50 protein-coding genes and 3 pseudogenes (1 of these 53 cut by a window edge) are annotated in these 57,093 nt (G+C 56.0%); 17 read left to right on the top strand and 36 right to left on the bottom strand.

All coding sequences use genetic code 11. The features are described from left to right. Positions 1–90 precede the first annotated feature (90 nt). The 4 genes from JQF37_RS07620 to JQF37_RS07605 form a co-directional block, all read right to left on the bottom strand. Positions 91–645, bottom strand: a complete 555-nt coding sequence (locus JQF37_RS07620) for a tetratricopeptide repeat protein (protein ID WP_103403450.1) — start codon at positions 643–645, stop codon at positions 91–93. Positions 646–870: 225 nt separating this feature from the next. Next, entirely contained in the window at positions 871–2,154 is a 1,284-nt protein-coding gene (hemL, locus tag JQF37_RS07615) for a glutamate-1-semialdehyde 2,1-aminomutase (RefSeq protein WP_130204659.1), read from the bottom strand. A gap of 15 nt (positions 2,155–2,169) precedes the next feature. After that, positions 2,170–2,793, bottom strand: coding sequence for a thiamine phosphate synthase (gene thiE, locus JQF37_RS07610; RefSeq protein WP_130204661.1), 624 nt, complete (start codon positions 2,791–2,793; stop codon positions 2,170–2,172). Between the two features lie 18 nt (positions 2,794–2,811). Next, positions 2,812–3,609 (bottom strand): hydroxymethylpyrimidine/phosphomethylpyrimidine kinase, encoded by a 798-nt coding sequence (locus JQF37_RS07605; RefSeq protein ID WP_034148145.1) that lies wholly within the window; start codon positions 3,607–3,609, stop codon positions 2,812–2,814. 405 nt (positions 3,610–4,014) lie between these two features. Here JQF37_RS07605 and JQF37_RS07600 point away from each other — a divergent pair, with 405 nt between their 5' ends. The 4 genes from JQF37_RS07600 (at position 4,015) to JQF37_RS07585 (ending at position 10,542) form a co-directional block, all read left to right on the top strand. Then, on the top strand, positions 4,015–6,375 hold the full coding sequence (locus tag JQF37_RS07600) for a hybrid sensor histidine kinase/response regulator (protein WP_130204663.1): 2,361 nt from the start codon (positions 4,015–4,017) through the stop codon (positions 6,373–6,375). Between the two features lie 98 nt (positions 6,376–6,473). After that, positions 6,474–8,123 (top strand): acyl-CoA dehydrogenase family protein, encoded by a 1,650-nt coding sequence (locus JQF37_RS07595; RefSeq protein WP_130204665.1) that lies wholly within the window; start codon positions 6,474–6,476, stop codon positions 8,121–8,123. Between the two features lie 176 nt (positions 8,124–8,299). Continuing rightward, positions 8,300–9,799, top strand: coding sequence for an AMP nucleosidase (amn, locus tag JQF37_RS07590; protein ID WP_189340267.1), 1,500 nt, complete (start codon positions 8,300–8,302; stop codon positions 9,797–9,799). 107 nt (positions 9,800–9,906) lie between these two features. After that, positions 9,907–10,542 (top strand): pseudouridine synthase, encoded by a 636-nt coding sequence (locus tag JQF37_RS07585; RefSeq protein ID WP_130204669.1) that lies wholly within the window; start codon positions 9,907–9,909, stop codon positions 10,540–10,542. Here the strand turns inward: JQF37_RS07585 and JQF37_RS07580 are convergent. After that, positions 10,537–10,746 (bottom strand): DUF2788 domain-containing protein, encoded by a 210-nt coding sequence (locus JQF37_RS07580; RefSeq protein WP_007937369.1) that lies wholly within the window; start codon positions 10,744–10,746, stop codon positions 10,537–10,539. The two genes, JQF37_RS07585 and JQF37_RS07580, sit on opposite strands and share 6 nt — an antisense overlap. A 199-nt stretch (positions 10,747–10,945) precedes the next feature. Next, complete coding sequence (locus JQF37_RS07575; RefSeq protein ID WP_007937367.1) at positions 10,946–11,425, bottom strand: Lrp/AsnC family transcriptional regulator; 480 nt, start codon at positions 11,423–11,425, stop codon at positions 10,946–10,948. 566 nt (positions 11,426–11,991) lie between these two features. On the opposite strand from JQF37_RS07575, the gene JQF37_RS07570 reads away from it, so the two are divergent. Further along, positions 11,992–13,023, top strand: a complete 1,032-nt coding sequence (locus JQF37_RS07570) for a DUF6515 family protein (RefSeq protein WP_130204671.1) — start codon at positions 11,992–11,994, stop codon at positions 13,021–13,023. Here JQF37_RS07570 and JQF37_RS07565 read toward each other — a convergent pair. Both JQF37_RS07565 and JQF37_RS07560 read right to left on the bottom strand, forming a co-directional pair. After that, entirely contained in the window at positions 13,017–13,913 is an 897-nt protein-coding gene (locus JQF37_RS07565; RefSeq protein WP_130204673.1) for a cation diffusion facilitator family transporter, read from the bottom strand. The genes JQF37_RS07570 and JQF37_RS07565 overlap by 7 nt on opposite strands. 29 nt (positions 13,914–13,942) lie before the next feature. Then, positions 13,943–14,362, bottom strand: coding sequence for a polyribonucleotide nucleotidyltransferase (locus JQF37_RS07560; protein WP_130204675.1), 420 nt, complete (start codon positions 14,360–14,362; stop codon positions 13,943–13,945). Positions 14,363–14,471: 109 nt separating this feature from the next. On the opposite strand from JQF37_RS07560, the pseudogene JQF37_RS07555 reads away from it, so the two are divergent. Next, a pseudogene (locus JQF37_RS07555) lies at positions 14,472–14,852 on the top strand (DEAD/DEAH box helicase); the annotation flags it as partial. 589 nt (positions 14,853–15,441) lie between these two features. Beyond that, on the top strand, positions 15,442–16,635 hold the full coding sequence (locus JQF37_RS07550; RefSeq protein WP_204149608.1) for a hypothetical protein: 1,194 nt from the start codon (positions 15,442–15,444) through the stop codon (positions 16,633–16,635). A gap of 143 nt (positions 16,636–16,778) precedes the next feature. Here JQF37_RS07550 and JQF37_RS07545 read toward each other — a convergent pair whose 3' ends face one another. The 4 genes from JQF37_RS07545 to JQF37_RS07530 all read right to left on the bottom strand — a co-directional run bounded on the left by JQF37_RS07545 (position 16,779) and on the right by JQF37_RS07530 (position 21,650). Continuing rightward, positions 16,779–17,048, bottom strand: a complete 270-nt coding sequence (locus tag JQF37_RS07545; RefSeq protein WP_204149613.1) for a hypothetical protein — start codon at positions 17,046–17,048, stop codon at positions 16,779–16,781. A gap of 62 nt (positions 17,049–17,110) precedes the next feature. Continuing rightward, positions 17,111–17,587 carry a hypothetical protein gene (locus JQF37_RS07540; protein WP_204149607.1) on the bottom strand — a complete coding sequence of 159 codons (477 nt, stop codon included), beginning with the start codon at positions 17,585–17,587 and terminating at the stop codon, positions 17,111–17,113. A gap of 419 nt (positions 17,588–18,006) precedes the next feature. Next, a complete protein-coding gene (locus JQF37_RS07535; protein WP_204149606.1) occupies positions 18,007–20,661 on the bottom strand; it encodes a TrlF family AAA-like ATPase in 2,655 nt (884 codons plus the stop codon). A gap of 527 nt (positions 20,662–21,188) precedes the next feature. Then, positions 21,189–21,650 (bottom strand): helix-turn-helix domain-containing protein, encoded by a 462-nt coding sequence (locus tag JQF37_RS07530; protein WP_204149605.1) that lies wholly within the window; start codon positions 21,648–21,650, stop codon positions 21,189–21,191. Positions 21,651–21,963: 313 nt separating this feature from the next. Here JQF37_RS07530 and JQF37_RS07525 point away from each other — a divergent pair, with 313 nt between their 5' ends. From JQF37_RS07525 to JQF37_RS07515, 3 genes are all read left to right on the top strand, one after another. Further along, the gene (locus tag JQF37_RS07525; protein WP_204149604.1) at positions 21,964–22,692 is read left to right on the top strand and encodes a metallophosphoesterase family protein; all 729 of its coding nucleotides are present in this window, start codon (positions 21,964–21,966) and stop codon (positions 22,690–22,692) included. A gap of 812 nt (positions 22,693–23,504) precedes the next feature. After that, complete coding sequence (locus tag JQF37_RS07520; RefSeq protein WP_204149603.1) at positions 23,505–23,921, top strand: hypothetical protein; 417 nt, start codon at positions 23,505–23,507, stop codon at positions 23,919–23,921. Between the two features lie 182 nt (positions 23,922–24,103). Further along, entirely contained in the window at positions 24,104–25,426 is a 1,323-nt protein-coding gene (locus JQF37_RS07515; RefSeq protein WP_204149602.1) for a HipA domain-containing protein, read from the top strand. A 23-nt stretch (positions 25,427–25,449) separates the two neighbouring features. On the opposite strand, the gene JQF37_RS07510 is transcribed toward JQF37_RS07515, so the two are convergent. After that, on the bottom strand, positions 25,450–25,866 hold the full coding sequence (locus tag JQF37_RS07510; RefSeq protein ID WP_204149601.1) for a hypothetical protein: 417 nt from the start codon (positions 25,864–25,866) through the stop codon (positions 25,450–25,452). A 559-nt stretch (positions 25,867–26,425) separates the two neighbouring features. Between JQF37_RS07510 and JQF37_RS07505 the strand changes: the two genes are divergently transcribed. Continuing rightward, entirely contained in the window at positions 26,426–26,773 is a 348-nt protein-coding gene (locus JQF37_RS07505; protein WP_204149600.1) for a hypothetical protein, read from the top strand. Between the two features lie 42 nt (positions 26,774–26,815). Here the strand turns inward: JQF37_RS07505 and JQF37_RS07500 are convergent, their stop codons facing one another. The 13 genes from JQF37_RS07500 to JQF37_RS07440 form a co-directional block, all read right to left on the bottom strand. Next, positions 26,816–27,097, bottom strand: a complete 282-nt coding sequence (locus JQF37_RS07500; RefSeq protein WP_204149599.1) for a hypothetical protein — start codon at positions 27,095–27,097, stop codon at positions 26,816–26,818. Positions 27,098–27,346: 249 nt separating this feature from the next. Next, positions 27,347–27,832: a glycine zipper domain-containing protein gene (locus JQF37_RS07495; protein ID WP_047528741.1), complete on the bottom strand. Its 486-nt coding sequence runs from the start codon at positions 27,830–27,832 to the stop codon at positions 27,347–27,349. 564 nt (positions 27,833–28,396) lie between these two features. Beyond that, entirely contained in the window at positions 28,397–29,254 is an 858-nt protein-coding gene (locus JQF37_RS07490) for a transporter substrate-binding domain-containing protein (RefSeq protein ID WP_204149598.1), read from the bottom strand. Positions 29,255–29,280: 26 nt separating this feature from the next. Beyond that, a complete protein-coding gene (locus JQF37_RS07485; protein ID WP_204149597.1) occupies positions 29,281–29,955 on the bottom strand; it encodes a heavy metal response regulator transcription factor in 675 nt (224 codons plus the stop codon). A 150-nt stretch (positions 29,956–30,105) separates the two neighbouring features. After that, positions 30,106–31,044, bottom strand: coding sequence for a copper homeostasis membrane protein CopD (gene copD, locus JQF37_RS07480; RefSeq protein WP_204149596.1), 939 nt, complete (start codon positions 31,042–31,044; stop codon positions 30,106–30,108). A 3-nt stretch (positions 31,045–31,047) separates the two neighbouring features. Further along, a complete protein-coding gene (copC, locus tag JQF37_RS07475; RefSeq protein ID WP_047528746.1) occupies positions 31,048–31,434 on the bottom strand; it encodes a copper homeostasis periplasmic binding protein CopC in 387 nt (128 codons plus the stop codon). 77 nt (positions 31,435–31,511) lie between these two features. After that, positions 31,512–32,351, bottom strand: coding sequence for a copper resistance protein B (locus JQF37_RS07470; RefSeq protein WP_239142513.1), 840 nt, complete (start codon positions 32,349–32,351; stop codon positions 31,512–31,514). A 102-nt stretch (positions 32,352–32,453) separates the two neighbouring features. Next, positions 32,454–34,319 carry a copper resistance system multicopper oxidase gene (locus tag JQF37_RS07465; RefSeq protein WP_204149594.1) on the bottom strand — a complete coding sequence of 622 codons (1,866 nt, stop codon included), beginning with the start codon at positions 34,317–34,319 and terminating at the stop codon, positions 32,454–32,456. Positions 34,320–34,586: 267 nt separating this feature from the next. Beyond that, positions 34,587–34,859, bottom strand: a complete 273-nt coding sequence (locus tag JQF37_RS07460; RefSeq protein ID WP_204149593.1) for a heavy metal-associated domain-containing protein — start codon at positions 34,857–34,859, stop codon at positions 34,587–34,589. A gap of 114 nt (positions 34,860–34,973) precedes the next feature. Further along, positions 34,974–37,322, bottom strand: a complete 2,349-nt coding sequence (locus JQF37_RS07455; RefSeq protein WP_275424136.1) for a heavy metal translocating P-type ATPase — start codon at positions 37,320–37,322, stop codon at positions 34,974–34,976. Positions 37,323–37,325: 3 nt separating this feature from the next. After that, positions 37,326–37,577, bottom strand: a complete 252-nt coding sequence (locus tag JQF37_RS07450) for a DUF2933 domain-containing protein (RefSeq protein WP_204149592.1) — start codon at positions 37,575–37,577, stop codon at positions 37,326–37,328. Positions 37,578–37,696: 119 nt separating this feature from the next. Next, positions 37,697–38,140 (bottom strand): hypothetical protein, encoded by a 444-nt coding sequence (locus JQF37_RS07445; RefSeq protein WP_204149591.1) that lies wholly within the window; start codon positions 38,138–38,140, stop codon positions 37,697–37,699. A 101-nt stretch (positions 38,141–38,241) separates the two neighbouring features. After that, entirely contained in the window at positions 38,242–38,637 is a 396-nt protein-coding gene (locus JQF37_RS07440) for a hypothetical protein (protein WP_204149590.1), read from the bottom strand. Between the two features lie 376 nt (positions 38,638–39,013). Here JQF37_RS07440 and JQF37_RS07435 point away from each other — a divergent pair, with 376 nt between their 5' ends. Then, on the top strand, positions 39,014–39,553 hold the full coding sequence (locus JQF37_RS07435) for a hypothetical protein (RefSeq protein ID WP_204149589.1): 540 nt from the start codon (positions 39,014–39,016) through the stop codon (positions 39,551–39,553). Between the two features lie 259 nt (positions 39,554–39,812). Here JQF37_RS07435 and JQF37_RS07430 read toward each other — a convergent pair whose 3' ends face one another. The 3 genes and pseudogenes from JQF37_RS07430 to JQF37_RS07420 form a co-directional block, all read right to left on the bottom strand. Next, positions 39,813–40,130, bottom strand: a complete 318-nt coding sequence (locus JQF37_RS07430) for a hypothetical protein (protein ID WP_239142512.1) — start codon at positions 40,128–40,130, stop codon at positions 39,813–39,815. A 76-nt stretch (positions 40,131–40,206) separates the two neighbouring features. Continuing rightward, on the bottom strand, positions 40,207–40,803 hold the full coding sequence (locus JQF37_RS07425; protein WP_275424135.1) for an efflux RND transporter permease subunit: 597 nt from the start codon (positions 40,801–40,803) through the stop codon (positions 40,207–40,209). A gap of 21 nt (positions 40,804–40,824) precedes the next feature. Next, a pseudogene (locus JQF37_RS07420) lies at positions 40,825–41,028 on the bottom strand (metal/formaldehyde-sensitive transcriptional repressor); the annotation flags it as partial. Between the two features lie 285 nt (positions 41,029–41,313). Here JQF37_RS07420 and JQF37_RS07415 point away from each other — a divergent pair. Further along, the gene (locus JQF37_RS07415) at positions 41,314–41,487 is read left to right on the top strand and encodes an antitoxin Xre/MbcA/ParS toxin-binding domain-containing protein (RefSeq protein WP_204149611.1); all 174 of its coding nucleotides are present in this window, start codon (positions 41,314–41,316) and stop codon (positions 41,485–41,487) included. 112 nt (positions 41,488–41,599) lie between these two features. Here the strand turns inward: JQF37_RS07415 and JQF37_RS07410 are convergent, their stop codons facing one another. From JQF37_RS07410 to JQF37_RS07400, 3 genes are all read right to left on the bottom strand, one after another. Beyond that, the gene (locus tag JQF37_RS07410) at positions 41,600–41,764 is read right to left on the bottom strand and encodes a hypothetical protein (RefSeq protein WP_204149586.1); all 165 of its coding nucleotides are present in this window, start codon (positions 41,762–41,764) and stop codon (positions 41,600–41,602) included. A gap of 34 nt (positions 41,765–41,798) precedes the next feature. Next, a complete protein-coding gene (locus JQF37_RS07405) occupies positions 41,799–41,990 on the bottom strand; it encodes an MbcA/ParS/Xre antitoxin family protein (RefSeq protein WP_204149585.1) in 192 nt (63 codons plus the stop codon). 398 nt (positions 41,991–42,388) lie between these two features. Then, positions 42,389–43,324 (bottom strand): hypothetical protein, encoded by a 936-nt coding sequence (locus JQF37_RS07400; RefSeq protein WP_204149584.1) that lies wholly within the window; start codon positions 43,322–43,324, stop codon positions 42,389–42,391. A 329-nt stretch (positions 43,325–43,653) separates the two neighbouring features. Here JQF37_RS07400 and hrpB (JQF37_RS07395) point away from each other — a divergent pair, with 329 nt between their 5' ends. Beyond that, positions 43,654–46,176 carry an ATP-dependent helicase HrpB gene (gene hrpB / locus JQF37_RS07395; protein WP_204149583.1) on the top strand — a complete coding sequence of 841 codons (2,523 nt, stop codon included), beginning with the start codon at positions 43,654–43,656 and terminating at the stop codon, positions 46,174–46,176. A gap of 137 nt (positions 46,177–46,313) precedes the next feature. On the opposite strand, the gene JQF37_RS07390 is transcribed toward hrpB (JQF37_RS07395), so the two are convergent. The 4 genes from JQF37_RS07390 to JQF37_RS07375 are packed head-to-tail and all read right to left on the bottom strand — an operon-like array spanning position 46,314 to position 52,788. Next, positions 46,314–47,780, bottom strand: coding sequence for a site-specific integrase (locus JQF37_RS07390; protein WP_204149582.1), 1,467 nt, complete (start codon positions 47,778–47,780; stop codon positions 46,314–46,316). Then, the gene (locus JQF37_RS07385) at positions 47,764–48,390 is read right to left on the bottom strand and encodes a hypothetical protein (protein ID WP_204149581.1); all 627 of its coding nucleotides are present in this window, start codon (positions 48,388–48,390) and stop codon (positions 47,764–47,766) included. Before JQF37_RS07385 ends, JQF37_RS07390 begins: the two co-directional genes overlap by 17 nt. Next, positions 48,387–50,489: an integrase gene (locus tag JQF37_RS07380; RefSeq protein WP_204149580.1), complete on the bottom strand. Its 2,103-nt coding sequence runs from the start codon at positions 50,487–50,489 to the stop codon at positions 48,387–48,389. The genes JQF37_RS07385 and JQF37_RS07380 overlap by 4 nt, the downstream gene beginning before the upstream one ends. Beyond that, a complete protein-coding gene (locus tag JQF37_RS07375; RefSeq protein ID WP_204149579.1) occupies positions 50,473–52,788 on the bottom strand; it encodes a hypothetical protein in 2,316 nt (771 codons plus the stop codon). Before JQF37_RS07375 ends, JQF37_RS07380 begins: the two co-directional genes overlap by 17 nt. Before the next feature lie 77 nt (positions 52,789–52,865). On the opposite strand from JQF37_RS07375, the pseudogene hrpB (JQF37_RS07370) reads away from it, so the two are divergent. The 3 genes and pseudogenes from hrpB (JQF37_RS07370) to JQF37_RS07360 form a co-directional block, all read left to right on the top strand. Beyond that, positions 52,866–55,004: pseudogene (gene hrpB, locus JQF37_RS07370) on the top strand (ATP-dependent helicase HrpB); the annotation flags it as partial. A 58-nt stretch (positions 55,005–55,062) separates the two neighbouring features. Next, a complete protein-coding gene (locus JQF37_RS07365; protein ID WP_060764147.1) occupies positions 55,063–56,553 on the top strand; it encodes a site-specific integrase in 1,491 nt (496 codons plus the stop codon). Beyond that, positions 56,546–57,093: the start of a hypothetical protein gene (locus JQF37_RS07360; protein WP_076965236.1), read on the top strand. The gene runs 1,357 nt beyond the window's last position; 548 of the gene's 1,905 nt are visible here — the first part of the coding sequence; its start codon is at positions 56,546–56,548; the stop codon falls past the right edge of the window. Before JQF37_RS07365 ends, JQF37_RS07360 begins: the two co-directional genes overlap by 8 nt.

Raw genomic sequence — 57,093 nt, 5'->3', positions numbered from 1 at the left:
ATCGTCTGCGAACACATTATTTGTGAACGCCAGAAATCACTTGTGGGAGCGAGCTTGCTCGCGATGGGGCCAGAAAAATCGGTACAGAACTTAAGGCAACGGCGCGAACGGCGTACGCCCGTCGGCGCTCTGCAATTCCATCAAATACTTACGGAAAATTTGCCCCAGCACCTGAGTGGCGACTTCCAGTTCTTCGCGAGGCATCTTTTCGGTGACTTCGTCGGCGGTGTCCAGCGCATCTTCGTCGCCATTGACCGCAGCCATTTTCAGCAGGATATACGCCTGAACGTTATTGGCCGGCACGCCTTCGCCGTGGAAAAACATGGTGCCGAGTTTGAATTGCGCCTGGGCGTGGCCTTGCAGCGAGGCCTTTTCGAAATAGCTCAGGGCTTGATTGAGGTCGCGCGGGGCGTTTTTGCCTTCGTAGTAGAACTCACCCAACTCGTATTGCGCTTGGGCATCCCCTTCATCCGACGCTTTCTGGCAGGCGGCGAGTGCCTGTGCCAGGTCTTGCGGCTGGGTATTGAGGGTGCAGCGACCCATCGCTGGGATTAACAACGAGTTACCGCCTGCTTGTGCGAGCGCGAGCAGGGGCTGAAGGAGCAACAGGCAGCCCAGTGAAAGGGCGCGGCCGGTGCGGTTCATGGGAATCGACTTACCTCTGAAGGGCGCGCGGACCCATCGAGGGGATCCAATAAGCGCGCATTATGAAATAAGCAGGGCCAACCTTACAAAGTCTTTACTCGTTTTTCTGCTGCGCGGGAAATATATCGCCCACTTTGCTGGGGATTATTGGCAGATGAGTCGGAAAAAATGCGGGAATGCAGGTGAAAGCCGACGCTGGCGATGGCCAGCGTCGGCTCGATCACGTTACTTCAGTGCAGCGAACGCGCGCTCAGCGGCATCCAGGGTCAGTTTCAGCTCGGCTTCGCCGTGGGCGATCGAGGTGAAGCCGGCTTCGAACGCGCTTGGCGCCAGGTACACACCACCTTCGAGCATCAGGTGGAAGAAGCGACCGAACAGCGCCGCATCGCTGGCCATCACGTCATCGAAGGTCACGATGTCGTCGGCACCGCTGAAGTACAGGCCGAACATGCCACCGGCCTGAGTGGTCACGAACGGGATGCCTGCCGCATCGGCACGTTGTTGCAAGCCATCGAGCAGGCGCGTGGTGTAGTCGGTCAGTTCCGCGTGGAAACCCGGGCGGCTGATCAGGCGCAGGGTGGTCAGGCCGGCAGCCATCGCCAGCGGGTTACCCGACAAGGTACCGGCCTGGTAGACCGGGCCCAGCGGGGCGATGCGCGACATGATTTCACGCTTGCCACCGAAGCAGCCGACCGGCATGCCGCCGCCGATGATCTTGCCGAACGTGGTCAGGTCCGGCGTTACGCCGTAATGAGCCTGGGCGCCGCCCAGGGCGACACGGAAGCCGGTCATCACTTCGTCGAAAATCAGGACCACGCCGTGCTTGTCGCACAGGGTCCGCAGGCCTTCGAGGAAGCCCGGCGCCGGTGGTACGCAGTTCATGTTGCCGGCCACCGGTTCAACGATGATGCAGGCTACGTCCTGGCCGACTTCGGCGAGCATCGCTTCAACCGCGTCGATGTCGTTGAATGGCAGGGTCAGGGTGTGTTTGGCGAACGCCGCCGGCACGCCGGCCGAACTCGGTACGCCTTGGGTCAGGGCGCCGGAACCGGCCTTGACCAGCAGGCTGTCGGAGTGACCGTGGTAGCAGCCTTCAAATTTGATGATGCTGTCGCGACCGGTGAAGCCGCGGGCCAGACGAATGGCACTCATGGTCGCTTCGGTGCCGGAGCTGACCATGCGCACCATGTCCATCGACGGCACCAGCGAGCAGACCAGGTCGGCCATCTGGGTTTCCATCTCGGTCGGTGCGCCGTAGGACAGGCCGTGCTCCAGCTGTTTACGCACGGCGTCCAGCACGTCCGGGTGGCTGTGGCCGAGAATCATCGGGCCCCAGGAGCCGACGTAATCCACATAACGTTTGTTGTCTTCGTCGGTGACGTAGGCGCCTTCAGCGTGTTTGAAGAACAACGGCGTGCCGCCAACGCTTTTGAACGCGCGCACTGGCGAGTTCACGCCACCGGGAATGTGTTTCTGGGCATTGGCAAACAGGGTTTCGGAACGAGACATGTGCGGACTCTCAAATCAGATTTTTAGTAATTCATTGAATGCGCGGGCGCGGCGGGTCACTTCAGTCGTGCTCTCGGCGCCAAACAAACCATGCACCACGGCCAGCAGATCGACGCCATGGGCCACCAGCGGAGCGGCGTTGTCCAGGGTGATGCCGCCGATCGCACAGATCGGCAGGTGCAGTTGCTTGCGCGCCTGGTCCAGCAGATCGAGGCTGCAGGTCGGGGCTCCGGGCTTGGTGTTGGAATTGAAGAAGCGTCCGAACGCGACATAACTGGCGCCTTCCTTGACAGCTTGCTCGGCCAGTTCGAGCCGTGCATGGCAGGTCGAACCGATGATGGCTTTGGAGCCGAGCAGGGCGCGGGTCGGCGACAACGGGCCGTCGGTTTGGCCCAGGTGTACGCCTACGTTCAGGCGTGCGGCCAGTTCGGCGTCGTCATTGATGATCAACTGCGTCTTGTAGCGCTCGCACAAATTGCGCAGGGCTTGCGCCTCGCGCAGTCGACGGGCCTCATCGCTGCTCTTGTCGCGGTACTGCAACAGGGTGACGCCGCCTTCCAGCGCCGCCTCCACGTACGAGAGAAATTTACCGGCCAGCAATTGGCTGTCGGTAATGGCGTACAGGCCACGTAGTTTCATCGGACAGGCCTCATGGCGTTACGAACAGAAGTCCAGTGGCAGGCGGCGTGGCACGAATTGCCCTTTGCCCAGTTGCTCCGCGTCACGCAGGGTGCGCCACGTGTAGTTAAGTGCAGTCTGTACGGCGCTGGCGAGGTTTTCACCCTGGGCCAGACGGCCGGCGAGGGCGCTGGCCAGGGTGCAGCCGGAACCGTGATAACTGCCTGGCAGGCGCTGACAGGTAAAAGTGTCGCGATGGCCGTCGCGGCTGTAGAGGCGATTGTGGATTTCGGTTTCGTCGCCATGACCGCCGGTGATCAACAGGTGTTTGACGAACGGCAGGAGTTTTTCAGCGCACTCGTCCGCGGTGCCTTCGGGCAGTTCGGCGAGGATGCGGGCTTCGGGAAGGTTAGGGGTGGCGATGATCGAGAGCGGCAGCAGGCGTTCGCGCATGGCGTAGCCGACTTCGTCCTTGCCCAGGCGTCCGCCGCCGCCAGCGCGCAGCACCGGGTCGCAGACCACTGGCAGGTGCGGGTGCGCCGAGAGCAGTTCGACCACGGTGTCGACCATTTCCAGCGAACCGAGCATGCCCAGTTTGACGGCCGCGACCTCGGAATCGTTGAGCACGGCATTGGCCTGGGCCAACACCCACTCACGGTCGAGGACGCGGAAGTCAGTGACATTGACCGTATCTTGCACGGTCAGGGCAGTGACGGCCGGCGCCGCATGGCAACCCTGAGCGAGCAGGGCTTCGATATCTGCCTGCAAGCCGGCGCCACCACTTGGGTCGTGGCCGGAGAGACAGAGGACAACGGGGCGAGAGCTGTAGATATTCATGGTGCGCGAGCTTACCACCAAACAACTTTTTTCGGATGCAGCGACATGCTTGTGGCGAGGCAGCTTGCACCGGCTCGAGTGCGAAGCAGTCGTAAAGTCCAATGGCTCGGCGCAACTGACAAAACGTTGGGGCCGCTTCGCCGCCCGGCGGGAGCAAGTTCCCTCGCCACAGGTGTTCGCTCAGGTATTTTTACAACCTGATCAATTAAACAGCTCTAGCTCAATAATCTCCGCTGAAAAGCCCGTCCTAGAGCCTTTTCAGGAAAAATTTCAGTAGTGCTCAATGGCCATCAACGGCTATGCTAGAGTGGATCCAAATCAATAACAGGTAATGCCGGTTTTACGTCTGCTCAAAAGGAATGGGGGGCTTCCTGACAGAACCGGATAGGCCACGCTGGGGCACCAATGCGCTATTTGCTAATGTTGATGTTGTGTTTGCCCTTTTTGGCGAACGCCGTCGAATTCGATGAGTTCACTCAAAGCCTCCCCCTGGGCCGATCCCTGCAGGTGTTTGAAGACGCAAGTGGTCAGGCGAGCGTTGCGGACGTGCGCGCGCAAGCGGCGGCCGGCAACTTCAAATCCCATGACAAAGCCACCCTCAATGCCGGGTACTCGCGTTCGGTGTTCTGGCTGAAAATCGACTTGCAGTACCGCCCGACCAACCCTGCGGCGCAACGGACCTGGCTGCTGGAACTGGCCTACCCGCCCCTCGATCACCTTGATCTCTATCTGCCTGACGCAACCGGTAACTATCAAGTGGTCCGTCAGACGGGCGATGCCTTACCTTTTTCCAGCCGCGAGATCCGTCAGAACAACTACCTGTTCAGTCTGAATTTCACCCCCGGCCAGACCCAAACCCTGTACCTGCGCTTGCAAAGTGAAGGCTCGATCCAGGCGCCGGTGACATTGTGGTCAAGCACCGCCTACCTCGAAGAGCAGCCGGTCCGACTCTATGTGTTGGGCCTGATCTATGGCGTGTTGCTGGGGATGCTGGTCTACAACCTGTTCATCTACCTCAGCGTGCGCGACACCAGTTATCTCTATTACATCGTCTACATTGCCTCGTTCGGCCTGTATCAACTCTCTGTGAACGGCGCTGCCGTGCAGTATTTCTGGCCGGACAATCCCTGGTGGGCCAACGCCGCGACGCCATTTTTCATCGGTTGCGCCGGGCTGTTCGGCAGCCAGTTCGCTCGCAGCTTCTTGCAGACGGCCACCCACAGTCGCTGGCTCGATCGCCTGTTGCTGGCATTGGTGGCGTTCAGCGCGCTGGTGGTCGGGTTGTCCTTGATGACCAGTTACGCCCTGGCCCTGCGCCTGGCCACGGCGCTGGCGCTGACCTTTACCGTGGTGATCTTTTCTGCGGGGATTTTCGCCTGGCTGCGTGGCCTGCGAGTGGCGCGGTATTTCATCATTGCCTGGTCGGCTTTTTTGCTGGGCGGCATCATCAACACGCTGATGGTGCTGGGTTATCTGCCGAACGTGTTCCTGACCATGTATTCCAGCCAGATCGGTTCGGCCATCGAAGTGGCGCTGCTGTCCCTGGCCCTGGCCGACCGCATCAATGCGATGCGCGAACAGCAGGCGCAAACGCTGTTCGACGCCGGGCAAAAGCTTGAAGTGCTCAACCAGCAACTGGCCCACAGTAACAAGCTCAAGGACGAGTTCCTTGCCACCTTGACCCATGAACTGCGCACGCCCATGAACGGGGTGATCGGTTCGCTGGAGCTGATGCAGACCGTCGAGATGGATCCCGAGCTGGAGCAATACCAGCAAACAGCCGCAGGATCGGCGCGGGAGATGATGCGCATGGTCAACGGCATCCTGACCCTGACCGAGTTGCAGGCCGGCAAGCTCAAGGCTTACCCGACGACATTCAGTTTGCGCGGTGTGGTCGAGGCGTTGCGCGTGCAATTCGACGGCAATGCGTCGAGCAAATCGCTGGACTTCAAGGTCGACGTGGCGCCCGGCGTGCCGGACCGATTGCATGGCGATAGCACCAAGTTGGCGCAATGCCTGGAATGCCTGCTGGATAACGCGATCAAATTCACCAAGGTGGGAGGGCTGGCGTTGCGGGTGACGGGTAAAACCGTCGAGCCTGACCGATTCGCGCTGTCCTTCGCGGTGATCGATACCGGCATCGGCTTTACCGATCTGGGGGAGGCGACCCTGTATCAACGCTTCTTCCAGCTCGACGGCTCGATGACCCGTGAATACGGTGGCTTGGGCGTGGGTCTGGCCATCTGCCGGCAGTTGGTGGAATTGCTTGGCGGACGCCTGACCCATCGCTCCGAGCCTGGGCGTGGGAGTCGCTTCCAGCTCGATGTCGAGTTCGAAGTGCCAGCGTCGGAACGTTCGACGGTGCCCTCTATGGTCCGGGATTTCCCGCGCCTGCGCCTGCCGCAGGATTGCTCGGTGTTGCTGGCAGACGAAAACAGCATCAATCAGTTGGTGATGCGGGGCATGTTGCTCAAGCTCGGGTTCCGGGTCCGCACGGCTGACAGCGGCCAAACCGCACTCGAATTGTTGCAGTATGAAACCTTCGACGCCGTGCTGCTCGATGGTCAGTTGCCGGCCCTGGATGGTGTGTCGTTGTGCTGCCAGATTCGCGCCTTGCCGGGCTGCGCCGAGGTGCCGATATTCATCATCGCACTGGGCGTTGATCGGGAGCGCTGCCCGACCGGCGCGTTGATCGACTACCTGAACAAACCGGTGAAATTCGAAGATTTGCAGGCTGCGCTCTATCGACGGGTGCTTTGCGCGTAACAGGGCGAAAGCGCCGGCAGTTAGGCAGATATGACACTTTGATCAGCCCAAGGGCGGTGCTTAACTGAGGTCCCTTGGCTGACCAAAGGAGCCCCGTCATGAACCTGCATCAGTTTGCCGAAACCCACGAAGTCACCAACCAGCCACCATCCCTGGACGGCGCCAACCTGTATCGCATCGACTTGCCGTTGCAGGAGTGGTCGCGGCGCTTTGGGGCCGGTTGGGCCGAATCGCGGATCGATGCGTACGGTGCACTGGCGGGCGGGCCGCTGATGGAAGCGGGGTTCCTGGCCAATCAGAACAAACCGGTGTTCAACAGTCACGACCGCTTTGGCCATCGTATCGACCTGGTGGAATTTCACCCGGCCTACCATGAACTGATGCGCACGGCGATCGAGCACGGCCTGACTTCATTGCCCTGGGCACACCCGCAGGACGGTGCCCATGTTGCCCGCGCGTCCATGACCTATTTGCACAGCCAGGCCGAAGCCGGCAGTGGCTGCCCGCTGACCATGACCTTCGCCAGCGTGCCGGCACTGCGCCTGCAGCCGGATCTGGCCAGACAATGGCTGCCGAAAATTCTTGCCACCGAATACGACCCGCGCAACGTCGGCATGGCCCACAAGGCCGGGGTCACCATCGGCATGGCCATGACCGAGAAACAGGGCGGCACCGACGTTCGTGCCAACACCACCAAGGCTTATCCGGTCGGTGCCAGCGGTCCTGGCCAGGCTTACGAACTGGTGGGGCACAAGTGGTTCTGTTCGGCGCCGATGTGCGATGCCTTTCTGACGCTTGCGCAGACGGACAAGGGCTTGACCTGTTTCCTGCTGCCGCGCCATCGCCCGGATGACACGCGCAATCAGTTCTACATCCAGCGCCTGAAAAACAAACTCGGCAACTGCTCCAACGCCTCCAGCGAAGTGGAGTTTCGTGGTGCGCTGGCGTGGATGGTCGGCGAAGAGGGGCGCGGTGTTCCCACCATCATCGAGATGGTGGCCATGACCCGCTTCGATTGCATGGTCGGTTCCAGTTCGCTGATGCGCCAGGCCCTGACCCAGGCCAGCCATCACTGTGCGCATCGCTCGGTCGGCGGCAAATTGCTCAGCGAACAGCCATTGATGCAAAACGTGCTGGCGGACCTGGCACTGGAAAGCGAAGCGGCGCTGGCCTTGAGCTTGCGCATGGGCCGGGCGCTGGATCATCTGGAGAGTGAGCAGGAAGCGAAATTCGCCCGACTGGTGACGGCGGTGGGCAAGTACTGGATCTGCAAACGCGCGCCAGCCATGATCAACGAAGCTGCCGAGTGCATGGGGGGGGCCGGTTATGTCGAAGACAGCATCCTGCCGCGGCTGTACCGCGAGGCGCCGGTCAACTCGACCTGGGAAGGCTCCGGCAACGTGCAATGCCTCGATGTGCTGCGGGCGCTGTCCAAAGAGCCTGGCGTACTGGACGTATTGTTCAACGAGCTGGGCGACGGCCATGGCGACAAGCGTCTGGCTACACACATCAATCAGTTGCAGACAGCCTTCAAGGACACCCGTGACATTCAGTACCGTGCCCGGCAATTGACCGAAGACATTGCCCTGGGTTTGCAAGCCAAACTGCTGCTGGAGGCAGGCAATGCGGCGGTCAGCGATGCCTTCATCGCCAGTCGTCTCGGTTCCGCCGGACGTGTATATGGCGCGTTGCCACGGGGGCTGGATGTGGAAGCCATTGTCGCCCGGTCGACCCCGCAGGGCTTTTGATCACCATCAACCCACTGTGGGAGCGAGCCTGCTCGCGATAGCGAACTTCCATTCAACCAAAATGTTGGATGTGATGGCCTGATCGCGAGCAGGCCCGCTCCCACAAGGTTTTCGGTGTGTGCAATATTTTTTGTATCAGCATGCCACTGTTCCCGTGAAGCGACGATGCAGGCAAGATGAAGGCCTGCAAGTCAGAACACAGGATGCTGATCGTGACCGAAGCTTTTATTGTCGTTCAAACCGCCGAGCAAGCCGTTGACCGGCTTGCGCTCTTGCACAATCGTGCAACCACCGCACTGAGTCAGGCGCTCAAGCGCTACCTCAAGGATCGCGTCGAACCGGACGCCGAGCAGCGGGCGATGTTTCGTTATCCCGAGCTGCGTCTGACCTACCATTGCCAGGGCGAAGTTCCGCAGACCACGCGCGCCTACGCCAAGGTCCAGTTGCCAGGCACCTACAGCGTCACCGTCACCCACCCTTCAGCGTTCCGTAAGTACCTGCTGGAACAGCTCGTGCCCTTGATGCACGACTTCACCGTGACCGTAGAGGTCGGTGTCAGTCAGCAAAACATCCCGTATCCGTATGTCGTCGAACAGGGCGATGAGCTGGCCGGTTCTGGCGTCACCGCAGCCGTGCTGGCACGGGTGTTCCCGAGCACCGACCTGTCGGCGGCGACCGACGGCATTGCCGATGGCTTGTACGACTGGGAAAACACCGATCCGCTGCCACTGGCGCTGTTCGATGCCGCACGGGTGGATTTCTCCCTGCGCCGACTGGTGCATTACACCGGCAGCGACTGGCGTCATGTACAGCCGTGGATTCTGCTGACCAACTACCACCGTTACGTCGACCAGTTCATCGTCCATGGCCTTGAACAATTGCGCAAAGACCCGCGTTTCGTGCGCATGGTGCTGCCGGGCAACGTGATCATCGAAAAGAGCATGGACCACGGCGAAGCCTCGGCGATTGCGGCGGGCGTGGTCTGGCACCGCTACCAGATGCCGGCCTATCACCTGATCGCCAGTGACGGTCACGGGGTGACCCTGGTGAACATCGGCGTCGGTCCGTCCAATGCCAAGAACATCACCGATCACCTGGCGGTGCTGCGTCCGCACTGCTGGCTGATGATCGGCCACTGTGGCGGCTTGCGTCAGTCGCAGACCATTGGCGACTACGTGTTGGCGCACGCCTACATGCGCCGCGACGGGATTCTCGACCGGGTGGTGCCACCGAATATTCCGATCCCGGCCCTGGCCGAAGTGCAGATGGCCTTGCAGCAAGCGGCGGCCAACATCACCGGCGAGCAAGGCGACCAACTGAAGAAACGCCTGCGCACCGGCACCGTATTGACTTACGACGACCGTAACTGGGAGCTGCGCTGGGCCCAGGAGCGTCCGCTGATCAACCTGTCTCGCGCCGTCGCGGTGGACATGGAAAGCGGCACCATTGCCGCCCAGGGCTATCGCCTGCGTGTGCCTTACGGCACGTTGCTCTGCGTGTCGGACAAGCCGCTGCACAGTGAAATCAAACTGCCGGGCTCGGCCAACGCCTTCTACGAACGCGCGGTCAGCCAGCATTTGAAGATCGGCATCGAGGCGGTGGACTTGCTGCGCACCGAACTCAACTCGCTGCACTCGCGCAAACTGCGCAGCTTCGACGAACCGCCGTTCCGCTAACGGTTTGTCATGGTCATTTGGCGGTCAGGGCAAGGGCGCGGCAGTGGTAATAATTGATCGCGCGCCCTAGCATTAGCAGCCCTGACCGTTAGATGTTCTCTTTTGCCATGTCCCGTCCTCAACGTCCCGCTCCCCGCCGTCCTGGCGCGAAGCCATCCCCTTCGGCCCCGCGCCGTGTCGCCAAGGCGCCACCGGCCGAGCCCAAACTGATCCTGTTCAACAAACCGTTCGATGTGCTGACGCAATTCAGCGATGGCGAAGGTCGGGCGACGCTCAAGGACTTTATCGAGATTCCGGGAATTTACCCCGCCGGACGGCTGGACCGTGACAGCGAAGGCTTGCTGCTGCTGACCAACGACGGCCAGCTACAGGCGCGGATCGCCGACCCGAAACACAAACTGGCCAAGACCTATTGGGTGCAAGTGGAAGGTGAGCCGAGCGCCGAGCAGTTGCAGCGCTTGCGTGACGGTGTCGAGTTGAACGACGGCATGACCTTGCCCGCCGAGGCGCGGCAACTGGATGAACCCGAGTTGTGGCCGCGCAATCCGCCGGTGCGCTTTCGCAAGAGTGTGCCGACCCGTTGGCTGGAGCTGGTGATTCGCGAGGGGCGAAACCGTCAGGTGCGACGCATGACGGCGGCGGTCGGACTGCCGACGTTGCGCCTGGTGCGGGTCAGAATCGGCGACTGGACCCTCGAAGGGCTTGATCAGGGCCAGTGGAAGGAAGTGCCGGCGCGCTTATAAGGTGCCGGACTCGATCAGTCCGATCACCACGCTCTTGATGACGAACGCCGCCACGCCAAGGCCCAGCACGAAGAACAGAATGAACGAGCCGAAACGCCCGGCCTTGGACTTCTTCGCCAGATCCCAGACGATGAAACCCATGAAAATGATCAGGATGGAGACCAGGCCGGTCATCATCCACTCTTCGAAAACTGCAGGATCCATTGAACATCTCCAGCGCGGGCGAGGCTAAAAGGGCGCGGGGAGTATACGCCTCGCTGGTGGAGGGCAGTATTGACCTGCGGCGGTGTGTCGCAGTCATTCGTCGGCTGTTGCGGCCCCATCGCGAGCAAGCTCGCTCCTGCCGTTAATCCTGGTGCGCTGAAGATCCCCTGTAGGAGCTGGCTTGTCAGCGAAGGCGCCCTTAGCTACGAAGATGAGTCAGCGGCAGCTCAGTGCTGTTCAAAACCTGGTTCAACACAAAACTGGAGCGCACGCTGGTCACACCTTCAATTCGCGTCAGGTGCCCCAGCAGCAGTTTCTGATAGTGGTCCATGTCCGGCACCACGACCTTGAGCTGATAATCGGCATCCATCCCGGTCACCAGGCTGCATTCCAGGACTTGCGGCAAGGTACGGATGGCCGCTTCGAAGTTCTCGAAGCGCTCTGGCGTATGGCGGTCCATGCCGATCAGCACATACGCCGTCAGGCTCAGGCCGAGCATCTTGCGGTCGAGCAGGGCGACCTGGCGGGAAATGTAGCCGTCGTCCTCCAGTTGCTTGACCCGCCGTGAGCAGGGCGACGGTGACAGGCCGATGCGTTCGGCCAGCTCCTGATTGGAGATGCGTGCATCACGCTGCAATTCAGCCAAAATGCTCAGGTCGTATCGGTCGAGTTTGCTCATCAATCAGGCCTTTGTCATAACTATTGCGACAGATTATCTATCCAGGGTTAAAAATTGCGCAAGTAGTGTTTATTTGAGCAATCTTCGCAATCCTCTGCTGGCTCTCCGAGTCTATTCTTATCACCAGAATCACTGCTCGGACAAACAGTCCAGTGCGGCTCGCCCAATCAGGCCAGCTGCGGTCGCCACCCCCACAGGGGATGTGCCGGCCCCCGAGCTACACACTGTCCAGAAGACGGCGTGAGGTGAGCCGACGTCAAAAGCGTCGAGCACGGACGAAGTTCTCAAGGGGAGGCCGACGGGTCTCCCCTTTTTCTTTGCCTGGATTTTAGTGCTGTTCCCTTAATAAATAAGTTTCGCGACTGATAACCTGTGGCAGAACCAGCCTGTGCATCTCCAGTCTTACGTACAAGCGCTGTTCGCTTCACTGTAGGAGCGAGCCTGCTCGCGATGGACGTTAACGATGACGCATGCTTTCTGAATAAACGCATGGCGCTTGAGTTCATCGCGAGCAGGCTCGCTCCTGCGCAATCCGTACCCCAGCAGTCCCCACAGTGAGGAAAAGCATGAAGTCGCGCATCTGGCGTTTGGCCGGAGTTGGTTTGCTGTGTGTCAGTGTCACTGCGCAATCGTTGGCCGATGAGCCGCAGAACCATGGGCCCGAGGGTGGTCGACAGGGGGAGGGCGGTCATCAGGGAAATAATCAGGGCCATGGCGGCAACAATCAGCCGCGCCCGCAAAACAATGACGTCATTCGTGGCGACAACAGTCGCCAGTTCGAGCACAACGGCCAGAACCGCAACGATGGCCAATGGCAAAACCGTCAACAGCCCGATTTCAACAATCCGGTTCGCTCTCCTCCGCCGCCACCGCAATTGCCGGCCAATGACTTGCCGATCCAGCCACGGCCCGACGCGGTGCGTCAGACCCAGCCGCCGCAACGCGGGTATTACCAGGACGTGCCGCGGCGCAACGACAACAACCAGCACTGGGGCGGCTACACCGGTGCGCCGTCGAGTCATGATCAGTGGCAGGGCCGTCCGAACGGGCACGGCAATGGTTGGGGCCCAGGGCCGCAGTATCGCCCGGGTCATGTGATCGATCGCTTCCCGGACCGCGAGTACCGCGTGCCATATCGTGGCATGGATTATTTCTACTCCGGCGGCTACTGGTATCGCCCGCTGGGTCCGCGTTATGTGGTGGTCGAGCCACCGCGCGGGATTCGCGTCAGTTACTTGCCGGATTATGCCGAACAGGTGTTGATCGGCGGTGCGGTGCTCTTTTTGGCGGCGGGCGCGTATTACGCCTATCAAGAGAGCACCCAGGATTACGTCGTGGTCGAGCCACCCGTTGGCAGCCTTCAACCGCAGCCGCCGCAACTCGCCAATAATAGTTATGACGTAGTGGCTTATCCGGCCAACGGCCAGTCCCAGGACCAGGTCAATCGGGATGGCTACGAGTGCTATCAATACGCGGTGCAGCAGAGTGGCTTCGATCCGCGAACCGCGACCTACCAGCCAGACCCTTCGGTGGTGCAAGCCTATCGCCAGGCTCAGGGCAATTGCCTGAGCAGTCGCGGCTACCAGGTGAGTTACTGAGCGCTGGCAGCGTTCACCACTTCCTGCGGGTCGGCGTGCACCAGCACCTCGGCTCGCGGGTAGGCGGCGTGAATCGCATCGGCGGCTTGATCACTGATGCCATGGGCAACGGATAGCGTCAGATCCCCCGGTAATTCAAGGTGCAGTTGTACGAACCACTGGTTGCCGGACACCCGCGTGCGCAGGTCATGCGCACCCAGCACCCCCGGAACGCCGCATGCCAGTTCGAGCATGTGCTGGCTGACATCCGGCGGCAGCTCTTCATCCATCAGCACCGTGAAACTTTCCCGGGCGATCTGCACCGCGCTCCAGAGGATGTACGCAGCGATACCCAGACCGAACCAGGCGTCGACCTGATGCCAGCCAAACCCGGCCAGTACCAGCGCCACCAGAATGCTGCCGTTGAGCAGCATGTCCGAGCGGTAATGCAAGGAGTCGGCGCGCACCGCGTTGGAGCCCGTGGCCTTGACCACACGGTGCTGCAACATCAGCAGCGCCAGGGTCAGGACCAGCGAGAACACAATCACCCCGATGCTGATCCACGGCGCGCCCACCGGCTCCGGATGCTTGATCCGCTCGAACGCCTGCATCGCAATCAGCACCGCACTGCCGCCGATGAACAGCGCCTGGGCCATGCCGGCCAGCGATTCGGCCTTGCCATGCCCATAGCGATGATCGTCGTCGGCGGGGCGCAGGGCGTAGTGCACGGCCAGCAAGTTGAGCATCGAAGTGATGCCGTCGAGTGCCGAGTCGGTCAACCCGGCGAGCATGCTCACCGATCCGCTCAGCCACCAGGCGATGGCTTTGGCGACGACCAGCGTGCAAGCCACCGCCACCGAGGCACGGGTCGCCAGCCGCAGCAGGCGGGCGTGTTCGGAGCTGGAGATCATAAATGCGGCCTTTCCTTGAAATGCACCGATTACGCGGCGGGTTGCAGGCCGAACATGGCCAGTTGCTGGGTGCTGCCCTTGTGCTGGATCAGGCGTGGATCATCCAGCGGGAAGCTGCGGCCCAGTTCACGCTGCAGAATAGTCTGCAACTTGAGGTTATCGACCTTACCGTCGGCGCCGATGGCGTCCTTGAGTTTTTCCGGATCAACCTGGGCGGTTTTGCCCGGTTCGAAGTAAATCGCGCCGGTGGCAAAGTCCACGGCAAACGCGATCAGGCCGGGAATGATATAGAACAACAGGCCCACGGCGTCGAGCACGGCAATGGCCGGGTCGATCTTGCCGTCGATCTGGCCGCGGCGATCCGGGTAGAAGATCGAACCGCAGGCCGTCACTTGGGTCAGCAGGGTGGCGACCAGAACACCGCCAATCAGGCGAAGGGGAATATGCATATGAAATCTCCTGGGTCATTTCAAAACGAAGTGTTATCGGTATGAATTAGGACCGCAACGAACACTGGGCAGTTCGCCGTTATACTCGCCGCTCTGTTTGGGAGCCAGCATGATTTCTTTGCCGATCGATGAAGTTTTACCCGCCCTGCGTGAAGCCTTGGCGACACGCCACGAAGCGGTGCTCGAAGCACCGCCCGGCGCCGGTAAAACCACCCGCGTGCCCTTGGCCTTGCTCAACGAGCCGTGGCTGGCCGGGCAAACCATCCTGATGCTCGAACCGCGCCGGTTGGCGGCGCGTGCGGCAGCGGAGCGCCTGGCCAGTGAACTGGGCGAGAAAGTCGGCGAAACCGTGGGTTATCGCATCCGGCTCGACAGCAAGGTCGGCCCCGACACCCGCATCGAAGTCGTCACCGAAGGCATCCTCACCCGGCGCTTGCAGGACGACCCGGCGCTGGAAGGCGTGGGCCTGCTGATCTTCGACGAGTTTCACGTTTTGTCACTTGCACCGAAAAAAAGCTGTTTTTTGTCAAAAATTGCCTGCAATCCCACTCCCCCTCATGCTCAATTCCTCTCCTGACCCACCTCCAGTTCAAGATCCGCCTCCCAACCCCAACCCCCGAACTTCATTCCTAGCCCCCCAAAAAACCAAATCTCCAGTCCCCCCCTCACTTAGTCAGCCCCAGAATTCTGACTCCCAATCCTCCCCCAATCCGCCTCCATGTCTGCTAAACCGATCATCCTTGACCCGCGTGAGACCACCTATTGAATGATCAGGGCTGTGGAAGCAACATGGCTCACCCAGCAGGCCACGACCACTGCCTGTGGGTAGAAGAGCGGGTAGGGCTGACCCCTCCAATAAGCCCGCCGACTCTTCAAATGCAATCCATAAGCGATGCGCTTACCGAGACGCTGGTGCGCTGTCCCCATATCAATCTGAGGCTCAATACAGAATGGAATCACCTGCCAACAGCCCCATCACCACTTCAAAACCTAGTCGCCCGGAAAACCCTCTATCAGCGTCTTTGTACGACGCCCTGATGTACCAACGCGACCTACCTCGGGAGGGAAGAATTACCCATATGGGCAGTTTGGAATTCGATAGGTTGGAAGCGCTCTCTCGTGTCGAACAGCACGTGCCTGGCATCAAGTCTGACCTTGACACAGTTCGGACTCTTTTAAGTGCCGCTACACAATCTGCCCCTACCGCAGAACAGGGAGTAGAACTAAGAGATGCGTATAACCGTTGCCTCGATATGGCGTTTCCAGTAGGTCAGAAGTATCTGCATTGGTGCCATGAGTTGCATGGGTTGTCAGCAGACCATAGCCTCAGTTCAATTTCGTGGAAAAATTTAAAGAAGCTCGAAGAAGATTCGTATACAGACCCTGAGTTAAAGGGGCTCATTGATGAGCTGAAACATGGCTTTAGTCTTGTTTCTCATGTCAATGATAGTAATAACTTTCGTCAAGCTTTTGAGTATTACGGTGAGGCCCTTGTTTATGGAATGCTCAGTAAGCACTTCAAGACTAGAAGGGTAGATGCGAGAAATAACTCTATGCCGGACTTTGCTTGTTTGCTTCCAAGTGGGAAGGAGTTTTTCGTAGAGGTCAAGTCTCTCGATATCGTCGATGCGCCGTTCAGGCCGACTCAGATGCACGAAGATGCAATGCAACAGCAGATTGAACTTGAAGACCAGATCAAACAAGGGCGACGAGTTGCGATTGCGGAAAGAGAAATAGCTCCTTATAAACGTGCTTTTAATGATAGCTCATACGATCCTCGCTCACTGCTGACTGTGACAAACACACTTATCAACAAAGCAGGTTCGGCATTTAAGTCCACTCAGTTCGAACAAGGCCCCACTTTTGCGTTTATCCTGGCTGACCGATTGGTGATTCCTGGCGGCGAACACAGCGTGGCACCTCACTATTATGAGCGCGGCGGTGGTGCAGTCGTTTCTGGTGTACTTTGGAATGTTTGCTTCGGTCAGAAAGGCTGGCCGATTTATAGGATGCCCGACTTTGAAGGTAAGCCAGGACTGGAAGGCTATATGTCCATGTATGGGCTACTGGCAGATCCAGAGGTGTCATTTCCTACGGGAGCGGTGATTGTTGCAAGCACCGGCTCGGAGGATGCCTTAATGGGGCTGTACGATTCCAAGTGGGCTCCTGTTCAGGATTGGGGCGAGGATGAGACCTCTGAAGTCCTGCATGCGCTTTGCAAGGCGTATAACGACGAGAAGAACTCGCTAGGTCAGTTGGTTTCTATGACCTGATACGTGCCCCAACAGACTCTTGAGGCACGGAGGTAGCAGGTGCCTCAAGCGTTGAGGCTGCAATGGAATGGTTGGACTCCGCGAGTGCTGACGTCGGCCAACCAGATGGGAGGGCGCCTGCTGGCGTGTCTCCCCAGTCGTTATCAACGCGCCATAATTTCCATAAGCACCATCTTGTTCAAGTAGTAAGCGATCTTCTCTGCGGGAATGAAGTTCAAAAGGTCATGCTTCTCACTTGCGAGCGTGACCATGCCAGCAAACTTCCACACGTCATCGACATCTGCGATGACCACCGCCCCACTCATGCCACGATAGTCCCCTGGGCGATCGCCCTCGATCTTGATGGTTGAAAGTCCAGGAATCCCTGGTGTGGCGAGCTGCCCTCTAAGCCAGTGCAACTGCGCGTCCAACATCCTGCTGTCGTAGTCGTACGCTCGGCCCTCGTCCGGGTAGCTACTGTCCAAACACCGTGGTTTTAAAACCTGTTTTTACGCCAAGCAGGGCCATTGGCGCAGCACTCGATCGCCTCATCAAGTGTTGGAAATGTGCCCCACATAGTGGGTCGATCCCATGCTCCGCCGTCTAGACAGTGCACCGTGTACTTTGTGCCACCTGGATTGAAGCCAAAGAACGAAGCCTTACTGGTTTCGATCTGAGCTTCAGCTTCCATTTTGCTGAGTTCATCCCCTCGTGCCTGCTGGGCTATACGAATACTCGCCTCTGACTGTTGCCAAGTCGTCGATTCGATATAGGGTAGATCCCACCAGTCCTCGCGCTCCAGCGGCTCTCGATATTCGTTAGGTGTGTTCCAAAAGTTGTCGCGGAGAACAGGATTTAGCGGGTAGCCCTGGCCGACCTTTTCCTGCTTTTCTGGTCTGTGTTTGTCTTGGTAAACATCGACTTCCACGAGTTCGTCAAAGACACCCGGGATGATTCTTTTGGTGGTTGCCATGCGCGTTTCATTCCTTCTGCTTGGTGGCGGATCGGGCCGAGCGCTCTGCCTTTAATCGTCATGAGGTCTTGCTCAGCGGATTGAGTAACACGCTACACAGAGGTGAAGGCAATTCGGTGCCGATTCAAGGCTGGGCGAGGTTTTTTTACACTACATCTGGGCGCAGGCTGGTGTTGAAGGCACCTGGCGACCTGCGATTCCTGATGTTGGTATCGATGGAGCGAGATTGCTGCGCCTAGCGTACCCGTGGTCTTGAGGCACGCCTCCATTCGACCTAATCAGCCATTTGCATCGAGTCTGACCAAGGTATTTCCTGGCCCCGGTAGTAGAGAGCGAGGCTCTACCAGCGTGCCTGCCGACTACTGCGCTTTGTCAGGCTCATATTCATTCGAGCGACATGAGCGACGGTGTAGGCCAAACTAGAATTCGTACTTTTCCTTGCGCTGGATGAAGGCATCCCGACCTCCCTCCAGAATATTTGCAACCTGGTCGCGGATCGTGGGCACATCGATTGAACCCTGAGCCTCCAAGGTCAGTGAGCCACGGTTGTTCTGCGCAGTGAAAACCCCAATCCACTCCGCGTCGCCGAAGACGGGGATATTCGCATTGTGGGTTGCAAACAAAAATTGCCTGGAAGTCTTTGCATCCCTCAGCTCGGTCACGATTCTTTCCGCAATGAACGCGTTGTCCAGATTGTCCTCGGGTTGATCCATCAACAGCGGGTCGGGGTTATCCAATAACAGCATGTGAAGGATGGCTGTGCACTGCTGGCCCGTCGATAGCTTGTTCAAAGGCCTGAAGTTTGGCTCAGCGGTACCATGGGCGACGTTCAGGGAGATGTCGACTCTGTGTTCGAGCTCAAGTGCTTCCAGCTCCATCATCTGAGACGGCTGGAGCTTCGTCAGGGCTTCGGCGACCATCTGAGAGGCTCCCCAGTCGAGACAGACGACTTCAGCTCCTTGCTTGATGGAGTGCACCAATGCCATTGGTGTTATGGCGGCATTGCTCTCAATCCAGGCTAGGCGCTTCTCGCCAATGTTCTCAAGCTTGCATGCCTTGAGGAATTCAACGAGAGGTGATTTATCAGCTTCGGGAATGATCTCGATCTTGAGCTTACGCTGGAGGCGCTTGTTCATTTTCTTGGCGGCTTGAATCAGTGCTGCGATACGCTCGGCCCGTAGGTCGGACAACTCGGCCAGGACATTTCGGCGTTGCTGCTCGAATTCATCAAGTTGCGATTGGTGATTGGGCAGCTTCGCACTCAATGGTTTGATTTTTTCGATATCTTCCTGAACTCGCTGGTACGCGACACCGATTTCTTGCCCTGTTTTTCCGGCCATGTCAGGCAGGTTACGGAGCTCTTTCTCAAGTTCTGCGTCGTGCTCCTTGAGCTGCTGCTCCCAGGCCTCGTGTTGCACATTGAACGTCAGAACTGCTTCGTCCACGAGGCCCTGCATGGCTTGAAGATGCTGGGCGCAGTCCGTGTTGAGCGTTTCCAGGGTCTGGCGCATGGCGGCCAGTGCATCAATGTCGGGTACACCCTCAAGCGCCTCGTCACTGATGAATGCCAGCTCCGGAAAGTAGTCGGTGAAGGTGGGTACGGCTTGTTCTACCTCGTGTATCGCCTGTTTGGCACTCTTGGCCATCTCACGCTCCCTCGCAAGTAGGGAGGTCTTGGCAAGCTTCTCCTTCACGCCCATATCTTCGAAGCCACGCAGTTGTTCTTCCAAGTTGGGTAGTCGATTGACCTTTATAGCCAAGTCATCGAGGTCATCCATCGATTTTGAAATGCTTTGTTGGTTTGCCTTCAGCCGGCGATGGGCATCGGCCCGCTTGTCCTTGTAGTCACCTTCCTGAGGGAGGAAGCGTTCGAGTAACTGTACCCGGCTGGATTCGTCCTGAGCGAGTTCGTAGATTTCGTTTTGCCCATAGATGTCGATGCCGGGCATCAAATCGCCTGGCGTCATGGTTGAAACATCTCCACGTTCGTCACGAACCACCGGTGGCTCGCCAAAGCGACGAGTAATCGTGTATCGCTTGCCGTTCTGCGATGAGGAAACCAGGGTCAGCTCGACCCGTCCTCCCTCCAGACCAATGTTCTCTTTGATGATCTCAGTGTGCAGCTTTTGCGCCTGCTTGCCTTTGGGTATGCAATTTAGAACAAACCGAACGCATTCAAGCAGGGTCGACTTCCCTGTCCCGCGTCCTCCTATCACTGTATTCAAGTGGTCGGAAAAATTGATATGCACTCCATCCAGGTATCCGCCTGCCACACTCATACCTATCAGTCGACCGATGGGGCTCTGCGCCTGGGTAGAGTGCAACCTAATGCGGGACTCGGGATCGAGGAAGGCTACTTTGAAAGCAGAGAATGTCGGTCGGGTCATTTTGATCAGACATGTTGCGCTGGGGTGCTCAAGGTCTTCAGGCTTGGCCACATCTTTAGCGTTGATGACTGCGACCTGACGATCCCGTCGATAGGCCTCGTCTTTTCCCAACAGCACTCGACGGTAAAAATCACCGTCTACCCCGGCGAGTTCCTCGATCGAGCCAGGTATCTGGGCGGCTCGAAGCATGGGGTGTTTCCAGACATGGTTCTGGCGATTTTTCAGCAGCCCACTGTCATGCGTGCAATGGGCTGCATAGATGAAACCACCCAGCTGCTCAATCTTCTCGATTAGTTGGGTGGAACTCAATCGAGAGGGGAGGATGCGTTCTTCGGGGTCAAGAAGATCAAGGTGGCCCAGGTAACGTTCAAGTGACTGGGCTGTGGTGTCCTCGGCAAACAGGCAGACAAAATGGGTCTTGTCGTTTGAGGCAATTTCAAAGCCAGGAAAGACCACGATTCCATGAGGCTCAAGAGCCTGACGAAGAGCATCTACACTCGCAACGCTTCCATGATCGGCGATGCCTATTACCTTGACCTTTTTCTCCAGGCACTTTTGAAGCAGAGCCTGGTTATATGCAGCCTCGTCTAACTGATGATCAGCACCTCGATACGCCCCGTGGTAGGAGAAGGGGTTGACCTGCAAGGCGCAGCGCCAGAATCGCGCGAAACTGAAGTTATCGTCCATGAGAGCTCCTTCTTTCGAATTTAAGTTTTACGAACTTGTCTGACTACAGTTGGCGATGTGAGCCTGTGAACTTGTGTGGGTTCCCACTGCCCGTCGTTGAAGAACTCCGTGCATCACCAAACGCTTTTGCGGAGGCGCTTGATCACGGGATGATCCTGTGCAATCTGTTTGGCCGCGTGCAGCAGCGACGGCAGCCTGAGGAAGCCATCCCACTGTGGCACTTCCCGACACCAAATTCCGATCTGAATGGCGAGCCCCCTGGTGCTGCTGAAACTCTCCTCCTGGATAACCACCATTTCCGTCACGCCGAACTGCTGAAAAGGGTTCCATAACAGTAACCCTGCAGCGCATGCGCTGCGGCCGAATGTGCGCTCTGAACTGGAGGGGCAAGGTTGATCAGTGAGGCTGGTTCAATATTCGGTGAAAAGCAAGGCCGAAGGGCGGGCTTTGAGTGGCCCGGTAAGGGATGGCATTAGTCTGTCACCGGCCCGGTAGACCGCTTGGCCGGATCTGTAACCTGCAATGAATCAGTCTTTGCCCGTCTTTTTCAGGTGCCTGGTAACAGTCGATTTTGCAATTTTTAAACGCCGAGCAACCTCAGCTTGCGTAAGCCCCTCGTCCATCAATTTGATGATCTTGAATTTCAGTTCAGCCGCATCCGCTACAACCGGATGCACAACGGGCGCGGGGGTCGTTGGAATTGTGGCATCCAGAAGTCCGGATGACTCAAGGTCGGCCTGGATGCTGCTGAGGATTCCACGAGGGGACTGTCCGCGCTGCGCAGCGTAGACAATGGTCAGAAAAGACAGGGGGTCTAACTGAAGTGCTTCTGCAAGTTCTTGGCTGACTTCAAGGGACGCAGACCTGGTGCCGGCTTCAAGACGGCTGATGTGAGACTGATCAGTAAGGTTTGCAATGTCCTGCTGCGAGAGTTTTCGATGCGCTCTCAAAAACTGCAGGGTTGCTGCAAACGCGGTGCGAAGCGACATTCAGGCATTCCTGCTAAACGGAACGATATGTCGGGATTGCGCCGTTCGATGCAAATGCTTATAGTCATATGCATCGAACGATTCGGGTTTACGTACATCTCCACGCCCAGACAAAAGCGAGGGGGTAAGAAAGCGCACCATCACAAAGATTGCGCGGTAGGCCACTGGATCAATTCTCACTAAAGGGAATGTCAGTTCAATATATATCTAATTCGAGTGCGAGCGTTTTGCATGCGCCGTGGCCTGAATGTATGGGCAGCCACGTTATGTTTTTTACTATTTTCAGGCCGGTATTTTTTGATTGGCGATCGACATGAAAATCCAGATTTATTCGGATCTGCACAACGAGTTCGCCCCCTTCGAGCCGGCTACAACAGGTGCTGATATCGTCGTTCTGGCCGGCGACATCGACACCCAGGCGCGAGGCGTGAAATGGGCAAGCGAGACCTTCAGCTGTCCCGTGATTTACGTATGCGGTAATCATGAGTTCTACAAAGGCCACATCGACCACACCCTGCGCAAAATGCGGGAGGTTGCAGCACCTCATGTGCACGTATTGGAAAATCAGGTTTGGATTTGCAACCAAGCGCGTTTTTTGGTCACAACCAGCTGGACGGATTTTTCCTCTACCGGCGATGCGGTGGCAGCGATGGTGACATGCGGAATGTGGATGAATGACTTTCAGGTGATCAGAGCCGAAGAGCACTTTCGCCGGCTGCGTCCTGCAGACGTGATTGAGAAAAATCGCGAGGCTTTTGATTTTTTGGTAGCTGAGCTCAACAAGCCATTCGATGGGAAAACCATCGTTGTCACACATCATTGCCCAGTCCCCGAAGTAGCCGGCGAGAAGCATGACGGCCATTTGAGTGCAGCCTATTCCAACAGGTGGCATTCACTGCTTTCGACGGTAGATGTTTGGATTTTCGGTCATACGCATCGAGCCGTGGATATTGAACTGGACGGGTGCCGGTTGATCTCAAATCCGCGTGGTTATCCCCAAGAATCCACAGGATTCATCTCGGATTTCACGATCGAAATCTGATAGGTGCGGAAGGGCGGGGCAGGATGTACTGGATTAAAACTTACGGAGCAGAGCTTTCCGATTTTCGGTTACACAGATTGCCGACAGTCATAGAACGAGCGCGAGCGGCTATCGCTGATCCAAATGTTGTCGGGTATCTGTTGTGTGCGCTAGAGAGGCCTCCAAGAATGACTGGGCTGTTGTTTTGTAATCACACGGGTGGCTTTCCGGAAGGATTACCGATCCATACACCAGCCATTGCCGATCGATGCCGACGGGCAGGTTATGAGGTCGTTACCACGGTCGATGGTGGCGTTTACGTTGTCGCTCACTGGCTTTTCGAGAATGGTGCTTTAGATCGGTTCGACAGGGTTCATTGATGTGTTTGGTGGGGCGCTTGTGACTGATAAAGAGAAGCTTAGCGAAAAAAGAATGGGGCTCCCCCAATGTGTTTTGGACGCAAAACAAATTGATTTCGGCGTCGAGATAACCGGCTACTTGTGTTGCGCCGAATCCCAGCCTCCCTGCGTGATCGGAGTGGTTTTTTCTGAAGCACGCGGGCGGTTTACGGATGGAAAAACGATCCGTACTTCGAGGCTCGAAAGGGTGTTCGAACTCATGGGTTATCAGCTTTGCGAGACATGCAACGGTAGTCGGTATGTGATTTGCCATTGGTGGCATGAAAACGGCGCCATGCCCGAGATCAATATGATCCACTAGCGAATTACGGGCTTTTCAATCGGCATCCAAGGTTACCCAACTCCCGCGATGCACGGCTCCCAGATGTCTGGATCCGTGTCGCTTTATAAGTCTTTAGAAAACTAGGCAGCAGTGTGCAAGCAGATTTGATTGAAGATGTGCTGTATGGCCCCGCGCAGATGCTCGGAGGCTCTCAGCTTGAAGACGGTGAGCTCATTCAACTGGCGCGTGAGGAGTTCGAGGGGCATCCATTTTGTATTGTTCGGAATTGGATGTTGCTCGACCTCCTGCTCACCGAGGCCCAGGAGCGCGAAGTACGGAAGCAGGGACTTCAGCCCACTGTCCTATTCATAAGCAAAGCTGTGTTTGACAGCGAAGCTTGCCCCCCAACCGGCGATGGCTACATCACCGGCTATCAAAAAGATTTCTACGGGTGCTTTTTTGAGAGCAAAGACACGCTGTACATCCTGGCTGGCCGTGGTGCAAGAAAGCACGTGAGTGTGCCTGCAATTTCAGCGCTGAATGAAAATTTGTCTGGGCTCATCAGATAGTTGCGAGATTGGGAAAAGCTCCATAGTTGGGCTCAGTGCCTTGCTCGCGATTGGAGTGATTCAGAGACGCTGATCAAGAAACTATTCCCCGCTGTCCAGGGGTACCCACAGCACCCCAAAAGCTCGGCGTACTCATATTGATCAAGGCACAGTGAGGCTTCGGCAATTTGCCAAGATGATGTATGGAATCCATCACGCTCCAGATTCACTCGGCAGGCCATTGGCATGATGCATTGGCGCTCAGCTTTGATTCACCCGGAGATAACCTGCGGAGCCGGTGCATCATGCACTATCACCCCGAATATCTTGTGGATCAGCACGTTCAACTGGGTACGGTTAAAGCGCCTGCCGTCAGTGCGAACCTCCCTCTGGAGTGGGATATTCGGCGTGAGCCTGCCCCCGCTTTTCTGCACGATATCATCCCAGCCGGTGCTGGGCGTCGGCACCTCTTGTCGAGAATGACAGTACCGTCAGGGATGTCGATTGATCTCTTTCTGCTGCAGCAATTCGCTGCTGCTCCCATTGGGCACCTGCGTATAAAAGGTGCGACCGGAATGCTGCATCCCGCCGAAAAAGTGACGGGTGGGTTTACCCGAGAAGAGGTTATTCAGGAAGGTATGAGCTTTCTCGACCAGGCCAGGGAATCGGGAATGGCAATAAGCGGTGCTCTTGGGGCCGGCGGTGAAGCTCCGAAAATGCTGCTGGCGGAGGATGCGTCGGGTCAGCTTTATCCAGAGGGGGTGCTAGATGACGCAGATGTGCGGCGACATTGGTTTGTTAAATTCCCGCGTAACACCGCCACTCAGTTAGACCGCACCATCCTGCATTCCGAATACTGTTTTTACCGCGCGCTGGGCAAGCTGGGGATCGACACGATCGCCTCCGATGGTCTGACCCACGAAGCGGCGAAGATACCTAGCATTTGGATGCAAAGATTCGATCGGAAGGTCTCTTTGGGGGGAGTGGAGCGCATCGCAGTCGAATCGATGTATTCATTATGCGGCGTCAGCAATCGAGGTAGTTGTTTGAATCATTTCGATGTCGTGGATCGGCTAGCGAAAACATGGATTGCTGCCGGCCAAGAATCTGAAATACCGGACATGCTTAGCGAATACTTGCGACGGGATTTAATCAATCAGATCGTCGGTAACACCGACAACCATGGCGGAAATCTCTCGATCCTTCGGGGCAAGGAGCGAGTGAACTTTGCACCCATCTACGATCTTGCGCCGATGGTGATGGATATCGAGGGTGTTGTGCGGATCACACGGTGGACAACAAATATTGAACGATTAGGTTCAGTCGATTGGGAGGCTGTGTGTGCTCGCTTCGCGCATAGGGCAGATCCGGAATGGTTGTTCGATCGCTTACAGGCGGACGCTCGGTTGCTGCTGGCCTTGCCGGATTTGCTACAAGATCTAGGACTGCGCCAGGAAGCTTGGCGCTCGCCGATGATTCCGCTTAGGTGTCTCGAAGATACGTTTCGCAGGTGGAAGTTGATGTGAGGCTCTTTCTGCTCAAATCCAACTCAATCGGCCTCGCACCACTCGCTGTGCGCAGCAACGTGCTGCATATCTTGCACCCAGCATCGAAGAAACCGGCGCCAGTCGCGCGCATAACTACCTTGCGGCAACCGTGAAGAGAGCGCGCTTGCTGCTTCGAATCGCGCACGCCAGGGCAGGGGTATGTGTTGGTCAAGCACGATAATGAAAAGGTGGCCATCGCTCCCTAGGAATTCTGTTTCTGGAACACGCTCGCGCAGCTCATCGACCGAGATCGAATAGGCGTCACCAATTGGTTTTTCGAGATCCTGGCGCTCTATGCTTCTGAGCTCTTCGAGCAACGGTTTTGCCTCCTTAGCACCGGGGCGTATTCGTTCGAGCGTCCAAAGCAGTCTGCGCCGTTGGTTCTCGCGCAGCCATAAAGTCTTCAGGTCGGTTTCCATCAATGTTTCCTTGTCACGGTAGTACGTAGATCAGATCGCGAATCACGTGCCTAACTAGGTATCGTGAGGTCTGTGGGAGGGTCTGGTTGCGTTGTTGTATCTTCTCAACGCCCGGTAACAGCGTGTAGATCTAGATTTTTTGGAAGATCTTAGGCAGCAGTTCACACGTATCACCGAACCGACCAGCTTTGCTGCGGTGTTGTGTCAAGAAAAATATTTTTTCAGAAGGCCCCTTGAAAATTTTTTTCAGCGACGGATCTTTATTATTTGAGAGCAACAAAAAAGCGGCGATCTCAGCGCTCCTCCTTCCACCTATCCTGCAGGGGAAACGGTATTGGTTTTTGCTTTTGCAGTGCTTCTGTTTCTGTCCGTTTTTCCTACGATTTATCCCGCTGACGCTGATGTGTGACTGCCCTGCGGGCATAGCAAAATCGCCCCTTCGCGGCGTAAGCCGCTGCTTTCCAGTTTGATTTCAAACAACGAGAATTTTTTTTAAAAAATACTCCTGTCGGACAACTTTCACATCGGGGGACGCCCGCATAGGAACTGGAGAGGACAGATGAAACAAGAACTTGAGTTGGAGGTTTGGCGCTTGGCGCAGCAGGCTAGTGACTCGGCAGCGTTTGTGCGACTGGTTGAGGAGGCGGTCGACAGTTTCAAGAGAGACCCTGGATATGATCCTAACGTGCGGTTGCACGCGTCAGGAGTTGGCGTGGAGAGCATCAGGGGGCTACGTGACGTGATGAAACGTCATGATATCTATACAGGCCCATCTGCAGACTACGTTGAGCTCAGGTCTCGTCTGAGAATGCATTTGCGCGACCAATTGCAAATGCACCTTATGAAGTCGGGGCAGGCCAGCGACGAAATGAAGGAGGATCAGTTGGGGCGAGATCTTGGGCTGTAGAAGGTTCCAAGTTAGGGAGAGTTCAGCTCAATTTCTACTCGTTCAAATTTCCCGCCTGCTTCCCATCAATTGTGGACGGTGTACTGCAAGCACGACAACGAAATTGTGTCCGTCCCGTCTCAAAATCTTGGTTTCAGGAACGCGTACTTTTAGCTCGTCAATCGACATCGCCCATGCTTCACCAATAGGCTCCTCCCGATCTCGGCGCTCAATGTCATCAAGAATCGCCAAGTGAGGTTTCGCTTGATCAGATCCGGGCTGTAGACGCACCAACTTCCACAACGCTCTGCGTCGTTGGCGTTCGCGGGCTTCTAATTCATTCATCAATTTCCACCTGCGTCTTGTGGTGCTACATCGACAGCTTGCCACATATTCGCCGCGAGCGAGGCGTGGGTATGGCTGGCCAAGGCACGCTCACTCGCGCGCCGACTCACGACATGATTTTGTATACACCCTCTTAGGGAGATTGAGGCTTGCAGAAGTGGTTCTGTAATCCTAGGGGGACTGGAGATGTTGGTCTAGCTGGCCGCGACTGCTGCGGCCAGCCCTTCCAATGGGCCTGTTACGCGGGGATCAGTCGTCGTCGCGCCAGTGGTGTTTGCGCCAGCCATAGTGATGGCCACGGTCGTGGTGGTGGCGACGCCAGCCGCGATCGTCGTCATAGTAACCATCACGGTAGCGATGACCACTTTCATCATCATATTCCCGGCCCATGTTGTTGCCCAGGGCACTGCCCAAGCCACCACCGGCTGCCGCACCGATCAGGCTGCCAGAGGTGCCGCCCATCTTGCGACCTACCACGTTACCGCCGGCTGCGCCCAGTGCGCCGCCAATGGCCGCTTCGCCACGGCTGTGTTTGTTGGCGCCCACCGCACCACCGGCCGCGCCACCCAAGCCTGCGCCGATTGCCGAGCCGGTGCTGCCGCCGATCGACTGGCCGACCACTGAGCCCAATACTCCTCCCAATGCGCCGCCTATGCCTGCTTCGGTATTGCCGCCTGCCGACGCAACACCGCTTAGCAGGCCAAGTGACAACAAGAGAATCGAGGAGTACTTCATTTATGAAAGCCTCAAAGGGGTGACGAGGCGATCCTGAGGCTCTGGACTGGGGCTTACAATTGAAATCCGACGAGTAACACGGCTTGACAAAATTCTCTAAGCTGCTGTTTTTTCAATGAAACTTTAGGGGTGTTCGACAGTCTCAGATTAATTGCGACAGGCCATTTTCAAATATGGAAAGGCCTATTTTGGGGGGCGGAAAAACCGCTAGCCTGTTGGCGCCGGCGCCGAATTGATCCAGTTACCGAGATGCCACTGACCCAGTATGATTCCTCGCGAACCATTTCCTGTGCTGGATTTCTGCCGATTGGAGATGGGTCAGTCTTGCGTCGGCACGTAGGTCAATTCGGTGTTGGCGCCAACACTGTTCGAGCGCCTGCTCTTCAAGGGCTGCCGCCATGGCGTGGCGAAGCGCTGCTTAAAGCGGCGTATCAGGCCATGTATGGCGTTAAACAACTGGGACGCAAAGGAGTTGCGATGACTGAGTCCCCAGAAGCTTGAGCTGCTTACTCTTGCTACGTTGTTCCTGAACATCGCAGTCGCTTAGTCAAGGCAATCATGAAGCTAAGGAAACCAGCGCATGTGAATATCCTTGAGGACGCCGTTGGTCTTGATGCGTCGATAGCCCTCGTCATACATTTCCAGCGCTCGCAATCCGTCTGGATGAGCCAGGCTAAAGCCTAACGTCGAGTTTTCCACTCCGCAATTGAAGGCGAAGCGCACCACATCTTCTGTGCCGGACTGTATGGCTTTCTGGTTCCTGGCCTCAAGGTCGTTACTCATGACCAATGCCGCCTGAAAACGCCGAGCGGCGAGTTTTTGCAGGCTTGTTAAATCCGAGAGTGAATTTTCGAGCACCACGCCAGAGGTCTGGAGTGCCGTCACCTGGGCTGAGTATTCGTAATCTCTGGTAATGCCAACGACAGTGTCGGGCGGCAAAACACATTTTCCATCTGGAGGCTTCGGCAGGGGAGCATTGATATGTTCGAAGATGTCATTACGTACTTTGAAGATCGGCTGTTCAGCCAGCTTGATCTTGCCCTCGAATTCGGGTTGCCAGCTCATGTTGAAGCAGGCGGCAACCTGGCCACTGAGCACCATGTACTTACAGCGTGAATACGGCACGACTTTTAGCTGTACCTCTACCGCCATTTCTTTGAAGGCGGCGATGACTACGTCATTGGCGTAACCTGTTCCGTCACCCTTCGACCATGGCGCGGCGGCATCTTCCACCATGATCGTCAGTGTCTCGTGCGCCTCCTGTGCGATGCAGGCGCTCGCTGTCAGCAGCTGTAGTGTGCAGGTCAGAAGGGGCAGAGCAATATTTGGCCACATTCTGTGACCAGTCTTTTTTTTATACATGGCAGGCTTTATTGAATCGATGAATCCACCGAAGGTGGATGGGCCAAAGCTTTTCGTCATAGTGAAAAACAGGCGCGAGATTTGATCTAAGATATGTCGATGACATAACCCATGCCGCGTGAGGTGTGAATCAATTTGGATTCAAAATTGTCATCAATTTTTGCTCGTAGTCTGCGCACAGCAACTTCGATCACATTGGTGCCACTCTCAAGGTGGATATTCCAAACCTGTGATGCAATGAGTGATTTAGGAAGAACCTCACCACGGTGCTGGAGCATAAATTTCAATAACGAAAACTCTTTCGCCGTTAGGTCAATCCGTTTCCCTCCGCGAAACGCCTGATGTTTGAGTAGATCAAGCTCAAGATCGCCAATTGTTAAATGGGTCTGACTGGAAGGAGGGGTTGCTCTACGCAGCAAGACTCGGACTCTAGCAAGTAGCTCGGAGAACGCAAAAGGCTTGACCATGTAGTCATCAGCACCCAGATCCAACCCTTTAACTCGGTCTTCTACGCCATCCCGAGCTGAGAGGAACAACACTGGCACGCTTGCGCCTGCGGCACGGATCTTTCTCAGGACGTCCCAACCATTGAGACCAGGCAACATCACATCCAAGATGAGCAGGTCATAGGATCTTTCCAGAATGAGTTGAAGAGCGTCGTTACCATTTATGACGCGGTCAACACTGAAACCGGCCTCGGTGAGGCCTTTCTGCAGGTAAATTCCAGTTTTCAGTTCATCTTCAGCTACCAAGAGTTTCATATTGGCAGGTTCCACGATTTGTATTGCAGCAGTTTGCGGCCAAAACCGATGCCTCAATACAAGCTGATGTAGTTTCTACAGCCGACTCAGCGCGGACGCACAGGCTCAACATAGAATATTGGGAAGCACTGCCTGCATTTACTTCACGGGTTACTCAGCTGACATCTCCATCTCTGGGCTGAGTGTGCCGAGCCAGGCAACCAGGCCCATAATGATCACCGCGACCGAAAACTCTAGAATCATGCTCCGCCGTAAAGCGTTGATGGCGATGGTGTGAGTACCTGACTGAATGGATCGCTCAAGCAGCGGGCTCAGGTGAAAGCGGTTCACCGCCGCAAATACCAGCATCCCCGCAAACAAGAAGACCTTCAAAGACAACAGGGCCCCGTACGTGCTGGATGTCAGCGTCTCGAATGCTGGCCCGACAACCATCAGATAGTTGACGATCCCGGTGATAGCCAGGGTTGCGACGATAAGCGTCCCCGCTGATTCGAAACCAGTCAGCGTTCGAGCCAGCAACCGTATCTGCAGATCGCCTGTGAGGTGGGTTGAGCGCAATAACAGCGCGAATGCAGCGAGAGCGCCCAACCAGCTGCCTGCACCCAGAAGATGGACAATATCGCTGGTGAAATGCAGGTAGCGTCGACTACCTTCATCCATAGCGCCATGTCCTGTCCAGGCCAGCGTCGAGAGGGCGATGGCCCCACACAATGTGACCAGCCAGAGGCTCAATGCCGGGGCTCGTCGATTGAGAGTCGCGGCGATGACAGCCACCGTCAACGAGGCTATTCGGGCCATCCAGGTCAACCCGACGTCAGTGTCCATCAGCATCATCTGCAGGATGTGGTGATGCAGTTCCATGACGCTGGACATACCGCTCATCGTCTTGGCCATGTGGAGCATGGCCGCCATCGATAGCAGTATGCCGATAAGGGCAGTTACCCCCAGTAACGACCCAAAATTCAACACGGCACCGTCTGCGCGTTCCTTTCCTTTGAGACTGTACAGGCCAAACAGTGCCAGCCCGAAGAGCAGCATCAGGTCGATATAGAGCGCGAAGCGAAGGCTAATGTAGATTGAGTCGTCCATGGATCACTTGACTTTAAAGGTCACGGTGCCTGTGATCGGGTGGGTATCGGAAGAAACCGCCCTCCACTCAACCTGATATGTGCCAGGTGTGAGCGGTGCTGCCGGGGTGATAACCATCATTTTCGGATCGGCGCTACCCGCGACACTCGCTTTGACACCCATAGGGGAGTGGGCGGACATGCCCGGCATTTCGGTCATGATCAGTTTCGCGCCGGAAAACTGGGTGGTGAGCTTTTCTGAGAAATTCAGTTCGATTTTTGCCGGTGCAGCCACGGTGGTGCCATTGACCGGGGTAGAGGACAGTAGTTTTGGATGCGCCTGGGCAGCAGCGCTCAACAACAAACCGATACTGAGTGCAGCGACAACACCGAGGGCTTTAAAAGATGACATGCAAGGCTCCTGACGGCTTGGGCCGTGGGTGGGGTGTTTTTGATTGACTGGATGTGGGGTGTATCTATCGATCAGGTTTAGAACCACATTCGCACACCGACGACAAAGCGCGTATCGCTCTTGTCTTCGCCTTCTTCAAGGCGGTAGTCCGCTGTTTTGCCGTAGGCGCGGTTCCAGGTCACGCCGATGTAAGGTGCGAACTCGCGGCGTACTTCATAGCGCAGTCTCAGGCCAACCTCGGTGTCCGACAGCCCGGAGCCTGTGACCCGTTGTGGATCGTTTTTGCCATAGAGGTTGATTTCAGCAGTGGGCTGCAGAATCAAACGGTTGGTCAGCAAAATATCGTAGTCGCCCTTGAGCCGCATCGCGGTCTGGCCAGCCTCGCCCAGGTAAGCGGTAGCTTGAGTTTCGAAGTCGTAAAGCGCCATGCCTTGCAGCCCCAGTGCCGCCCATGTCTGGGGTGCACCTGGTTTGAAGTCTTGTCGCACACCGCTGACCACGTCCCACCAGGGACTCACGGCGTGTCCCCAGAGTGCCTGAAGCTCAGCGCTTTCTGTCACGCCATTGGTTCGTTCGCCTTCGGTTCGCAGCCAGAGACGATCCGTGTCACCGCCAATCCAGCCGTTGGCTTCCCAACGTAATGCACTGCCCTTGTCAGCGTCTTGCCATTCGAGTTGATCGATCAGGAAAAATGAGTTGATCGAGCTGTCGTGCATCTGGTGGCCGGCATGGCTTTCAAACACCGCCGCGCGATCTGCATCGGTGAGTGCCGGAATGGGTGTACGGCTTTGCTGGGGCGCTGCGGGTTTCATACCCTGCATCTGGCTGTCATCCATGCCCTGCATCTGAGAGTGATCCATACCCGGCATTTGGGAATGATCCATATCCTGCATCTGTTTGCCGTCCATGCCTTGCATCAGCTCGGTCTGCCCATATGCAAATGGCATGACACCCATCCCCAGGATGGCAAGGCCGGCGAGTAGCGGTTTAGCGGTTCTTTCGAAGTTCATGTCTGGCTCCTACTCTTGCACACGGACTTCGCGAAACATGCCCATTTCCATGTGGTACATCAGGTGGCAGTGGTACGCCCATCGCCCCAGGGCGTCGGCGGTCACGCGGTAGCTGCGTTTGGTGCCAGGCGGCATGTCGATGGTGTGCTTGCGAACCATGAAGTCACCGTTCTCATCCTCCAAGTCACTCCACATGCCATGCAGATGAATGGGATGCATCATCATGGTGTCGTTGACTAGAACCACTCGGATGCGCTCTCCATATTTGAGATGAAGTGGCTCGGCATCCGCAAATTTGACGCCGTCAAAAGACCACGAGAATTTTTCCATGTGTCCGGTCAGGTGCAGGGTGATGGTGCGGCTTGGTTCGCGGCCATCGGGATCTTCGAAGGTGCTCTTCAGGTCTGAGTAGGTCAGTACCCGGCGACCGTTGTTTCTCAATCCCATGCCAGGATCGTTGAGTTTCGGTGTGGGGCTCATCGCCTGCATGTCGACCAGCGGGTTATTCGCTTCCGAGGCCGGGTGAGGCTCCATCGAGTCCATGCTGCTCATGCCCGACATCGAGTGACCTGACGTGTCTGCCGAGCCTGGCGTCTGACTATGATCCATGCTCTGCATCGATCCACCGTCCATGCCCGTCATACCCTGCATGCCTTTGTCGTCGCCGGCCGACATTTGGCTGTGATCCATACCCTCCATGCCTTGCATCGAGTCCTGGGTCATACCCTTCATATCGCCATGATCCATGCCGGCCATATCACCCATGCCCATGTCGCTCATCGTGATCAACGGACGTGGATCCAGGGGAGGCACAGGAGCTGAGAGCCCTTCATGTACAGCCAGAGTACCTCTTGCGAAACCGGTACGATCCATCGACTGGGCGAACAAGGTGTATGCGTTTTCGGTGGGTTCGACGATCACATCAAAGGTTTCGGCCACGGCGATGCGGAACTCATCAACGCTCACCGGTTTCACGTACTGCCCGTCTGCGGCGACGACAGTCATTTTCAGCCCAGGAATACGCACGTCAAAGTAGCTCATCGCCGAGCCGTTGATGAACCTCAGGCGTAGCCGTTCTCCGGGCCTAAAAATACCTGTCCAGTTGCTATCGGGAGCCTGCCCGTTAAGCAAGTAGGTGTAGGTGGCGCCGCTAACGTCAGCAAGATCGGTGGGGTTCATTTTCATTTCAGCCCACATCTTTCGATCCGCGACGGTGGCAGACCAACCGTTCTTGCTGACGTCATCAATGAAGTCGCCGACGGTGCGCTTGTGCAGGTTGTAGTAACTAGATTGTTTCTTGAGTTTCTTCATGACCCGAACTGGGTCTTCATCCGTCCAGTCGGACAGCATCACCACATAGTCGCGGTCATAGCTGAAGGGTTCGGGATCCTTTGCATCGATGACCAAGGGGCCGTAGACGCCGACCTGCTCCTGGAACCCGGAATGACTGTGATACCAGTAGGTGCCGTTCTGTTTGACCTTGAACGAATAAACGTACAGGCCGCCCGGTTCGATGCCGTGAAAACTCAGGCCCGGTACACCGTCCATGTTCACCGGCAGAATGATGCCGTGCCAATGGATCGAGGTGTCTTCCTTGAGCCGGTTCCTGACCCGCAACGCCACCGTATCGCCTTCACGCCAGCGCAATATCGGGCCAGGGAGGCTACCGTTGATGGTCATGGCGGTGCGGGGCGTGCCAGTGAAGTTCACCCCCATCTCACCGATAGTCAGATCGAAACGAGTGCCAGCGAGCACATTCGGCTGCCCCTCACTGGTAATTGCCCACACCGGGCTGCGCCACAGCCCAAAGCCTGCGAGTACCCCGCCTGCAGCCAAGGCTTTCACGAAAGTGCGTCTTGATGTTCTGGAATGCATGGAGGGGTATCCAGTAAGTCGGAGTGCAGGCAGATACGAAACCGCTGCCACAGTAGGGCCATGGCTCGCTTCAGAGAGTCGGTGCCAGCCGCCATTTTGCGAGCAAGATGTCATATCATCAGGCGGCGCGTGATTACATTTCCGTCAGGTTAGCAATGGCAGTTTGGCTGCGCTGCGATTGGGCAGCATCGATAGATTTGTCTTGTTGTGATAGGCCGTGTCAGGTTAGCCCTGACGTAGTCGTCAATTGCCGTTTAAAAATATCGCTTACCGACAGCAGCAACCGCCACCGTTCCCGCCACAACCAGAGGCTTTCTTACTCGCTACGCTTTCCATTGTCACCAGCTGTGCTGGATAGCCAGCGTCCTGCAGGGCTGTAAGCAGCGCAGGGCTGTCCGAATCGCCACTGACCTTCACCCGTCCGGCTTGTAGATCCACTGCTATGTCACTGACGCCTTCAAGTGGGCGCAGCGCTTCGGTGACGTGTTTGACACATGAGCCACAGCTCATGCCTTGGACTTGCAGTTCAACGGTTTTCATCGGTGACTCCTCATAACAAAATGCATCAAGCAAAGACTGAGGCATTCAGCTTTTCTGCGACGTTGGCTTATCTTCAACCTTGCTGCCATGGCAAGGTCAAGCGGGCGTTTTCACTCAATTAATGGAAGCCTGGCGCAGGCGTAACGCGTTGAATACCACCGACGCCGAGCTCACGCTCATGGCCAGTGCGGCAATTAACGGTGACAGAAGGTGACCGGTAAGCGGGTAGAGCAAGCCGGCTGCCAGCGGGATGCCCATGGCGTTGTAAAGGAAGGCGAAGGTCAGGTTCTGGTGCATATTTCTCACCGTTGCTACTGACAGGCTGCGAGCACGCAGGATACCGAGCAGATCGCCTTTGACCAGGGTGATCTGAGCGCTGTTCATCGCCACGTCAGTGCCAGTACCCATGGCGATACCGACATCAGCGCGAGCCAGCGCGGGGGCATCATTAATGCCGTCGCCGGCCATCGCCACGCGGTGTCCGGCTTGCTGCAGAGATGCAACCAGACGTTCTTTATCTTGCGGTTTGACCTCGCCATGCACCTCCTCAATGCCCAATTGGCGAGCTACCGAGCGCGCAGTGGTAAGGCCGTCGCCAGTGGCCATGATGACCTTGACGCCATCCGCCTGCAGACGCTCGACGGCCAGCTTCGAGGTGGGTTTGATGGGATCGGCTACAGCCAGCAAACCCGCCAGGGCGCCATTGACTGCCAGGTACATGATGCTCGTACCGTCGCCGCGTAGCTTCTCGGCCTGCGCTTGCAAGCGCTCAGTGGCGACGCCGGCTTCCTGCATCAGCGCCGTATTACCCAATTGCAGGCGGCGACCTTCAACCTGACCGCTTACACCAATACCGGAAGCCGACTCGAAGGTTTCAGGTGGGCTCAGTGTCAGACCTGCGGCGCGTGCCTGATCGACGATGGCGCGGGCCAACGGGTGCTCGCTGCCCTGATCAAGACTCGCAGCCAGGCGCAGCACCTCATCCTGAGTGAATCCGGGTACGGCCCCGACGCTATGGAACGCTGGTCGACCTTCAGTGAGGGTGCCGGTTTTGTCGACTATCAAGGTGTCTATTTTGCGCAGGTTTTCGATGGCGGCGGCATCGCGAAACAATACGCCGCTGCCAGCGGCCTTGCCGGTGGCGACCATGACTGACATCGGTGTCGCCAGGCCAAGGGCACAGGGACAGGCGATGATCATGACCGCGACAGCGTTGATCAGTCCGAACACCCAGCTCGGCTCGGGCCCCCACAGTCCCCAGCCGAGTAGAGTCAGCGCGGCGATAGTAATCACCACAATCACGAAGTAACCGGCGATTACATCAGCCAGGCGTTGCATCGGCGCCTTTGAGCGCTGGGCCTGAACAACCATCTGCACGATTTGTGCGAGCAGGGTGGCCGACCCTATCTTCTGCGCCTGCATCACCAGGCTGCCGTGGATGTTGAGAGTGGCGCCGATCAGCGCGTCGCCGGCCCTCTTCATGATCGGTATCGGTTCGCCAGTGAGCATCGACTCATCCACAGCGCTTTCGCCTTGCAGCACCTGACCGTCGACAGGCACTTTTTCGCCTGGTCGCACACGTAACGTGTCGCCGCTGTGTACGTGCGTCAGGGGGATGTCTTCTTCCGTGCCGTTGGCATTGATCCGTCGGGCAGTTTTCGGGGCCAGTCCAAGCAGCGACTTGATGGCGGCCGAGGTTTGCGAGCGCGCCTTGAGTTCAAGCATCTGGCCGAGGAGGGTGAGTGAGATGATCACAGCCGCCGCTTCGAAGTAGACGCCGATACGGCCGTCCATCAGGAAGTTGCTGGGGAATACATCGGGGGCCAGGGTCGCCACAACGCTGTAAAGAAAGGCCGCCGCCGTGCCAAGGCCGATCAGCGTCCACATGTTCGGACTTCGCTGAATCACCGAGCGCACGCCGCGTACATAAAATGGCCAACCAGCCCAAAGCACCACCGGTGCGGCCAGTCCCAGCTCGATCCAGTTTTGCGTGGGGCCGTGAAACAGCACTAAGGCATGGCCGCCCATGGCCAGAACGGTGACGATTATTGTCAGTGGCAATGTCCACCAGAAGCGCTGGGTGAAGTTCTTGAGTTCAGGGTTCTCTTTTTCCTCCAATTCCGGGATCACCGGCTCTAAGGTCATGCCGCACTTGGGGCAGACGCCGGGGCCAATCTGGCGAATCTCCGGATGCATGGGGCAGGTGTATTCAGTGTCAACGGTCAACGGTTCTGCTGGTGCCTGATGGATGTGTTCAATTTCAGTCGGAGATATTTGATATCGCTCAGGCTCTGCCCTGAAGGTCGTTTGGCATTTCTGGCTGCAGAACCGGTAGGTTTGCCCCTTATATTGCGTACTGAACTGGCTTTCGCTACTGACGGCCATGCCGCAGACCGGATCATGGGAACCGGTGGGTTCAAGCTTTTGTATTGGGTCGTCTTGACGAAGCTCAGGGGCGTGCATGGGCTAACTCCTGTTCGCATCCTTGGTTGAGTCTGAGCTTTCGCCGTGATGACTGTGTCCACCGTGGTGGTGCCCGAAAAAATGCATCAGCGGGCACAGCAGCAAAATCATATAAGGCAGTAAGCCCAGCATATGGCCGTAGTGTTCTCTGGCCAGATAAAACAGCGCGATCACCAACAGCATGCCCAGCGCTATGCCGGGTTTGCTCCTCCAAAATGCTGGAGAGGTTTTAGCTGAATGTGCTGAATTCATCATGGTTTTGTACTCCTGAGGGAGTTCTATCGAGTAGTACGGCGGTGTCGCTCTAGCCATGCTGGCCATGGTGACACCGCCGTTGCATTGCAAGCGCCGCAATCCTGGGTGGATAGCGGTCGTTACTTCTTCATTGGCATGTCCATCATCGACGACTGCTGATCCATCATCTTCATCATCATCTCCATCATTCCTTTACCCATGCCCATACCCATACCGTCCTTGGAGCCAGACATCCCCATCCCTGAGCCCATCTCCATACCCGTACAACCAGCAGCACCTTGCTGCTTACTCATCATTGCCAAGCTGTCCTTCATCGTCTTCATGCCCTCTTGCATAGCTGCTTGCCGTTCGGCTGGCGTCTTCGCCGCAGCAGCTTTGTCATGAGCCGCTTGCATTTTCTGCATTTGCTCGCTCATCGCTTTATTCATCGCCGACTCGGACGGTGCGCTGGCAGCCGTTGCGCTGGCAGGTGCGTCGGCAGGGTGATGTTCATCTTCGGCAGAAGCCATGAAGACGCTGCTGGCCAAAATGGCGGCAAGAACCAGTTTCAATTGTGTTTGCATGGTGAACTCCGGGTATTTAGAGATAAGTAGGAACTACTAAGCCGCGCCGAATTGGCGCAATGAAGCAGAGCGGCCACGGTGTGACCTCCCTGAAAGTCGGATTAATCGTTGAAACGGACGAATATCAGGCGGGCTGGAGGCCCCGATGGCGCGGGGCGCTTCAGTGCGAGTGCAGCGAAGGTTAATGTTTGAGCGGGGATAAGCAGCAGCATCGCAGGTAACAGCAAGGCAAGCGCCAAACTGGCGAGATCCAGTGTCGGGATCTGCGATGCGGGACTGATCGCGTTTGCTGCATCGGCACAATGCTTAAGGCAGCCGCTGGCATGCAGCGCATGTTCATCCACCTGTTGCAGCGTGGAAGGCTTCTCGTGCGTTGCACTCAGGCTGTGCTGCGGCTGCACCAGGCAGCCGTGAAATACCGTCACGATCACAGCCAACACCCACACCCCTAGGGTGAGTCGCAAAAGATTGCGGTAGTGATGACGGAACCAATACATGACGTGCTCCACGGGCTTGTTAGTCCCTAGTTGTTCCAGTGTAGACATCCAGGCAGTCGCAGAGTTGACTTCAATCAGGTAAGTGGGTTTTTAGGTGCGCTTGGGCAGCAAGGCTGTTGCTCGGCAAGCAGGTGTTGCGGTGGTCATGATGCCGAGAGTGCAATCTTCCCGAGTCGGTTTATTTCGGCAAAACTAAACTCAGCTTTCTTGGATGCAGGCCATCCTCGCCGGCTTTTCATCGGCAGGCTGTAGGCAAATTGGAGCTAAGGTTTGACGTTGATGCCGGCGGCGATCAGAGCGCTGCGTAAGGACTGAGGCGCAGCGAAAGCGAGTCGCACAACTCGAAACTGCCAATGCAGGACAATCGGTAAGTGCCATGAGAAAAAAACCTGAGCATCACCTTCAACTTCGAGTACGCGAGCTTGGGCAGTTGTTTAACTCGATGGATCCGACACCTTTTCTTAACAAGGATCTCGATCGCGAAGCTGAAGCGTTCATTGAAACTTGGGCTGCGGAATTTTCGTCGGACAGCCGGCTTCGTATCACAATCCACCTTGAACACCTACCAGCAGAGGGCGATCCAAGCGCAATCATGATTGAGGCAATCCACAATTACTTTGATCATAAGGCAGACCTCACGCGCAGTGAGTTAAAACACCTCCTTCGAGATGGCCGCATCAGCCTGGTGATCGGCATCGCCTTTGTTACCCTTTGCCTGATTGCCGTGGATGTCATTGGCCAACTGGGTACTGGCGCTGTAGTCGGCATGGCACGCGAAAGCCTAGTGATCGTTGGCTGGGTGGCAATGTGGCGGCCGCTGCAGATTTTTCTATATGACTGGTGGCCGCTTTTAAGATTGATTCGCGTCTACAAAGCCATCAGCCATGCACATATTCGAGTGGTGCAAGGTAAATAACTTATATCGCAAGCCGAAATAGGGTGTAAGCCCTATTCATGAATGCTGCAGAAGTGAACCGATCAGCACGAAACCTACGTAAAACACTAGACTCTGCAGCCAATACCGAGGCGGCTGCGGTTGATGTGATAGGGCTACGAATTAACACAGTGAATCAGCCCCTAGGCGGGCTGAGATAAAAGTAAATGCAGCCTTCATGCCGAAGTTTCCCCTGAATACAGGCGCATATACTCTTGGCACCGTGGCGATCGAAAAAGGCCTAGCTGCTCTGAATCAGTTCAGGGTGGCGGTTCAATGCCCAGAAACCAAGAACCTCGCGGTGGTATCGATGCCCGAGCCAGAACGAAAGACCATTACCCGCGATGGCACCTAATGTGGTGGCGACCAGCAATGGCCAGAGGAGCAATGCGCCGCTCGGCACCAAGGCACTGAGCGCGAGGATCACGGCTGTTCCTGTAACGACAGCGCCGATAATCGGGATTGACTCAGAAAGTGCCAGAAGAAACGCCGCCAGATAGGCAACATGCGGATTCGCCTTGAGAAACTCAATGATCGATGAGGCTAGGGACGTCATCATTCGCAGGCTGCCTATGCAATGTCGGTGATGAGGCGATCAAATGTACGTGTTTTCCCGATAAGCCGCCCAATCGTTGTTACGCAGGGGCCACGGCAGCGGGAAACTCTTCGACGCGCTTTTCAAAGCGTCCGAAATGCAACGCCAAAGTTGGTAACACCAACAGGTTGAGTGCTGTCGAGGTCACTAATCCTCCCAAGATAACGATAGCCATAGGCCCTTCAATTTCGTTGCCAGCAGCGCCACTAGCGAGTGCCAAAGGTAGCAGTCCCAACGCGGTCACCACGGCTGTCATCAGAATCGGTACAAGTCGCTCGGCTGCACCCCGTTGCGCTGTTTCGGGGCCCCATGTCATGCCTTCTTCATTCACCAGGTGTGAGTAATGTGAGATGAGCATGATGGAGTTGCGCAGCGTGATACCAAAGAGGGTGACAAACCCGACCAGTGATCCCAATGACAAGTTTCCACCGCAAACCAACACGGTCAATACACCCCCTACCAGGGCGAAGGGCAGGTTTACCAGGACTAAGACCAGCGCACGCATGCTTTTCAGGGCAAGGAATAGCAGCAGGATGATTCCGATAATGGCAGCCGCTGTGTAAACCAGTAAGTCCTGTTGCGATTGCGCACGGGCTTGTTCCTCTCCAGCAAACAAGACGTAGGTTCCCTTGGGCACCCTAGTGTCTCAATGCTGTGGCTATTTGAGGTAAGAGCGCAGAGCGGAGACGACTTGCTCGACATCTTCTTGTCTGCTTTCTGGAGAAACGGCATCAGGCCCAAGGTGCTCCCGAATATGCCCTTCGAGCACTTCTGTCATTAGGCCGTTAACGGCACCTCTGATCGCAGCGATTTGTTGAAGCACCGCTATGCATTCAACCTCTTTTTCCAACGCCTTCTCTAGCCCCATAAGTCGTGTGTGCAACGACGATTATTTAGTCGCTGAAACCTGCAGTGACTGATTCAACAGTGTGGTTTTTCGGGTCATAGATGTAGGCGGAAGCTGATTAGGAGCCAGGCCTTATGACCAGCCTAAGCCCACTCAGTAAGCTGTGCTTTGGCAGCGAGCAAAGTAACCTGAGCAGATGATTTCAACGCCTAACGCACACTTTCAAGTGTGCCTCCTACATTGACTGGCATAAGCCCAGTGAGATCCGGTCGATGATTCAGTCAAGCGCTTGTTAACGTACTGAATGCGGCAATTGTGCTGTTCGAGGGTGATCGTTGTGCTGCCAGGCAATGGATGAGGTCACCTGTGCGAGGGGTTAACTCAAGGGCGCCCTTGGACATGATCGCGACTAGGGTAGAGACCCAGGCCGTCATGGATCTGATTGGACTATTGGAGCATGGGGTAGTGGTTTGAGTGGTGACAGGATGATCCTGAGAGCACCGTGTTCGACAACCGCACCCGAAATGCAGGTCTGGCTGGAACCCTATTTCAATCAACTGCAGATCTAGGAAAAAGGGAACACAGGTTAGGTATCTGAACAATTCAGGTGTGACACCAAAGCTTCTTTCAATTCGAGCAACGCTTCTCGCAGTCGAGCGTCTTCGCGGGGATCGCCTGATGTTGGATTGAATTCTTCGGCGTGCCTGAGCAGGGCTTCCGCATCGTTTGTGTTGAGATCAAAAACAATCATGTTGAGTCCGGGGTTTTGGAGGAGGGGGCTCGTGTTAGCAGGCGTATCCGTGGCTGAGTTTTTCAAGCTCAGCCTTTACGAGTTCGTATCCCTCTTCTGTGCGAGAGAGCTCCAGTGGCGTGCTGCCTCCGAGAGCGGTTTTCGGTTGAGCCAGCCAGGTGTCGGCTTTCATTTTGTTGCCAAAGACCCGTTCGGCTTCCAGCTGAATTCGCTCAACGTAGTTCATCTTCTGGCTCTCATAAGGGTTGCCGGCGGCTGCTTGGTTTTTAGCCTGCGGTCGAGGCCGATGCCGGGGCCTTGGCGCAGTGTTCCCGAAACGCCTTGATGCCACGTTTGATGATCAGTATGCGTTTGATCATGAATTTGTAGCTTAGGTGGTCTAACTCAAAGAAGCGCTGATGTGCTGGTTGAGCCTATGCAAGGTGAATTGGATGATTATGCCGAATCTCCATGTGGTGTTGGATTTTTACCGGTCATGCCAGGGATAAATTCATGGTGTCCTGCGCGATATCGCTTGATGGTCTGTTGGTAGGGATGCTCTTTTAGGGACTTCCCTGAGAGCGCCGGAAGCGCAGGCCCTGGAGAGACTTGCGCTGTTACGGGGAGCATCTGGACAGTTGCCGTTTACTGACCCTGCTGACCTAGCACCGCCCTACGGTAGACCTGAGCAAGGTATTGAGCATTGCTCCCGAACTGGCGTGCTAATCGCTGCCAGCCATTTAGATCGACGACGGTGAGAATCGAAGTGCCGTCCGCTGCCCAATTACCAACGATGTGAGCTTTTACAGACTCTACGAACTCCTTCAGTGCGGAATAGAACTCCTTCCCTGCGAGCAACGTCGCCTGGACTTCGGGGTAACCGGCACTGTGCAGCAGGTCTGTTAGACCTAGCCGCAGAGCGTCCTCTACCCGCTGGAGGTCGATATACAAATATTGGAATGGGTCGAACGCCCGCTCAGGCATCCAGCCCACGCTGAAATCATAAGTTTCTAGCCAGGTTAGATCTGCCATGGTGATGCGAGATGGGACATAGCTCTGCAGCGCCCTAAGCGAGGTGATGTACTCGTCGGCGGATGGCGGCCGTACCATCGCCGCTAAATCAAAGGCGTTCGGAAAGATGTTCCGGAGGACATTGGCAGGAACGAAGCTGAGATCACTTGTCTCGTAATCCGCCCAATGTTTGACAATAACTGGGAAGGTCGTGCCATCGGGTCGGGTGTGGCGATACACAACGCCGCTGTTTTGTTGATCCTGAATGGTTGTGTGCCTGTTCGCTGTCGTGAACACCACGTAACACTGGATCGCACCCGCGTAGCCGTCGGTCTTTTCGACCTCAGTCAGTACGTCTTTCCAAGTGAAGGTGGTCTCAATCATCTTGCACTGACCTACCAGAGGTAAGGGCGAATTTTTAGGCACTAAGTCGACGCCATGCTGGCTTTGGCCTCGACTGCCGTAGGATTGATAGCCGACCGAGTGGCCGTGCTTGCTTGCAATTTCTTGCATAAAGTAACAGCAGAGCTGTTCCCATTGCTCCCAGAACTGAGGCTTCAATCCATTCATAACGACTCCGATTCCATGTAGTTGATGCCGCCGATGGTGACAGCCAAATTCCCGCCAAGAAAGTCTGACGTAGCGGCTCTATGATGTCACCCTAATATGTGGATGAGTGAATACGAGACACGCACTTTGGCCGAAGGCCCTTCAACCTTTCGCCAGCTCGCCCGCCTGCGTCATCGGGCTGCGAAGGCGTTAGCGTCCTTGGGGCCTACCTGGGATCATCCGGTTCCGTCATCATCACCTTACGGGGGCTCTGTGGGTGAGTTCGCCGGACGCTTACAGCTCAACGCCTAGGCAGCCTGTATAATCGCCGGATCATTGCCGGAGAGAACATGAATTCGTTGCCGATCGACGCTGCCTTGCCAGCGCTCCTAACAGCCCTTCGCGATCGCAACGAGGTTGTGCTCCAAGCGCCACCTGGTGCTGGTAAAACCACACGAGTACCCCTCGCTCTGCTTAATGAGCAATGGCTGGCCGACCAGACGATTATCATGCTTGAACCTCGCCGGCTTGCTGCGCGTGCAGCAGCAGAAAGGATGGCAAAGGAGCTGGGTGAGCAAGTAGGTGAAACCGTCGGCTATCGAATCCGCCTGGAAAGCAGGGTGGGTGCCAGTACCCGTATTGAAGTGGTGACCGAAGGAATCCTCGCACGCCGGCTGCAGGACGATCCTTCGTTGGATGGCGTTGGCCTGATTATCTTCGACGAATTTCATCTGCGGAATCTGGACGCAGACCTTGCCCTAGCGCTCGCCCTCAATGGCCGCGAGCTCTTTCGCGAGGACACGCCCCTGAAGGTGCTGGTGATGTCTGCCACGCTGGACGGTGAAAGGCTGTCCACCATGCTCAGCGATGCTCCCATCGTAACTAGCGAAGGCCGGATGTACCCAGTGGATGTGGTCTGGGGTAAACCCACGCAACAAGGAGAGTTTGTCGAGCCTCGCGTCGTCCGTGCATGCATTGACGTGCTAGAGGAGCAAACCGGCAGCGTGCTGGTATTTCTTCCCGGCCAGGCCGAGATCAGACGGGTACATCAAGATCTGCAGGAGTGGCTCAGCAAGCAATCCACAGAACAGGCTTCGCAGATTCTACTCTGCTCGCTCTACGGCGAGCTCTCGCTGAACGAGCAGCGCGCGGCCATCGAGCCTGCACCAACGGGCAAACGCAAGGTTGTGCTGGCCACGAACCTGGCCGAGACGAGTATCACCATCGAAGGCGTGCGGATCGTCATCGATACGGGCCTGGAGCGAGTGCCTCGCTTTGATCCGCGCAGTTCGATGACTCGACTTGCCACTCAGCGTCTCTCCAAGGCCAGCGCGACTCAACGGGCCGGTCGGGCAGGTCGTCTAGAGCCAGGGGTGTGCTACCGGTTGTGGTCTGAATCGCAGCATGAGCAGCTTACCAGCTTCAGTGCACCTGAGATTCAGCAAGCCGATCTCTCTGCGCTTGCCTTGCAACTGGCTCGCTGGGGTGTAACGCCAGATCAGCTTCACTGGCTGGATGCGCCACCAACCGCTGCTTATTCACAGGCGTGTGACCTGTTGCGGCGATTGGAAGCCCTGGACTCAAATGGCCAACTTACGAAGCACGGACAGGCCATGGCGCAGCTACCTGCCCATCCTCGCATTGCCCATCTGCTGATACGCGGCCATGAACTGGGCTTGTCAGAGCAAGCGTCTGATCTCGCAGCACTATTGGGGGAGCGAGATATTCAGCGCGGGGGAGGTGCTGATGTTCATAGCCGACTGGCAATACTCTCAGGGCATCGGGTGCACCGGGATGGTCAAAGAGCCAAGCAGCTATCTAGGCAGTACCGCTCGTACTTGCAGGGGCGTCCGCTGACACCCGTGACAAATTATGACGATCCGAAGTGGGTCGGATGTCTGCTTGCGCTGGCCTACCCGGATCGTATCGCTCAACAACGGCATCCGGGCGGCGCGCAATACCGCCTGAGCAATGGTCGGGCGGCGATGTTCGGTGATGTCGACGCACTCATGAAGCATGCTTGGCTGGTGGTGGCTGATTTGGGAAGCCGTCAGGGGCAGCGCGAGGAGCGGATTTACCTGGCAGCTGATCTCGACCCGGATCTGTTCGAGAGTGTCTTGGCCGATCAAGTTTGCGAACTCGATGAGCTGGACTGGGATGAGCGCGAGGGCGTCCTTCGTGCGGAACGCCAGCGCCGCATTGGTGAGCTTGTTCTCTCCACCGCCCCCCTGACCGACCTCTCTGATGAAGCGCGCGGCTTGGCTTTGCTGAACTATGTGCGCCGTAAGGGGCTTGAACTTCTCGCCTGGACGCCAGAACTGCGCCAGTGGCAAGCCCGTGTGGGGCTCATGCGGGCGCTCGATTTGGCCAGCCAGGGTGTCAGCGATTGGCCGGATGTGACTGATGCCGCTTTGCTGGCAGGGCTCGAAGGATGGCTCCTGCCTTACCTAACCGACGTCACGCGATTGAGCCATTTCGCTCGGATTGATCTGTCGTCTGCATTGACAGCGTTACTGCGGTGGCCGCTACCTAAACAGCTCGAAGCCTTGGCCCCGCAGACGTTCCAGGTGCCCTCTGGCTCGAATATCCGGATCGACTACAGCGAGCAGCCACCCGTGCTTGCTGTTCGCCTCCAAGAGCTCTTTGGGCTCGCGGATACTCCGCGCATCGCGAATGGGCGCCAGGTGCTGAAGCTTCACTTGCTATCACCCGCGCGGCGGCCTGTGCAGGTTACTCAGGATCTGGCCAGCTTCTGGTGCACGACTTACGCGGAGGTGAAGAAAGACCTGAAGGGCAGGTACCCCAAACACTACTGGCCTGAAAATCCATTGGTGGCGGAAGCCACGGCGCGGGCGAAGCCTCGGGGTACGTGATCACTGGCTTGGGGCAGGAGCCGATGAGTTGCTGCCTATGGCATTGCCTGGGTTTTGCTACGCTTTTGCTCGGCCTTTGTTGGACTATTGCTCACTGCTTGGCGTTTGGTCTGGCGTCGCGGCTACAACGTTTATGCCTACGCACGCGCGGTCGCAGGTGTCCCGCCTCTCAATTCAGCTACGGCGAGATCCTCTTCGTGCAGTGATTGCAGGAGGTCAAGCTCTATCGAGTATTCATCAATAGGCATCCCTTCTTTCAAGCGCTGACGTAGTTCTCTCTCACGCATAAAGTATCCAGCCATGGCGCGCTTGATATGAATGGAAGTTACCGTGGCTGAATAATCACTAAGCGCAGCCAAGGCCAAGTGCAGATAAGTATTTATGGACGATGCATTGATGTGGCCCGTCCACTGGATAACCTCTTCTTTGAAAATGGTTGTGTTAAGGAGGAGGGTTTTGCGGAAGTCATCAGGATTGTTGATTTGATGTTGTTGAACGAAGTCGATAAAGTATTCGGTAACGAATCGGTGACGGAACATATGCGGGCAAATCTGCGATTCAATACCCGATAGGGTTTTGATTTTGTATATTTCGTTGTAAAGCGTTTTGCTGGTTAAAGGCTTGCCAGTAGTTTCCGATACGAAAAAGAAGCGATGATCCTTTCTATCCCTGTACACTTGCTTCATGATGGTTCTGCGTTGTTTTTCGATGAAAGTGTCCAGGAGTTGAAGAAGGGTTGGTGTTACAGGGACTTGTCTGAAAACTTTCTCACCACCTCTTTTTAAAGTGGTCATTCTTAAGGTTGGCTGAGCCATTGCCTTAGCTGTCTTAACGTCGTCGATCATGAGATTGGCGATCTCTGAGCGCCGGGCGCCCGTGTCTGTCAGGACATCAATCAATAACGAACGCCTGGCCTTGACGAAGTTAGAGTCTTGCGATTTTCTGGATGTTTCTTTCAGGAAAATGATCTGCTCAGTGGTAATCGGGTTCCTTGATTTTCGGCGCGCGGGTGGGCCGAAAGAATGATGAACCAAGTAGGTACGCTTGGATTTGTTTCCAAACCCATCAATGAATTCAAAGGTTTTCGTCTCTGCACGAATTCGGCCATCAGGGGATACGAAATCATTGTAACCATGGAGGCGGCCCACAAAACCCAGGAAATCCAACCATACCCGGCCAATTTCGGTGATCGAATCTTCAGTGCGTTTCGCTACGGAAGGGTTCTTTGGAGATGGCTCTACCCGCAGCTCTTCGATATAGTCCCCGAAGTTTCCATCGTTCAACATTACCGGATCGCGACTATCGCGGTAACAAAGACGCAGCAACTGACCAAGCTTGGCAGCGTAGTCCCCCATTGTTCCTCCGCCGTCGCCAGAGCGTGATAGGCCGCGTGCTCCGCCACGCCCCTTTCTATTAAATAGGGTGAGCATGTACAGGTTGCCGATTATACAGGGTGAGCCATTCGGCCAGCTCATGAAAGGAATATTGGTGGCATCGCGCATCAATATTCGATCGACGGAGAAGCTACCGAATGTTTCGTGTTTACCTAAAAGCGTATAAAGCTTCTCGGAAGTACGATCTGAGTACTCACTTGCGGTAGTCATTGATGTCCGTCACCGTCGAAGGTGTATATTTTTGTTGCGCGGGCATGTCGGTCAGGTTGAACGGGGGGATGCATAGGCTGGTAATGGCCAAAAGTGTTGAAATGGCATCCGATGCCCATTTCTCCCGGGTTAAAGGATCACTCACAGTGCTGATGCTTTTGATCTGTCCCATCGACTCCTGAAGTGCTCGGAGGAGCAAGAAATTGGTCTGACGAAGCATGTCGAGCTCCTGCTCATGATCGGCGACCCGCTGTTTCAATCCGTCCTTCGTGCGCTTGTTGCTCTTAGTTTTCTTCCGCTCATGCCGCTCGATCGCTTCGATGGCTTTAACACGAAGCGTATTCAGGGTGTCGAATCCACCAGTCAGTGCTTCATCACTGTACTTCTTGAGGGTGTTCAGGCTCGTAGGGAAGGTCTTGAACTCATGGCCGTCATCGGTATTCATAGCGCGATCAAGGCCTGCCAGGGCGCCTTGGGTCTTCAGGGCGGCAATCAACGCCTCATCCCCCACAAACGCGTGAGGGGTGGTAATGACCTGGCTCAGCAGGCGCTGTAGGGCCAGCGCCCCCGCTCTGGCACTTTCAGCGCGAGATGATTTCTTGTCAGTCATGCTGCCTCCTGGTACTTGAGGCGAGAAACGATCTTCATGTGGGTGCCATCGGTATCGGTGAAGAATTCGGGCTCGATTTCAATCATGCCTTTCTTCATCAGATCACTGATGTAATCTTCAAGTTCAGAGGTGGCAATCAGCGTGTAGTTGTCGGTCTTGTAATGCTCTTTAATTAGCTCCACAAGCTCTTTGAAGTTCTCAGTATTGCCAATGTGGATGTTTTCAGCAGCATGCTGCGCAGCAGCGGATGCGAGAATGGCACCGTCCGTACTTTCAGTGATGTAGTTCCAGATATGCTTGATGTCGGTGTGACCCAACATCCATCTCAGCGTATCGATGTTTGAAAAGCTTCCGCAATAGAAGAACAGCATCGCGAAGAAGCGACGCATCTGGTGTTGACGCAGGTACCAGCGCTGGCCGAGTTCATTGAGCGGCATCTCAAAATAGTCGCAAAAAATATCCAGGTTGCGGTTGTGTGCAGTATTGCCTGTGTCAACCAAACTTCGTTGGCCACGCATGTGGGGGAGGGCAAAGAGCGTTTTATAGGACTTGATATACCCGATACGCAGAAGAATTTTCTGCATTTTGACGAGGTTCTTGATCATGTCCCCAGCGATGGGTTCGATCGGTCGTGCTTCGGTGCGACGATGGCCGAACAGGTGTTTACTGCTCTTTGCGTTGCCGAAGTACAGCCATTCGCCGCATGCGCTCAAGCAGGTGTTGGCTTTGAGCGTATAAAGCTCGCTGACGCGGCGGGCCATGAGCACGCCAACCGTCAACTGGATTCCACCCACGTAGGTAGCAAGCAGGTCGTAAAGACCTACATTATTCCTGAGTTTGGTAAAGTACTTTGTTTTATCCCCTTTGATCGACTCGCGTAATGTTTTGGTGTCGATGATTCGCGAGCTCAGCGATAATTGCGTGACACCGAGGTTCACCAGGTAGGGGCCAACAATTTTTTGTACTTCAATTTCTGAGAGGGTCGATGGAGCGACGTTACGCTTTTGGCACTCCAGGGCAATTCGACAAAAGCCCTTGATGATTTCCTCACCATGTTCAATATGGAACTCAATCGCATGCCGCAGCGATGTAAATACCATGTCGGAGGGCACAGTCCTGAAGCGACCCTTTGTTCCCAGCTTGGGAGCGTGGGCGTCAGCTTCCACCAGGGCTGAAACCTGAGGGGCGGGAAGTCCAATCTCGTGGAGGGTTCCAAGGTTGTAGAGACTCGACCGATAGGCAAAGTAGGTCTGGTCACGCATCAGCGAATTGGCGGCGGTGTGCGCCGGCACTCCAGGGTATTCACGCGTGAACATCGACGTGTCGTCGTTGAACCCTAGAATGTTATGTGCAGTTTTGGTCTGGTTCTTGCCCCACAGGCATTGCGGATAAAAGACTTGAGACAGGCTGATTGTATTGGGTTGATAACCATAGTCGACCTGAGGGCTTCCGTACATCCCGTTCATGTACAAGCAGGCACGGATCGGAGGGATCAGATCGAACGGAATGCCAAGTTCGTCCTCATCTTTCTGTTCGTTAGTCAGGATTAGAAGCTGGGGGCGTGCCTTGAGAGTCTCAACAATTTTGCTTTCGCTCGTCTCTTTGAGCAGGCTGTAGCAGTATTCCCTGAGCCTCGGAGTCCAGTTGTAGACTGACTCGGAAATGGAGGTGTTCTTTGATAGGGTATCCAGCAACTCGATCAAGTTGCCGCCCGTTAGCCCGGCCAGGCCATACTTGGATATCCGGTACCTGGCATCGTTGAGCAGTAAGAAGTCAATGATGTGACATGCACGCCAGAATTGCCTTGCCTGTTGCCCTTTTAGGTCGTTGGTTTCGCCAGTGTCACTTTCGTTGCGAGTGCTGGACGTCAGGAAGTACTTGAACCCCTGCAGGGTGGCCTTATTTTTTTCATCAAGCAGTGAGCTGCCGTCAGACATCGTGACGTTCCAGTCCAGCTCCTTGGGGCTTTTCTTGTACTCAAAAGAATACTGCCACACCGGGCTATCGAAATCATTCAATAGCCAAGCTGCTGACTTGTACTCCTCGCGCGGCGTTCTGAGGAGTGGTTCAAGGAAGGCGAGTTCAGGCGGCAACAGCATAGATGAGGTTCTCCATTTGAGCTGAGTCAATTTGGGTGCGTGCAGTTGCCAGGTAATCTTGAAGGTCAAACTCGTTCCCGCCCGTGATGTCGTTGACCAAAAGGTTGCTCAGTTTCGCCCAGTAGAGTGCCTTAGCACTGATCTCATCGCGGCGCGTAGAGAGGCGCACTGCTTCTTCAATCGAGAGCAAGGTGGTCAGGATGCCGACGTCGAGTGAGATGACGACCCGGTCGGCTGCTTCTTTATCCTCTGGGGACGACCTAGCTGGCTTCGGATTCTTGAGCAATTCCGGGTCGCGCATGCTTTCGGGGATGTCCTTGAGCGCGTTGTTCTCCAGGAAGGTGTGAAGCTCATCCATGGTCTGGAAATTCGAGACTCTGAGAAGGTACTTACTGTCTTTCATCGCCATGCAGACGATCCCCCGCTGGAAGACTCGAATCCACCGGGTCTGGAAAAATGCCAATATCGGCTCGGGCAGATAGCTGCTCAGTAAATCCAGCGACACGTCGGTATGCCCCAGTGCCTTTGCTGTTTCGGTGATGCTGTTGCTCTCGATATAGACCAGCACCGCTCTGGTTGCCCTTAGGGACGTGATCGAGATTCGGCAGATGTATTCCTCCACCTCTTCCTGCGGAAGCTTGAGGTGGTGGGAAAACTCGTCAACGAGATGCTGGTAACGCGTCGCCAGGGTGCCTGCGTTCCAATTGGTTGGCGTCATGTGCGTAGGGTGCGTCAGTCCGCGTGAGCAGGCGATGAACAGGTACCGCCAGGCATCGTCGCCCTGCTCCCGGAGATATTCTCGCAAGGGCTGTGTTGCCCTGATCACCTGCCGTACTCGCACGGCATCTCTAGGCTTCAGCTTGATCTTGATCTCGCTGAGCTTTCCGCCTTTGCGATCCTTGTAGCCGGTTAGCTGGTAATAGCCCTCCAGTTTCACGAACCCATGAAGATCGCCCTTCTTGTCGTAAAGCTCTAGGTTGTCGATGCACGATTGTGTAATGCACGGGTAGGCATGGACGAGTAGGAGCTTGTACGGATACAAATCATCTGGCGTCGGAACATGCAGGAAGCTATTCAAAAACTCCCTGTTCATTTTTTTCCCGAAGCGCTTGGAGAAGTCTCGTTTTACGTAGTCAAAGCCGTGTTTATTGAATGCGGCGCATACGTCAGCGGGGTTGAGATCTTCAGGTCGAGAGTGTGTGGGGTAGATGATCTTTTCCGGATTTCCAGACTTGGCTAGGCGGTTTCTGGCTTTCTGGTTGTTCGAAGTTTCCCAGGCTCGCGCATTAGCCCACCGATAAAGAATATCGTTGTCAGCTTTGATCTCTTTGAATAGAAGTTCAATAGCTTGAGTGTCGGTAATCTGGTACGGAATTTCGGTGATCAGTTTTGACTTGATGATCTCGCCTTTGCGGTTCTTCTTTTTATTGGTGTCCTCACCAGCCACATTAATGATTTGAGGTTTTGGCAACGAGCCTGCGAAAGGTTTGGCCCAAGTACCTCCGGACAACATTGTCGAGTTGACCAGGTTGATGAAGGCTGCGTAAGACTTGGTTGAGGCCGCAAGGTCGTTGCCCTGCGCCAGTTGGTCGTTGAAATACCAGACCATGAAATCCAGGAACAGATGCTTGATCTGAATCGGGTCTCGAAATGCTTCGACGGGCCAACTATCCGGTCGTTCGGATACAAAGTTCAGAAATGCACTGAACTCACTGCATCTCGGACGCCGCATCTTGATCGTCCATTGGCACAGGGCTTTGTAAGCCTGCTCTGTGAATTCCGCGCCGTGAGAGATCCAGAGGTTCGCGAAGGAGATATAGCTGGTTTTGCCTTTGGCGCTTTCGACGGGCCAGCCATTCCAGAACCTGACCGCTTGTGGGTCGAGATTTTCTTTGGCGGCAGCCCAGTAGCCAGCGTTTGGCTTTGGCCAGCCGTCCTTGCCCTTGAAGGTCGGGAGCAGAGGAACCTCTTTGGCCATCTCATGGATGAGCCTCACGAATTCACGGGCGTACGAGTTTCGAAAGCTTTGGGTGATCTCAACGAAGGTGTCATCTGACAAAGCGCCCAGGAAGCCCCTGATGGTGCGTTCGAAAGCAGGCGAGGACATCCCGACGTAGGTGACTGGGGTCTTCGTGATGTCGCAGTATGCATCGAACAGCTTGGTCAGCTGGCCCATCCCGTCACGGGCTATCGGGGCGTAGCAGCGGTGCATCAGGGCGATCACGTCATTGGGCAGGGTGGTGAACGGATAATTCACCAGAGCGAGGGCTCCTTTGATAATTGTCAGATTTTTATCCACAGTATTGATCGTCTGTAATCCTTGTGATATCTATAGTCTCGTAGTTTTGACAAGGTAGTGCAAGTGGCAAAATGTTGGAACGCAGCCTCGACGCCGACCTGGCGTTGGCCCTGAGCCTCAATGGCCGGGAGCTGTTTCGCGACGATCAACCGCTGAAAATCCTGCTGATGTCCGCGACCCTGGAGGGCGAACGCCTGGCCGGGCTGCTGAACGATGCGCCGATCCTGCGCAGCGAAGGGCGCATGTACCCGGTGGCGATGCGCTGGGGGCGGCCGTTCCAGGCGGGTGAATTCATCGAGCCACGGCTGGTGCAGACCATTCTCGAAGCCTTGAACGATGAAACCGGCAGCGTGCTGGTGTTCCTGCCGGGGCAGGCTGAAATTCGACGCGTGCATCAACAGCTGGCCGATGCGCTGGGCGATAACCCTCAGGTGTTGCTCTGCCCGTTGCACGGCGAACTGGACCTGGCCGCGCAGCGGGCGGCGATCGATCCGGCACCGGCGGGCCAACGCAAAGTGGTGCTGGCCACCAACATCGCCGAGACCAGCCTGACCATCGATGGCGTGCGCGTGGTGATCGATGCCGGGTTGGCGCGGGTACCGCGTTTCGACCCTGGCAGCGGCATGACTCGCCTCGACACCCAGCGTATCTCCAAGGCCAGCGCTACCCAGCGGGCGGGTCGCGCCGGGCGACTGGAGCCCGGCGTGTGTTATCGCCTGTGGTCGCAGGATCAGCATGAACAGCTGGCGGCCTACGGCAGTGCGGAAATTCTCTCGGCGGATCTCGCCGGTCTGGCCTTGCAACTCGGCCGCTGGGGCGTGACGCCGGGGCAACTGGTCTGGCTCGATGTGCCGCCCGCCGCCGCGTACGCTCAGGCGCAGGACCTGCTCGAGCGTTTGGGCGCACTGGATGGCGAAACGCTGACCCGTCACGGTCAGGCCATGGCCGAGTTGCCGGCCCATCCGCGCATCGCCCATTTGCTGTTGCGCGGCCAGGCCCTGGGTTTGGCAGACATGGCCTGCGATGTCGCAGCACTGCTCGGCGAGCGCGATATCTTGCGCGGTGCCGGCGCGGATCTGCACAGCCGACTGGTGCTGTTGTCCGGCGAAGCGCGCGCCGCTCGCGGTGCCCAGGGCGGGGTGCAGCGGGCGCGGCAACTGGCGCGGCAATATCGGGGCTATCTGCGCGGCAAGGCAACGGCGCCAGTCAGTGACCCGGATCACCCGCGCTGGCTCGGTGCGCTGCTGGCACTGGCCTATCCCGATCGCGTCGCCCAGCAGCGCCGCGCGGGTGGCGCCGAGTATCGCCTGGCCAACGGCCGTGCAGCCCTGTTCGCCGAAGCGGACAGCCTGATGAAGCAACCCTGGCTGGTGATCGCTGACCTTGGCAGTCGTCAGGGCCAGCGTGAAGAACGGATTTATCTGGCGACGGATTTCGATCCGGCACTGTTCGACTCGGTGCTGGCCGAACAGGTGCGCGTGGTCGACCAACTGGATTGGGACGAACGCGAAGGCGTGTTGCGCGCCGAGCGTCAGCGCAAGGTCGGGGAACTGATCCTCAGCCGCGAACCGCTGACCGGCCTCGATGAAACCGCCCGCAGCCAGGCGCTGGTCAATCTGGTCCGCCGCAAGGGGCTGGAACTGCTGCCGTGGACGCCGGAACTGCGTCAGTGGCAGGCGCGGGTCGCCTTGTTGCGCCAGTTGGATCTGGCGGGCAAGGGCGAGAGCGAGTGGCCGGATGTCAGCGACGCCGCGTTGCTCAAAAGCCTGGAGCACTGGCTGATGCCGTATCTGGGCAAGGTCTCGCGGCTCAGTCACTTCGCCAATCTGGACCTGTCGAGTATCGTTCATAACCTGCTGCCCTGGCCGTTGCCGCAACGGCTCGACGAGCTGGCGCCGCATCATTTGAGCGTGCCGTCGGGCTCGTCGATCCGTCTGGATTACAGCGAACAACCGCCGATTCTGGCGGTGCGTCTGCAAGAGCTGTTTGGCCTGGCCGAGACCCCGCGCATCGCCGGTGGCCGGCAGGTGGTCAAGCTGCATCTATTGTCCCCGGCGCGGCGACCGGTGCAGGTGACCCAGGACCTGGCGAACTTCTGGCGCAGCACCTACGCCGAAGTGAAGAAGGACTTGAAGGGGCGCTACCCGAAACTATTCCATAAGTTAGACCCTTGGGTTGAATCACTTAACAAAAAAGGATTGACAAAAAAGGATTGATATTCATCTCGTAACTGTGAACATTGACGCATCTACGCATTGAGAGGCGGATGTGCACATGTCGTCATACGAGAACTCTGCTCATACAGGCAGGCTGGTCATTGTCCCTCGAGTGCGGGATGCTTTTGCTGATCTGTACGTTTCTAACAAACCTCGTGGAGCGACCCCCACGCTCTTGGTAGCCACTCAGCCACCCATTGAACTATTCCAGGTCAATGAGTTTGGTAGCAAGAACGGCGAGCGCGATGTGTACAACTTCCCTGTGTTGTTCCATCGCTGCGGTCTGCCGTGGATCGAGGCGAACTCATATCTTCTTAACCTCGTCAAAAATAAGCATGCACGGACTAGGCCGACAGACAAGGCCCGTCGCACTGCAAGCAGGCTCTTAGACTACCTGTTGTTCTGTGAGGATCAGGAGATTGATTGGAAAGACTTTTCCGGCAAGCGACCACCGCTTAGACCAACATACCGCTATTTCAGGCATTTGATTGATGATGGCGGAAAGTCTCCTGCGGTAATTAACCAATATACAAATATCGTATATGATTTCATTAAGTTTGTTTCGTTGAATTGGCACTATGAAATTGATATGGAGCGCGTTGATACGGTAAAGAAAGTTAGGCTCTTGCTGGAAAGTGGTCGCGGAGCCAGGATGATTGAAGTTGAAAAGCGCAGCCAGACGCTTCCAACGTCTAAGGAAAGTAATGTTCCCATTGGCTTTGTCCGTGACGATGGTGAAGATTTAAGACCGCTCACCAATGAACAGCTTTCCGAGTTGTTGGCGATAATAGATGATGAGAGAAATTGGTCGCAGCAGGAACGACTGATACTTCTTGTTGCATTGATGACTGGCGCGCGGAAGCAGACAGTCCTGACCTTACGTATGAAGCACCTTGAGGGTTTTACAGAGGACAATCTTCATCGTGACAAAACATACCATCTGCATGTGGGGCCTGGGACTGGTATTGATACCAAACGCGATAAGCCTCAGATGCTTCATGTACCGAAGCAACTGGCTGATGACCTGAAGGTTTTTGCTAGCAGTCCTATGGCAGTCAAGAGACGGGGATTGTTGCGCGAGAAATTAAAGAAAGAGCATAGCAGTCTTGAAGCGTTGAATGATGACGATATGTATGTGTTTCTATCTGATCAAGGTAATTGCTATTACATGGCGGAAAGTGATCCGCGTTATTTAGAGGTTAAGTCAAGGCCGACGGGGCAGGTGACCGAAACCATAAAACGAAAATTGATTAAGTATGCATCAAAAGAATTTCCTCTTGGTTTTACGTATCATTGGTTAAGGGCAACCTTTGCTTTTCAGTTGTATCAGCATTTGCTGCCGTTATTGGCGTCGGGGCGCTTGCAATATGGTGAGGAGGTTTCACTTGTTCAGAGGCGCCTGTATCATTCAAATCGAGAAACGACAGAGAATTATCTGAAGCTCTTTCGATTGCACTCTGATAAGTTGGCTGCTCAAGAGCTTTACGAAGATGAGATTTTCGGATTCGGAGACTACAGTGATCTGAGATTGGAGAGCGCTAATGAGTGATTTGGACCAAATGGTTATCCGTGAAACGGATGTGGTCACCTTGTCTCAGCTAGGACAAGATTTTCTGTATCCAGAGCGTTTGCGATTGAAGCTTGATCCTCGTGCCATTAAAAGCCCTATTGATATAGGTTCATTTGCCTATTCGGTTAGGTACATGGGAGTCAGGTCATGCAGGGAAGGGGTTCCAGTTGTTATTGGATCGTTCATTAGTGGTCGGAGGATGCTGGTAAGAACCATTGGTGATTATTTCAATACTGGTGGATTAAGAGATAGAAGCATCCTTGGTGAGTTTAAAAGTTTTAAGTTTGTATTGGATTGGTGTGATGCCAGTGGGCATGTAGACGCGTTCGACAATGTAAAGTCTGCTAGGGTGGCATACAAAGGATTTAGAGAATTTCTTCTGCATCAAATTTTGGCTCTGGGGAAGTTAAAGCCAATCAGTTGCTTTGCTCGTCAGAGGGCATTTAAGCTTCTTATTGGTCTTCACTTCAAAGATGGTGCTGATTATATTACAAGAGGCGTGCCTGGTATTAAGGCGAA

The organism is Pseudomonas sp. MIL9, from assembly GCF_016887925.1.
GTDB classification, from domain to species: Bacteria; Pseudomonadota; Gammaproteobacteria; order Pseudomonadales; family Pseudomonadaceae; genus Aquipseudomonas; species Aquipseudomonas mohnii.
This window is presented reverse-complemented; position numbering and strand designations above follow the sequence as displayed.

Coding starts and splice junctions, on each gene's coding strand:
- JQF37_RS07490 (WP_204149598.1), bottom strand. CDS start 29,254: ATGACGAAAAGCTTTGGCCCATCCACCTTCGGTGGATTCATCGATTCA.
- JQF37_RS07570 (WP_130204671.1), top strand. CDS start 11,992: ATGAAGTCGCGCATCTGGCGTTTGGCCGGAGTTGGTTTGCTGTGTGTC.
- JQF37_RS07405 (WP_204149585.1), bottom strand. CDS start 41,990: ATGAACTACGTTGAGCGAATTCAGCTGGAAGCCGAACGGGTCTTTGGC.
- JQF37_RS07390 (WP_204149582.1), bottom strand. CDS start 47,780: ATGACTACCGCAAGTGAGTACTCAGATCGTACTTCCGAGAAGCTTTAT.
- JQF37_RS07445 (WP_204149591.1), bottom strand. CDS start 38,140: ATGCAAACACAATTGAAACTGGTTCTTGCCGCCATTTTGGCCAGCAGC.
- copC (WP_047528746.1), bottom strand. CDS start 31,434: ATGTCATCTTTTAAAGCCCTCGGTGTTGTCGCTGCACTCAGTATCGGT.
- JQF37_RS07560 (WP_130204675.1), bottom strand. CDS start 14,362: ATGCATATTCCCCTTCGCCTGATTGGCGGTGTTCTGGTCGCCACCCTG.
- JQF37_RS07565 (WP_130204673.1), bottom strand. CDS start 13,913: ATGATCTCCAGCTCCGAACACGCCCGCCTGCTGCGGCTGGCGACCCGT.
- JQF37_RS07585 (WP_130204669.1), top strand. CDS start 9,907: ATGTCCCGTCCTCAACGTCCCGCTCCCCGCCGTCCTGGCGCGAAGCCA.
- JQF37_RS07385 (WP_204149581.1), bottom strand. CDS start 48,390: ATGACTGACAAGAAATCATCTCGCGCTGAAAGTGCCAGAGCGGGGGCG.
- JQF37_RS07510 (WP_204149601.1), bottom strand. CDS start 25,866: ATGGAAACCGACCTGAAGACTTTATGGCTGCGCGAGAACCAACGGCGC.
- JQF37_RS07470 (WP_239142513.1), bottom strand. CDS start 32,351: ATGCAAGGCATGGACGGCAAACAGATGCAGGATATGGATCATTCCCAA.
- thiE (WP_130204661.1), bottom strand. CDS start 2,793: ATGAAACTACGTGGCCTGTACGCCATTACCGACAGCCAATTGCTGGCC.
- hemL (WP_130204659.1), bottom strand. CDS start 2,154: ATGTCTCGTTCCGAAACCCTGTTTGCCAATGCCCAGAAACACATTCCC.
- JQF37_RS07525 (WP_204149604.1), top strand. CDS start 21,964: ATGAAAATCCAGATTTATTCGGATCTGCACAACGAGTTCGCCCCCTTC.
- JQF37_RS07430 (WP_239142512.1), bottom strand. CDS start 40,130: ATGATGACGTCCCTAGCCTCATCGATCATTGAGTTTCTCAAGGCGAAT.
- JQF37_RS07620 (WP_103403450.1), bottom strand. CDS start 645: ATGAACCGCACCGGCCGCGCCCTTTCACTGGGCTGCCTGTTGCTCCTT.
- JQF37_RS07530 (WP_204149605.1), bottom strand. CDS start 21,650: ATGTCGCTTCGCACCGCGTTTGCAGCAACCCTGCAGTTTTTGAGAGCG.
- JQF37_RS07440 (WP_204149590.1), bottom strand. CDS start 38,637: ATGTATTGGTTCCGTCATCACTACCGCAATCTTTTGCGACTCACCCTA.
- JQF37_RS07450 (WP_204149592.1), bottom strand. CDS start 37,577: ATGATGAATTCAGCACATTCAGCTAAAACCTCTCCAGCATTTTGGAGG.
- JQF37_RS07435 (WP_204149589.1), top strand. CDS start 39,014: ATGAGAAAAAAACCTGAGCATCACCTTCAACTTCGAGTACGCGAGCTT.
- JQF37_RS07575 (WP_007937367.1), bottom strand. CDS start 11,425: ATGAGCAAACTCGACCGATACGACCTGAGCATTTTGGCTGAATTGCAG.
- JQF37_RS07600 (WP_130204663.1), top strand. CDS start 4,015: ATGCGCTATTTGCTAATGTTGATGTTGTGTTTGCCCTTTTTGGCGAAC.
- JQF37_RS07540 (WP_204149607.1), bottom strand. CDS start 17,587: ATGGCAACCACCAAAAGAATCATCCCGGGTGTCTTTGACGAACTCGTG.
- JQF37_RS07485 (WP_204149597.1), bottom strand. CDS start 29,955: ATGAAACTCTTGGTAGCTGAAGATGAACTGAAAACTGGAATTTACCTG.
- JQF37_RS07580 (WP_007937369.1), bottom strand. CDS start 10,746: ATGGATCCTGCAGTTTTCGAAGAGTGGATGATGACCGGCCTGGTCTCC.
- JQF37_RS07400 (WP_204149584.1), bottom strand. CDS start 43,324: ATGAATGGATTGAAGCCTCAGTTCTGGGAGCAATGGGAACAGCTCTGC.
- JQF37_RS07605 (WP_034148145.1), bottom strand. CDS start 3,609: ATGAATATCTACAGCTCTCGCCCCGTTGTCCTCTGTCTCTCCGGCCAC.
- copD (WP_204149596.1), bottom strand. CDS start 31,044: ATGGACGACTCAATCTACATTAGCCTTCGCTTCGCGCTCTATATCGAC.
- JQF37_RS07465 (WP_204149594.1), bottom strand. CDS start 34,319: ATGCATTCCAGAACATCAAGACGCACTTTCGTGAAAGCCTTGGCTGCA.
- JQF37_RS07545 (WP_204149613.1), bottom strand. CDS start 17,048: ATGTTGGACGCGCAGTTGCACTGGCTTAGAGGGCAGCTCGCCACACCA.
- hrpB (WP_204149583.1), top strand. CDS start 43,654: ATGAATTCGTTGCCGATCGACGCTGCCTTGCCAGCGCTCCTAACAGCC.
- JQF37_RS07595 (WP_130204665.1), top strand. CDS start 6,474: ATGAACCTGCATCAGTTTGCCGAAACCCACGAAGTCACCAACCAGCCA.
- JQF37_RS07550 (WP_204149608.1), top strand. CDS start 15,442: ATGGGCAGTTTGGAATTCGATAGGTTGGAAGCGCTCTCTCGTGTCGAA.
- JQF37_RS07380 (WP_204149580.1), bottom strand. CDS start 50,489: ATGCTGTTGCCGCCTGAACTCGCCTTCCTTGAACCACTCCTCAGAACG.
- JQF37_RS07495 (WP_047528741.1), bottom strand. CDS start 27,832: ATGAAGTACTCCTCGATTCTCTTGTTGTCACTTGGCCTGCTAAGCGGT.
- JQF37_RS07365 (WP_060764147.1), top strand. CDS start 55,063: ATGTCGTCATACGAGAACTCTGCTCATACAGGCAGGCTGGTCATTGTC.
- JQF37_RS07460 (WP_204149593.1), bottom strand. CDS start 34,859: ATGAAAACCGTTGAACTGCAAGTCCAAGGCATGAGCTGTGGCTCATGT.
- JQF37_RS07410 (WP_204149586.1), bottom strand. CDS start 41,764: ATGATTGTTTTTGATCTCAACACAAACGATGCGGAAGCCCTGCTCAGG.
- JQF37_RS07455 (WP_275424136.1), bottom strand. CDS start 37,322: ATGCACGCCCCTGAGCTTCGTCAAGACGACCCAATACAAAAGCTTGAA.
- JQF37_RS07535 (WP_204149606.1), bottom strand. CDS start 20,661: ATGGACGATAACTTCAGTTTCGCGCGATTCTGGCGCTGCGCCTTGCAG.
- JQF37_RS07515 (WP_204149602.1), top strand. CDS start 24,104: ATGGAATCCATCACGCTCCAGATTCACTCGGCAGGCCATTGGCATGAT.
- JQF37_RS07505 (WP_204149600.1), top strand. CDS start 26,426: ATGAAACAAGAACTTGAGTTGGAGGTTTGGCGCTTGGCGCAGCAGGCT.
- amn (WP_189340267.1), top strand. CDS start 8,300: ATGAAGGCCTGCAAGTCAGAACACAGGATGCTGATCGTGACCGAAGCT.
- JQF37_RS07500 (WP_204149599.1), bottom strand. CDS start 27,097: ATGAATGAATTAGAAGCCCGCGAACGCCAACGACGCAGAGCGTTGTGG.